At 39.1% G+C, this 47,303-nt stretch carries 36 protein-coding genes and 1 tRNA gene; 13 read left to right on the forward strand and 24 right to left on the reverse strand.

The features are described from left to right. Positions 1–76: 76 nt before the first annotated feature. The 4 genes from Q4597_RS16700 to Q4597_RS16715 are packed head-to-tail and all read right to left on the reverse strand — an operon-like array spanning position 77 to position 3,798. The gene (locus Q4597_RS16700; RefSeq protein ID WP_215440616.1) at positions 77–415 is read right to left on the reverse strand and encodes a DUF2853 family protein; all 339 of its coding nucleotides are present in this window, start codon (positions 413–415) and stop codon (positions 77–79) included. A gap of 38 nt (positions 416–453) precedes the next feature. Further along, positions 454–2,214 carry a 2-succinyl-5-enolpyruvyl-6-hydroxy-3-cyclohexene-1-carboxylate synthase gene (gene menD / locus Q4597_RS16705; RefSeq protein ID WP_303407267.1) on the reverse strand — a complete coding sequence of 587 codons (1,761 nt, stop codon included), beginning with the start codon at positions 2,212–2,214 and terminating at the stop codon, positions 454–456. Between the two features lie 43 nt (positions 2,215–2,257). Next, entirely contained in the window at positions 2,258–3,373 is a 1,116-nt protein-coding gene (locus tag Q4597_RS16710) for a chorismate-binding protein (protein WP_303407269.1), read from the reverse strand. After that, positions 3,373–3,798 (reverse strand): PaaI family thioesterase, encoded by a 426-nt coding sequence (locus tag Q4597_RS16715; protein ID WP_215440622.1) that lies wholly within the window; start codon positions 3,796–3,798, stop codon positions 3,373–3,375. The genes Q4597_RS16710 and Q4597_RS16715 overlap by 1 nt, the downstream gene beginning before the upstream one ends. 72 nt (positions 3,799–3,870) lie before the next feature. On the opposite strand from Q4597_RS16715, the gene Q4597_RS16720 reads away from it, so the two are divergent. The 3 genes from Q4597_RS16720 to Q4597_RS16730 are packed head-to-tail and all read left to right on the forward strand — an operon-like array spanning position 3,871 to position 5,479. Next, entirely contained in the window at positions 3,871–4,518 is a 648-nt protein-coding gene (locus Q4597_RS16720; protein ID WP_303407272.1) for an alpha/beta hydrolase, read from the forward strand. Beyond that, the gene (locus Q4597_RS16725; protein ID WP_303407273.1) at positions 4,515–5,093 is read left to right on the forward strand and encodes a GNAT family N-acetyltransferase; all 579 of its coding nucleotides are present in this window, start codon (positions 4,515–4,517) and stop codon (positions 5,091–5,093) included. The genes Q4597_RS16720 and Q4597_RS16725 overlap by 4 nt, the downstream gene beginning before the upstream one ends. Continuing rightward, positions 5,090–5,479 carry a VOC family protein gene (locus Q4597_RS16730; protein ID WP_303407275.1) on the forward strand — a complete coding sequence of 130 codons (390 nt, stop codon included), beginning with the start codon at positions 5,090–5,092 and terminating at the stop codon, positions 5,477–5,479. Before Q4597_RS16725 ends, Q4597_RS16730 begins: the two co-directional genes overlap by 4 nt. Before the next feature lie 7 nt (positions 5,480–5,486). Here the strand turns inward: Q4597_RS16730 and cydB are convergent, their stop codons facing one another. The 6 genes from cydB to Q4597_RS16760 all read right to left on the reverse strand — a co-directional run bounded on the left by cydB (position 5,487) and on the right by Q4597_RS16760 (position 13,017). Next, complete coding sequence (cydB, locus tag Q4597_RS16735; RefSeq protein ID WP_303407277.1) at positions 5,487–6,524, reverse strand: cytochrome d ubiquinol oxidase subunit II; 1,038 nt, start codon at positions 6,522–6,524, stop codon at positions 5,487–5,489. Between the two features lie 6 nt (positions 6,525–6,530). Further along, a complete protein-coding gene (locus Q4597_RS16740; RefSeq protein ID WP_303407278.1) occupies positions 6,531–7,910 on the reverse strand; it encodes a cytochrome ubiquinol oxidase subunit I in 1,380 nt (459 codons plus the stop codon). 112 nt (positions 7,911–8,022) lie between these two features. Then, positions 8,023–9,273: an FAD-binding oxidoreductase gene (locus Q4597_RS16745; protein WP_303407279.1), complete on the reverse strand. Its 1,251-nt coding sequence runs from the start codon at positions 9,271–9,273 to the stop codon at positions 8,023–8,025. Between the two features lie 16 nt (positions 9,274–9,289). Further along, positions 9,290–10,297, reverse strand: a complete 1,008-nt coding sequence (locus Q4597_RS16750; RefSeq protein WP_303407280.1) for a 4-hydroxyproline epimerase — start codon at positions 10,295–10,297, stop codon at positions 9,290–9,292. A gap of 33 nt (positions 10,298–10,330) precedes the next feature. Further along, positions 10,331–11,917 carry an aldehyde dehydrogenase (NADP(+)) gene (locus Q4597_RS16755; protein WP_303407281.1) on the reverse strand — a complete coding sequence of 529 codons (1,587 nt, stop codon included), beginning with the start codon at positions 11,915–11,917 and terminating at the stop codon, positions 10,331–10,333. Positions 11,918–12,078: 161 nt separating this feature from the next. After that, positions 12,079–13,017 (reverse strand): dihydrodipicolinate synthase family protein, encoded by a 939-nt coding sequence (locus Q4597_RS16760; RefSeq protein WP_303407282.1) that lies wholly within the window; start codon positions 13,015–13,017, stop codon positions 12,079–12,081. 143 nt (positions 13,018–13,160) lie between these two features. Between Q4597_RS16760 and Q4597_RS16765 the strand changes: the two genes are divergently transcribed. After that, positions 13,161–14,015 (forward strand): AraC family transcriptional regulator, encoded by an 855-nt coding sequence (locus tag Q4597_RS16765; protein ID WP_303407283.1) that lies wholly within the window; start codon positions 13,161–13,163, stop codon positions 14,013–14,015. Positions 14,016–14,027: 12 nt separating this feature from the next. On the opposite strand, the gene Q4597_RS16770 is transcribed toward Q4597_RS16765, so the two are convergent. After that, positions 14,028–15,134, reverse strand: a complete 1,107-nt coding sequence (locus tag Q4597_RS16770) for an aldose epimerase family protein (RefSeq protein ID WP_303407284.1) — start codon at positions 15,132–15,134, stop codon at positions 14,028–14,030. Between the two features lie 230 nt (positions 15,135–15,364). Here Q4597_RS16770 and Q4597_RS16775 point away from each other — a divergent pair, with 230 nt between their 5' ends. Next, positions 15,365–16,933, forward strand: coding sequence for a M28 family metallopeptidase (locus Q4597_RS16775; protein WP_303407285.1), 1,569 nt, complete (start codon positions 15,365–15,367; stop codon positions 16,931–16,933). 111 nt (positions 16,934–17,044) lie between these two features. Here Q4597_RS16775 and Q4597_RS16780 read toward each other — a convergent pair. Then, positions 17,045–17,121 (reverse strand) — tRNA-His (locus tag Q4597_RS16780). Between the two features lie 275 nt (positions 17,122–17,396). On the opposite strand from Q4597_RS16780, the gene Q4597_RS16785 reads away from it, so the two are divergent. Beyond that, positions 17,397–19,463 carry a tetratricopeptide repeat-containing sensor histidine kinase gene (locus Q4597_RS16785; RefSeq protein WP_289039535.1) on the forward strand — a complete coding sequence of 689 codons (2,067 nt, stop codon included), beginning with the start codon at positions 17,397–17,399 and terminating at the stop codon, positions 19,461–19,463. Here the strand turns inward: Q4597_RS16785 and bshB1 are convergent. The 10 genes from bshB1 to ccsA all read right to left on the reverse strand — a co-directional run bounded on the left by bshB1 (position 19,460) and on the right by ccsA (position 37,688). Further along, a complete protein-coding gene (bshB1, locus tag Q4597_RS16790; protein ID WP_303407286.1) occupies positions 19,460–20,182 on the reverse strand; it encodes a bacillithiol biosynthesis deacetylase BshB1 in 723 nt (240 codons plus the stop codon). The genes Q4597_RS16785 and bshB1 overlap by 4 nt on opposite strands. 32 nt (positions 20,183–20,214) lie before the next feature. Beyond that, positions 20,215–21,390 carry a PLP-dependent aspartate aminotransferase family protein gene (locus tag Q4597_RS16795; RefSeq protein WP_303407287.1) on the reverse strand — a complete coding sequence of 392 codons (1,176 nt, stop codon included), beginning with the start codon at positions 21,388–21,390 and terminating at the stop codon, positions 20,215–20,217. 40 nt (positions 21,391–21,430) lie between these two features. After that, entirely contained in the window at positions 21,431–22,840 is a 1,410-nt protein-coding gene (locus Q4597_RS16800; protein ID WP_303407288.1) for an MATE family efflux transporter, read from the reverse strand. 292 nt (positions 22,841–23,132) lie between these two features. Beyond that, the gene (locus Q4597_RS16805; protein ID WP_303407289.1) at positions 23,133–24,695 is read right to left on the reverse strand and encodes an arylsulfatase; all 1,563 of its coding nucleotides are present in this window, start codon (positions 24,693–24,695) and stop codon (positions 23,133–23,135) included. A gap of 53 nt (positions 24,696–24,748) precedes the next feature. Further along, positions 24,749–27,271 (reverse strand): alkaline phosphatase D family protein, encoded by a 2,523-nt coding sequence (locus Q4597_RS16810; RefSeq protein ID WP_303407290.1) that lies wholly within the window; start codon positions 27,269–27,271, stop codon positions 24,749–24,751. Position 27,272: 1 nt separating this feature from the next. Then, the gene (locus tag Q4597_RS16815; RefSeq protein WP_303407291.1) at positions 27,273–28,943 is read right to left on the reverse strand and encodes a RagB/SusD family nutrient uptake outer membrane protein; all 1,671 of its coding nucleotides are present in this window, start codon (positions 28,941–28,943) and stop codon (positions 27,273–27,275) included. A gap of 4 nt (positions 28,944–28,947) precedes the next feature. Beyond that, on the reverse strand, positions 28,948–32,388 hold the full coding sequence (locus Q4597_RS16820) for a TonB-dependent receptor (RefSeq protein ID WP_303407292.1): 3,441 nt from the start codon (positions 32,386–32,388) through the stop codon (positions 28,948–28,950). A 103-nt stretch (positions 32,389–32,491) separates the two neighbouring features. Beyond that, positions 32,492–33,622, reverse strand: coding sequence for a FecR family protein (locus Q4597_RS16825; RefSeq protein ID WP_303407293.1), 1,131 nt, complete (start codon positions 33,620–33,622; stop codon positions 32,492–32,494). A 201-nt stretch (positions 33,623–33,823) separates the two neighbouring features. After that, the gene (locus Q4597_RS16830; protein ID WP_303407294.1) at positions 33,824–34,393 is read right to left on the reverse strand and encodes an RNA polymerase sigma-70 factor; all 570 of its coding nucleotides are present in this window, start codon (positions 34,391–34,393) and stop codon (positions 33,824–33,826) included. Between the two features lie 112 nt (positions 34,394–34,505). Further along, a complete protein-coding gene (ccsA, locus tag Q4597_RS16835; protein WP_303407295.1) occupies positions 34,506–37,688 on the reverse strand; it encodes a cytochrome c biogenesis protein CcsA in 3,183 nt (1,060 codons plus the stop codon). Between the two features lie 299 nt (positions 37,689–37,987). Between ccsA and Q4597_RS16840 the strand changes: the two genes are divergently transcribed. The 7 genes from Q4597_RS16840 to Q4597_RS16870 all read left to right on the forward strand — a co-directional run bounded on the left by Q4597_RS16840 (position 37,988) and on the right by Q4597_RS16870 (position 45,894). Continuing rightward, positions 37,988–38,752 carry a Rossmann-like and DUF2520 domain-containing protein gene (locus Q4597_RS16840; RefSeq protein ID WP_303407296.1) on the forward strand — a complete coding sequence of 255 codons (765 nt, stop codon included), beginning with the start codon at positions 37,988–37,990 and terminating at the stop codon, positions 38,750–38,752. Beyond that, a complete protein-coding gene (locus tag Q4597_RS16845; protein WP_215440661.1) occupies positions 38,736–39,263 on the forward strand; it encodes an HAD family hydrolase in 528 nt (175 codons plus the stop codon). The genes Q4597_RS16840 and Q4597_RS16845 overlap by 17 nt, the downstream gene beginning before the upstream one ends. A 2-nt stretch (positions 39,264–39,265) precedes the next feature. Continuing rightward, positions 39,266–39,847: a Maf family nucleotide pyrophosphatase gene (locus Q4597_RS16850; protein ID WP_303407297.1), complete on the forward strand. Its 582-nt coding sequence runs from the start codon at positions 39,266–39,268 to the stop codon at positions 39,845–39,847. A 34-nt stretch (positions 39,848–39,881) separates the two neighbouring features. Continuing rightward, on the forward strand, positions 39,882–40,829 hold the full coding sequence (locus Q4597_RS16855) for a septum formation inhibitor Maf (protein WP_303407298.1): 948 nt from the start codon (positions 39,882–39,884) through the stop codon (positions 40,827–40,829). 4 nt (positions 40,830–40,833) lie between these two features. Beyond that, on the forward strand, positions 40,834–41,379 hold the full coding sequence (locus tag Q4597_RS16860; protein ID WP_215440664.1) for a mechanosensitive ion channel family protein: 546 nt from the start codon (positions 40,834–40,836) through the stop codon (positions 41,377–41,379). Between the two features lie 149 nt (positions 41,380–41,528). Next, positions 41,529–44,054 (forward strand): PIG-L family deacetylase, encoded by a 2,526-nt coding sequence (locus Q4597_RS16865; RefSeq protein ID WP_303407299.1) that lies wholly within the window; start codon positions 41,529–41,531, stop codon positions 44,052–44,054. Positions 44,055–44,160: 106 nt separating this feature from the next. Further along, on the forward strand, positions 44,161–45,894 hold the full coding sequence (locus Q4597_RS16870) for a sodium:solute symporter (protein WP_303407300.1): 1,734 nt from the start codon (positions 44,161–44,163) through the stop codon (positions 45,892–45,894). 110 nt (positions 45,895–46,004) lie between these two features. On the opposite strand, the gene Q4597_RS16875 is transcribed toward Q4597_RS16870, so the two are convergent. Next, a complete protein-coding gene (locus tag Q4597_RS16875; protein WP_303407301.1) occupies positions 46,005–46,853 on the reverse strand; it encodes a DUF2911 domain-containing protein in 849 nt (282 codons plus the stop codon). Between the two features lie 78 nt (positions 46,854–46,931). Then, positions 46,932–47,303 (reverse strand): T9SS type A sorting domain-containing protein (locus Q4597_RS16880; protein WP_303407302.1); only part of this gene is annotated, 372 nt, incomplete at its 5' end.

A 47,303-nucleotide genomic window follows, 5' to 3' on the forward strand; every position in this document is an offset into this window, starting at 1 on the left:
AACTTTAAAAATTGGGTAAAAAAAAACCGTCCACTTTAAAAGCGGACGGTCAAAAAAATTATGTTTTCTAGGTCTACTAGTAAACAGAAGCTTTGTTAAAGTGCTTGCAAAGCATATAATAAATTACTGCTCTGTGCTTGTTTCTGTTTGAAGAACCATACTTTTCTACAACAGACTTTACAGCCTCCATTAATTTAGGGTCATCTGACATACCTAACTTTTTCATTAGATAGTTTTTCTTAACAGTTTCCAATTCTTTTTCATCAGAACCTGAAACCTTAGAAGCATCGATATTATAGATTGCTGGACCAAGGCCCACAGTCACTTTTGTCAGAAGATCCATGTCAGGAGTTTCTCCAAACTTTTCTTTAATGTCTTCTGCGTACTTTACAATCAAATCGTCTCTTTTACTCATAATAGTTAGTGTTGATAAATGTTAACGGTTTATATTAATTACTCCGAAGATATAAAATCAAAATAACCGAGCAAAATTTTGTTGTTCAAAAATCTTGGCGTATGGACTTCCATAATTTTTGGTTTGTCCGATAGTTCGTAAAAATCTTTGAGCCTGTTATTCAGACTAGTTACCTCATTTACCGCTATATATTCAAACCCAAATTGGCGACTTATAAGTTCTGCATTTTTATCATGGGCAGTTTCAAAGAACGTGGCAAAATTTTCGGTTTCTTCTTGACCCGGTAGGATTCTAAAAATGCCCCCTCCGTTATTATTTATAATTATTATCCTAAAATCCGGCCTAAGGTAGTTGTTCCAAAGACCATTGCTATCGTAGAAAAAACTTATATCGCCAGTAACCAATAACGTAGGGGTTTTACTATAATAAGCAGCACCTACAGCAGTAGATGTACTTCCGTCAATACCACTGGTTCCCCGGTTACAAAAAATCTGCAAAGAAGAGTCTAAATTAAAAAGTTGGGCGTAACGTACCGTTGAACTATTTGCCAATTGCACCTGATAATTTGATGGAATTGATTTTAAAATACTATCAAACGCCAACATATCCGAAAACGGAATCTGATCTATGTACTCTTTTCTTTTTGCCTCGTATTGCACCCTCCTCTTGTTCCAATATTCAAAATACACACTGCTTTGCGGTTTTACTAAATCTAAAAAAGCCTTAAAAAAGTGATTGCTATTGGTTTTAAAATGATGTGTTAGGGAAAAAAAAGTATTGAACGCTTTAACTTCATCTACATGCCAATGATGCTCCGGTGTGTATTCCCGCAAAAATGCTTTTATCTTTTTGGAAACTACAAGACCACCAAAGGTTAGCAATATTTGTGGTCGTAAATTTTGGAACAATACTTCTTTTTGGTGGCTTTTTTCAATTGGAGCCACTATACTATCTATACTGGCAAAAAAATTAGGATGGTGAAGGTTGGATGTGGTTTCCGTTAAAACTACCACGGATGGGTCTGTTGCCAATACATCTAAAAATACTTGCTCTACCACATTTGGTGCGTTGACACCAACAAGTACCATCTTTTGTTCCGAAGCATTCCATATATCGGCGTAAGCCTTAAAATCGATAGCGGGACTAACATCCATGCCCGTTTCCGAAACAATTTGAGCCACAACGGAAGGTTCTGTAATCGTATCATAAAGAGGCTCTTCAAAAGGCACATTAATATGCACTGGTAATTTCAATTGAAGCGCTACACTCAATACACTGTTAAGCTCACTATTGTTGTATTTTAGGATTTCTTGCTGCGCCAAATCATTGTCTTTTCCGGACAACCACTCAGGCATGTATTTCTTAACCCTATGCACCGCATGAGACACGTCTTGTTTTAAATTGGCCGAATAGCCAATGTGTCTGTCAAAAACATTATCCTGTCTAATGGTCTGGCCATCTCCCACATCTATCTTATAGACCGGGCGATCTGCAGATATGACCACCAAAGGTATTCCGCTATAAAATGCCTCGGCAACGGCAGGATAGTAGTTCAACAATGCACTTCCAGAAGTACATACCACGGCAACGGGCTCGTGTAATTGTTGCGCTATTCCCAATGCAAAAAAGGCGGCACTGCGCTCATCTACAATACTGAAACATTTAAAATAAGGGTCTTCACTAAAATCAATGGTCAAAGGGGCATTTCTTGACCCTGGAGAAATTACTATGTTCTTTATCTGTTTCGCCTTGCAGTGTTGCACTACCAGTTGAGCGGAGGGTATGCTAGAGTATCTCATGAACTACAAAAATACAACGGTTTATTTCTTAAACCAATCTTGTTTAAACTACACCCTTTATAACTTTAAGCATGGTTTTGCTCTTGGCTACCGTTTCGTCCCATTCTTTTTCCGGGTTTGAATCTTTGGTTATACCTCCGCCAACATATATATTTACTTTATCCTCATTTATTTGCATACAGCGCAGATTCACAAAGAGTGTGGTGGTTTTAGAGATGGAACGGTACACGTTATTTTCCGTGTTCCTAGGCCGGTTATTTCTGTTTCTTTCCGTCTTAAAATTCAATTCACCCAAAAAACCGGTATAGAATTCACGGTCATAGTTTTCCTCGGCTATTATAAATGCTTTTGTTTTCTCTTTAGGCATACCACAAACCGCGGGCGTTGGGTGTAGTGCCTTTATAACCTCTCCAAGATTCTCTTGTTTGGTAGTCCCTGATAATTTAGTGCGAAGATGCAATAGTGAACCCGCTCTTACAGACTCCGTTGGCGTTCGTTCCAAGTCAGTCACTTTACCCTCTAATGCATTAAAAATATACTCCGTAACCAGCTGCTGCTCTTCCAATTCTTTATTGCCCCAATTGGGGTTGGCGTTACCAGCATAACTCTGCGTTCCGGCCAATGACATGGTGGTTAATTTTCTATTACGCATAGTTAACAGAATTTCTGGGGTAGCCCCAAGCCACATGCCTACTTTGGGGTGATACCATAGATAACAAAATGCTGTTCTATACTGTGTTAAAAGTGACTTGAACAAAGCCAGGGAGGATATATTTACTTTTAGTTGCAAACGCCTTGAAAGCACCACCTTATCAAAATCCCCTTGCACTACTTTAGCTATTCCCTTTTCAACCAAATTCAAATGAAAGGCTCTTTCCTCAGGATTTACTACTACCTCGCTCAAATCTGGATTTAGCATTTCCTCTCCTTCAAAATTGGAAAGGTGTGAAACTTCGTCCAATCGCAATAAAATGGTAGGCGAACCGGAATCAAAAGGAGCAAAAACAAAACCTGTTTCCGTATAATCATTTAAATACTGTACGGCGTCATCCTTCTGGAAAATAGTTGTAATTCTCTTTTCGTTGGGTTTACGATAAGCTACAAATGGTAATTTTTTCGCTAGGTGAGCGTCAATTTTATCAAAAAAATCCAAAGGCATTAATTTTTCTTAGCTAAAGCAATAGTAGTGAGTTTGCAATAGGAAACCAATTTCCCTTCTTCGTTGCTTATCTTAATATCCCAAAGCTGGGTAGTTCTTCCTTTGTGTAAAATGGTCGCTTTTGCATAAACATGTCCATCTCGCACACTTTTTACGTGGTTTGCCGAAATTTCTATTCCGCGGATAGCAAATTGTTGTGCATCCAAAAAAATATAGGAAGCCATACTCCCAATACTTTCGGCCAAAGCCACCATAGCTCCCCCGTGCAAAACACCATCCGGTTGGTGCACCCGTGAATTCACTGGCATTTTTCCCACTAAAAAATCCTCACCTACATCTACATATTCTATCTGTAAGGTCTCCATAAGTGTATTCTTAGAAGATTCATTACAAACCTTTAGTATTTTTTCTTTGTAGCCGTCCATATCATCTATTTTTGTCAAAATTAAGCATTACCACTACAATAAAAGCCATTACTTTTATAGAGATTTTATTCTATGGATTATTCTGAAAACACGGTGTCCTACACCACCACAAATAGCTACGCTACCCTAAATTCACTAACAGACCAAACCAAAAACGTTTGGATAGTTCTACATGGTATTGGTTATTTAAGTCGATATTTTTTAAGGTATTTTGACGAATTGCCTCCACAAGAGAACTATATAATTGCCCCACAAGCACCCTCTAAATATTACCTGAACAACAAATTTAGACATGTAGGCGCCAGTTGGCTTACCAAAGAGGATACGGAGCAAGAAACCCAAAACGTACTGGTCTATTTAGACGCTGTTTATAGCGCCTTGTCCATTCCCAAAAGTTGCAATTTAATTGTTCTCGGGTATTCACAAGGTGTCTCTATTGCTACACGATGGGTTGCCAGCAGGAAAATTGCATGTAACCATTTGGTCTTATATGCAGGCGGAATTCCCACGGAACTGGAAGCCTCCAATTTTGATTTTCTAATGGAAAACCATACTAAAGTCACAACCCTGGTCGGCAATGCCGATGAATATTTGACCGAAGAAAAACAAGCATCTGAAACCAAAAAAATAAATCACCTATTTAAAGGTGAAGCAGAACAAATCTTCTTTGAAGGTGGTCATGAAGTAAAAAAAGAACTCATCCTAAATCTAATACAATGAACACGAATATTATATTAGAAAACCAATTGCTAAGACTCATTCCGTTAAAGCAAACACATCACCAACTACTTTGGCCCGTTGCCCAACAAGTAGATTTATACCAATACGGTTCAAACGATGTTTCCACAGAAAAAAAGTTGAAAGCATATATCAAAACCGCATTAAACGAAGCGCAGCAGGAAAAGTCCATTCCTTTTGTTATTTTCAATAAGACCACTAACGAATGCATAGGAAGCACAAGATTTGGGAATATTGACCAAAAGAACAAAGTGCTCCATATAGGGTGGACATGGATTTCGGTGGATTCTCGTGGTACGGGCTTAAATCATCAAATGAAATTTCTGATGCTAAGCCATGCTTTTGAACAGATGGATTTTGAGAAGGTAGAATTCCGGATTGATGAAAGAAATGTTCGTTCTAGAAAGGCCGTAGAAAAGCTGGGAGCCACTCTAGAGGGCATACTTAGAAAGAATGTCATTACCAAAAGTGACTTTAGAAGGAGTTCTTGTTGTTACGGAATCCTAAAAGAAGAATGGAACACTATTAAACAAACAAATTTTAAAGAATTCATATGAATCAAGCTATTGCTCAAGTAACTCTTGTTGTAAAAAATTATGATGAAGCCATTGCCTTCTATACACAAAAATTAGGCTTTAAACTTGTAGATGACATTCAATTAGATGCCAACAAGCGATGGGTTACCGTTTCACCTCCAAGCCTTAACGGACTATCCCTTCTACTTGCCGAAGCCGTAAATGATGAGCAAAAAAAAGCCATCGGGAACCAAACTGGCGGGCGTGTATTTCTATTTCTCCATACGGACGATTTTTGGCGCGATTACCAGCGTATGAAAGAACAGGGCGTTAAGTTTAACGAAAACCCGCGTGAAGAGCCCTACGGCACTGTGGTAGTCTTTAAAGACCTATATGGAAACCTTTGGGACCTTATCGAAAGAAAATAGCCAAGTATCAATAACTGGTTTCATCCAATTGAACTTTACCCCTAAACGTTCTATAAACAAAAAAGGTATAGCCCAAAACCAACGGACCTCCAATGGCCACCATGGTCAACATAATTTTTAACGATTTAGTTGATGCTGCTGCGTTGTAAATATCTATGCTATGTTCTGCTGCCAAAGTAGAAAACAATAGCGTTGGATAGAGTTCTATGGCCACGAGAATCAACATGAAACTTATGGTTAACGAAGAGAAGAAAAACGCCAATTTGTAATTGCGCTTATTGGCTAGTCTGGGTACATTGGCTATACTTAAAAACGTAGCTAAGGGAACGATAAAAAGAAACGGATCGCTTCTAAAAGCATCCGATAAATGGGGTATATAAAGTAAGGTGTAAAGCGTTGTTATCGCAAAGCTTACCATAAAGAAAATCATACCCTTCTTTAGAAGAAATGTAAGCTTGGCAAACAACCTTCCTTCTGTTTTTAAAAGTAAATAGATAGCACCATGGGCCATAAAAAGTGATAGGGTAGTAATTCCCGTTAAAATGGCATACGGATTTAAAAACTCAAAAAAACCTGCCCCCTGGTACTGATAATCAGGACCTATGGCAATTCCTTGAAGAACATTACCTAAAACCACACCTAATAAAAAAGCCAAAAATATACTGGAAACACTATAGCCAATATCCCAAGTTTTACGCCACCATTTCATTTCTTCCTTCCCCCTAAATTCAATTGAAATGGCCCTAAAGATGATGCAGACCAAAAACAACATAAATGGAATATATAGAGAAGAAAAAAGCGTAGCGTACATTACCGGAAAACCAGCAAAAAGAGCTCCTCCTCCAATAACCAACCAAACCTCGTTACCATCCCAAACAGGGCCTACGGCATTTAATGCTATTCTTCTACTTTTTTCCTTTTTAAAAAATAAGTGCCATGCCCCGGCACCAAAATCAAACCCATCAAGAATGGCATAACCGGAAAACAATCCACCTACTACCAAAAACCACCATGTGGGATAATCAAGTCCTAGAAAAGTCTCCATGCGCTTTTAATTTCCTGTTACTACTTGGGTAATCTCTTTTGTCAACGGACGGTCATCCTCATCACTATCATCATAAGGGCCATGTTTTATCTTTTTGTTCAACAAATACACGAACAATAAAAATAAAAGCGTGTAGACCAACATAAACAGAATTAAGGAAAACAATACTTGATTAGCCGTAACCGCTTGTGAGAAGGCCTCAGACGTACGTAAAAGTCCGTATACTACCCATGGTTGCCTACCCATTTCTGCCGTAAACCACCCTACCTGATTGGCTATTTGAGGCAAAAGAGCCGTAAATACGAATATCCACAGCAACCATCTTTTTTCAAAAAGTTTACCGCGCCACCATAAAAAACATGCATAAAGGGTCACCAAAATAAGAAACATACCTATGCTCACCATGATATGGTAAAATTGAAACACGGCATTAATTTGAGAAGGCTTATCCTCTTCTGCAAAGGCATTTAATCCTGTAACGGGCGCATTAAAGTCATAATCCAGTAAAAAGGATAGTCCTCCGGGAATTTTTAATCCCGTTACTTTTTGTTCCTCTTTATCTACCCATCCAAAGAGATACATATCTGCTGGTGCCGATGCTTCAAAATGACCTTCCATGGTAGCCAATTTTGCCGGTTGATTTACGGCCACACCATCAGCGGAGCTATGCCCGGTAACCAATTGGCCCAAAGAAAATATAGTTGCCACCACAAGCGTCATTTTAAACGCTTTTTTGGAGATATGAACAAATCGTCCTTTTAAAATATAATACGCGTGTACGCTGAGAATCAAAAACGTACCGGCCAGAAACGCACCCAGCCACACATGAAGAATACGGTCTACACTTGATGGGTTAAAAACCATAGCCCAAAAATCCGTTATTTCCGCCCTAGCTTCAAGCCCTTCTCCCACAATATGATATCCCGCAGGAGTCTGTTGCCAACTGTTGGCCACTACAATCCATATAGCCGAGAACATGGACCCTAAGAACACACCAATGGTGGCCACCAAGTGCACCCAAGGTTTTACCCTGTTCCACCCAAAAAGTAGCACGCCCAGAAATCCACTTTCCAACGCAAATGCAAAAATGCCTTCCGCCGCCAAAGCGCTGCCAAAAATATCGCCAACGTACCTAGAGTAAACTGCCCAATTGGTACCAAATTCAAACTCCATTACAATACCGGTAACCACACCAATACCAAAGGTGAGCGAGAATATTTTAGTCCAAAATTTGGCAAGAGTATGGTATTCTTTATTTTTAGTCTTGATATACAGGCTCTCAAAGACTACCATAATTAAACCTATACCTATACTTAAAGGCGGATAGATATAATGAAAAGCAATTGTAAAAGCGAATTGAATACGGGAAAGAATCTCTACATCCATAGTGTGTAGTTTTACATTGCAAAGATACAACGCAAACTGCTTTTTAGCCAGTAACAAAGATTACGTTTTCCGATTCTTTTGTGTTAAAATTGCTTTTTGTGTTTTACACTTTTTAAAACCTTCTGTCCGGAGAAAAAGCATCGATTTCCATAGATGTTTTTTTGTCGTCAATAATCTCAGCAACCAATTTGCCAGTTGCAGGCCCTAAGCTCCACCCCATCATGGCATGCCCAGTAGCCAAGGTTAAATTTGAAAGCTTAGATGACCTTCCTATATAAGGGAGTCCATCTGGAGAAACTGGACGTAATCCCGTTTTTACGTTCGCTATTTCATTGGCATTGATATCTACCGTAGGATAGTATTTTTTAACTCCATTTGCGATAGCCATTACTCTTTCATTTCTTACCAAATCATTTAACCCAGAGAACTCCATAGTTCCGGCAAAGCGGGTAAAACCATTCATTGGAGTTACCGCCATTTTAGACTCCATGAGAATAGCAGGAATAGTTATTCCCGTAGGTCTCGCAACGTTTATACTGTACCCTTTTCCTCCTTGCAATGGTATATTCAGGTTTAATTTTTTAGAAACGTTCCCACTCCATGAACCTGCCGCAATTATCACCTCTTCTGGAGTATAGGTTCCTTTAGACGTTATAACCTCATGAACACGGTTGCTCTTTACCTTCATGTCGGTTACCTCCTCGTTTAAACGTACATCCACACCAACATTTTTAAGGTAATCCAACATTTTGGGCATAAATTGGGTAGGTGTTGTGTGTCCATCACATTCATAATGAATGGCACCTTGGGCATCAATTGCAACCTCTGGTTCAAGTCTCGCCAATTGCTTTTGGTCTAATTCCTTAACTTCCAAACCTAAAAAACTGGCTTTGTTCGCTACTTCTTTCTCATGAAGGTAAGCCTCCTTAGTTTTATAGAGCATCAATAGTCCTTTTCGTTCTAATTGAAAATCGCCCAAATCACCGGAGTTTTTTATGTCTTCAAACAATTCTCTACTAATAATATTAATATCCTTAATTACAGGAATTGCCCGCGCTACCTTTTCCTTAGTAGACGATTTATGAAAATACCAAGACCATTTGAAGAACTCCATATCCCAACGAGGTTTCATGTAAAACGGACTGGCCGAATTGAACATCATCTTGATGCCCTTAGCAATCATACCAGGTGATGCCAAAGGAATTATGTGACTAGGGGTAATATATCCCGCATTCACGAAGGAAGCTCCTGAGGTTATATCTGATTTCTCTATAATAGTAACTTCGTGCCCTTCTTTCTGCAGAAAATAAGCTGTACTAAGCCCAATTATTCCTCCCCCTATTATGGTTATTTTTTTACTCACTTCTCTTTTTAACGTATTAAATAACTTGAAACCCGTGTGCGTATGGGTCATCATCGTCTATGGTAATCGTGTTCTGCCCATACACTCTGGCCCATCCTTGAATACTTGGAACAATAGCTTTCCGGTTGCCAAGGACAGTCTCCTGTTCTACCCTTCCTACAAATTGAGAACCTATAAAACTCTCATGGATAAACTCCTCTCCTACCTTTAATTTTCCTTTGGCATACCATTGCGCCATTCTAGCAGAAGTTCCTGTGCCACAGGGAGACCGATCTATTGCTTTATCCCCATAAAAAACAGCGTTTCTTGCGGTAGCAGCAGGAGATATAACATTGCCGGTCCACAAAACGTGACTCACTCCATTAATGGTTTCATCATCTGGGTGGACAAAATTGTTTGGGTATTTTGAATTGATTCGCTCCCGAATCTCCTGACTCAACTGAACCAGCTTTCCTGCGGTAAAATCCTGAATGCCCGAAAAATTTTTCTGAGGGTCTATTATAGCATAAAAATTCCCGCCATAGGAGACATCAAAAACCAATTCGCCTAAAACAGAACTCTCAACCGTTAATTCGGTAGCGGCTAAGTAGGATTTAACGTTGGTCAACTTAACCCAGTCTACCTTCTTTCCTGTTTGTTGATAATCTATCATTACAAGACCTGCGGGAGTTTCCATCCGAATTTTTCCAGGGGTCTTGGGTTTAAGCAAGCCCTCTTCAACACCAATGGTAATGGCCCCAATAGTGCCATGACCGCACATGGGCAAACAACCACTCGTTTCTATAAAAAGAATGCCAAAATCATTTTCAGGATTTTCTGGTTGATAAAAGATGCTACCGCTCATCATGTCATGCCCTCGAGGCTCAAACATAAGCCCTTTCCGAATCCAATCATATTCCTTTAAAAAGTGCTGGCGCTTTTCACTCATGGAAACCCCTACGAGCTTAGGTCCGCCCTCTGCAACCACCCTAACGGGATTTCCACAGGTATGAGCATCTATACACCTAAAAATATGTGTTGCCATAACTCAACAATTATTCTCCTAACGTTGTTGACCCTATTCTATTTTCCTATTGGTATGCTCACTATCCACAATTCTCATGATAGAAAGTGGATTGCTATTCTGCAAGGCCTCCGGTAATTCCTCCTGTGGCCAATTCTGAAAAGAGACGGGCCTTACCCAGCGCTTAATGGCAGACACCCCAACCGATGTAAATCGGCTATCGGTACTTGCCGGAAATGGTCCGCCATGCTGCATGGAAGGACAAACTTCCACACCCGTTGGAACCCCATTGAATATCAGCCTTCCTACCCTACCTTGCAAAGCGTCTACAGCAGCCCTATAAATTTTCAACTCATCAGCGTTACCAAGTACGGTACCGGTTAATTGTCCTTCCAGACAATCCAGGACTTGTTTCAACTCCTTGGCATCGGCACATCTCACTACAATAGAAAATGGACCGAATACTTCTTGATGTAACTTAGGGTTCTTTAAAAAATTGGCCCCGTTAACCGTTAGTACCTTCTGTTGTGCATAATTAGGAGCTACTGAGCTTTTATAATCCGCAACAACATCGGCACCTCCTTGAGAGGAAAGCTCCTTTTTCCCTTTTTCATAATTGCTGTGAATACTTGGGTGCAACATGCAGGTAGGTTCCAATTTTTCAATTTCCTCTCCCAGCGCATTTGTAAAGACATCTAAAGAAGTACTTTTTATACCAAGGATCAAACCAGGATTGGTGCAAAACTGACCTGCCCCCAACATTACGGAACCGGCATATTGCCGGGCCCAATCCAATCCCTTTTCACGTAATGCGGAAGGAAGAGCCAAAACAGGATTTATACTGCCCATTTCCGCAAAAACGGGAATAGGTTCTTTACGTTCATTCGCTAATTTATAAAGGGCCGTACCGCCTTTTATACTGCCTGTAAAACCCACACCTTTGATCTTTGGATGAAGTACCAACTGCTGACCGACTTCTATACCGCTACTATTTAAGTTGGAAAAAACGCCATCCGGCATATCCGTGCGTTCCGCTGCTTTTATGATGGCGGAAGAAACCAACTCTCCCGTACCTGCGTGCATAGGGTGACTCTTTACGATTACCGGGCAACCGGAAGCCAGTGCACTTGCAGTATCACCACCTGCGGTTGAAAATGCCAGAGGAAAATTACTGGAACCAAAGACCGCTATTGGCCCTATGGGCAGCAGCATTTTACGTAAGTCTATTTTTGGTAACGGTTTCCTATCCGGTTGGGCCGTGTCTATAGTTGCCTCTACCCAAGAGCCCTCTTTTAACAACTGGGCAAATGCTTTTAATTGCCCCATGGTACGGCCATGTTCGCCAATAGCCCTTCCTTCCGGAAGACCCGATTCTTTGCAATAGGTTTGGATAAGCTCATCTCCCAATGCTTCTATTTCTTCGGCGATAGCCTCCAAAAATTGAGCCTTTTTAACTCCAGAGAAGTTTTTGTAATTCAGAAAGGCTTCATGAGCTTTCTGCACAGCGGCATCAATTTCTTCCTTTGTAGCCTCATAAAAAGTCCATTCCGTCTCCAGATTCAATTTAGGGTCAAAGGTCTTATATGTGTTACTTTCATTAGCTGAAAGTTCGTTTCCTATGTAGTTTTTTCCTGTAATCATTCTATTGTTTTAAAGATCTTACCAATCGCCTTGAAACTACTATATTTGAGTTGAAGCACCAAGAGTTTTCACCAAAGACTTTGCTGATAAAAATTACCCCAATTCGCTTAAATCTTCGCCAATTATAAAACTTTCACGAACAAATTCTAGACTGTTCTGTGCTAGACCAACTCTTTGTTTACAGCAGTTAGGTTTTTATAATCCGGTAAAACCGGTCTATTTTTCAATCCGGCATCTATGACCTGTAAGACCCTTTCCCGTTCTTTACCTTGCAAAGGAAGTCTAGGTTTTCTTACGGTCTCCGTACCAATGCCTGTAGCAACTTCGGCCAACTTAATATTCTGAACCAATTGTGGGCTTATATCCAGCTCCAACAAAGGCAAAAACCATCTGTAAATTTCAGTTGCTTCTTTAGTATAACCAGCTTTTGCCAATTCATAAATAGCAACAGTTTCTGCAGGAAAGGCACATACCAAACCTGCAACCCAACCATCGGCACCTATAAGAAGACTTTCAAGTGCTAGCGGATCTACACCTGTTAGAATACTAAGGTCTTTGCCAAATGCGTTGCGTAATCTTCCAATATTGATAATATCCCTTGTAGACTCTTTTACAGCGGTAATGTTCTTTAACTCTAATAGTTCTTTGAACATGCTTACCGTTACTTCAATCTTATAGTCTACAGGATTGTTGTAAATCATAATAGGAAGCTCTGTACTTCTTGTTATTTCCTTAAAGTATTCTACAGTTTCGTAATCTGTAGATTTATAGCGCATAGGCGGTAAAATCATCAATCCGTTTGCACCACTCTCCTGGGCATCTTTAACGGCCTGCAGTGCCATTGTTGTAGCTTGTTCCGCAATGGTCATAATAACGGGAATCTTGCCTTCTACAATTTGGATTGTTTCTTTGATAAGTACCTTTTTCTCTTCTGCGGTCAATGTGCTGGCTTCACCAAGCGATCCTCCCAATACTATACCATGTACACCGGCTTCTACCTGAGCCTCTATATTTTTACGGAACACCTTTAGATCAAGCGAATCATCTTGATTAAACTTTGTGGTAACTGCTGGCATTACACCTTTCCATTCGAATTTCATTTGCCCATATTTAATATTACACCAGCAAAATTAACAGAAGATCACTCGTGTTAATTAGAGCATTTTATCAGAAAATTATATTATATTATCCAATTATATCACTGAGTGCATATATACTGAATTAAATACGCATAATCACTTTTATGAAAGTTCACCCATTTCAAGTGCCAAAACCCCTGCACCAGAATTTAATAGTTCAGGTGGATCGCGAAATGATATTTTACAATAAACTGCACCAACATGCAGAAATTCAGTTTACACTAATTGTAAAAGGAAAAGGAAAACTAATTATAGGAGATAGTGTACATCCCTTTGAAGATGGAAATTTCTTTGCCATAGGTCCCCATACCCCACATTTGTTCAAAAACGATAAAACCGATGAACTGGCGCATAAAATTTCGCTTTTTTTTACTGAAGAGACTTTTGGCACATCGTTTTTTACATTGCCCGATCTGGAAGAATTGCAACCCCTTTTAGGTTTTATAAATGAGGGGTTTAAAGTTACGGGAAGCGTAACTCCTATAGCCACGACCATGAACCTACTTCCCCAGTTGGACAAACTTGATCGTTTTATTGCGTTTTTCGGCTTATTAAAAAACCTTGCCCATGCTGATAAGAGGCCATTAACCAATTTTAATTCATCAAAGAAATTGGGCAGTATGCAAGGCCAACGCATGCAAACCATTTTTGACTACGTAGTAACCCATTTTCAAGATAATATTGATCTGAACACTATTTCAACAAAGGTTCACATGACCCCAAATGCCTTTTGCAAATTCTTTAAACAGCACACCAATAAAACGTTTTTTCAATTTTTAATAGAGCTACGAATAGAACACGCTTGCCAATTGTTAAACCGGTATGACAGTGAACTTTCTATTTTAGAAATCTCCGAACAATCTGGATTCACTTCTATTTCCAATTTTAACAGACAGTTTAAAAAATTGAAAAAAGTAATTCCCTCTAGATATGCCAACCATCAAAAGAAGGGCAACTAGAGGAAATACTTTCTAATTCTGAGTAACCCCAAACTTGTAAGTACAATAAGATGTGTACGTTTCACCCGGATTCAAACGGGTACTAGGAAACTCCGGGTGGTTTGGCGAGTCTGGAAAATGTTGTGTTTCTAAACAGAAAGAACCTCTACGCACATAGGCCTTTCCACTTTTACCCGTATCTGAGCCGTCTAAGAAATTACCTCCGTAAAACTGCACCCCAGGTTCGGATGTATACACCTCTAAAGTACGCCCACTAGTAGGCTCCACAACCCTAGCGGCAAAAGTTAAACCCTCACGATTCTTGGGTACTTCATTAAGGACAAAATTATGGTCGTAACCGTTGCCTAATTTTAACTGCTCAAAGTCCTCTTCTATATCTTTACCTATTGCTTTTGGCTTTCTAAAATCAAAAGGAGTTCCTGCAACATCCTGTAATTCGCCTGTTGGGATCAAACCGCTATCTACCGGTGTAAATTTTTCTGCATTCAATAATACCTCGTGGTCATTAACCGTGCCTTCTCCCTCTCCTTTTAAATTAAAGAATGAGTGGTTTGTTAAATTCAAATATGTAGGCTTATCCGTTTTGGCTTCGTAGCTTATTTGTAACGCATTCTCATCCGTTAAAATATAGTTCACTTTAACGTCAAGATTTCCGGGATAACCTTCTTCCATATCCGGAGAAGTACGACTAAAGCTAATGGAATTATCGGTTTGCTCCTCTACCTTCCAAACTACACTTTCAAAACCTACCAACCCTCCGTGAAGATGATTCTCATTATTGTTAATGGCCAAATCGTACGTTGTTCCATCTAAACTAAATTTTCCCTTTGCTATGCGGTTCCCATATCTTCCAATAACAGCACCGTAGTAGTTCTTTTTTGCTCTATAATCCTCCAAGTTATCAAAACCTAAAACCACATCTTTAAACTCACCGTTCTTATCCGGAACATATAACGAAACCAGACGCTGCCCGTAATTTGTAAAAGTTACCTCCATACCGTTGGCGTTGGACAGAACAAAGAATTTTACGGAATCTCCTTCTATTGTTGTGGTAAAATCGTCTGGATTAATATGCTTCTCATATTTGGTAATAGGTGTTTCTGGGACGGATGCGCTCATTTTTTCTTTTTTAGTTTGGTTACAAGAAAGGTTAATAGTACTGGCCAAGCCACAAGCAATTAACAATTTTACGATTTTCATAGGTATAAAGGTGTTGGATTTTTCAATAAAACCAAAAGCAAGTTAACTAAAAAACCAAAGAATCATCAAACATAATTATTGCTTGGCCAAGAGACCTGTTCTAATTGTTTTCGTTAATTTTGGAAACTTTGAAAGCTAACTCACACAATATGAAAAAACTCATTATTCTAGCTATAGGATTGGCTATGGCCTGCAACTCATCACAAACTACCGTTTCCGAGGGAGATAAGAACACTGTTACTGCACCTACCAATACTCCTGAAACCTTTGCGGAGACCATTACTGAAAGCGAATTAAAAGAACATTTGTACACCTACGCTTCCGATGAATTTGAAGGTAGGGAGACCGGAAAACCGGGGCAAAAGAAGGCTGTTAAATATTTAAAGGCCCAATACGAAAAATTAGGGATTCCTGCTGCAAAGAAGGATGGGGACTATTTTCAAAATGTACCGCTTGAGGTTAGTAAATTACCAGAGGGAACCCTTTACGTTGATGGTAAGTCATATCCTCTGGGAGAAAACTTCCTTACTTTTTCCAAAGCACAAGGCACGTTTGATAACATTATTTATGTGGGATACGGTATTGAGGAAGGCAGCTATTCCGACTATAAAAATATTGATGTAACAGGAAAAGTAGTTTTGGTTAAATCCGGAGAACCCATTGCTGCCAATGGAAACTATGTATTATCCGGAACCTCTGAGAAATCTATATGGAGTAACATGTCCGAGTCTCTAGGCAAGCGCTTGGAACTAGCTACATCTAAAGGCGCCAAGGGCATTCTTTATTATGATGAAACCAACTTTACCCGTTTTAAAAGTAGGTTTGAATGGATGAAAAGAAACGATAGTGGCAGAATGGAATTGGCCAAAGATGACACCGATGGCTTTTTTAATTTTCTTATTAACGGCAAATTGGCCAAAGCTATTTTTTCCAATATTCAATCTGATAACAAGCCGCAGAAAATAACTAAAAAGCTGGTAGTTGATGTTAAAAGTGAAAATAACGGTATTGAATCGGAAAACGTAGTGGCTGTAATTAAAGGTTCCGAAAAACCGGATGAATACGTAGTCCTTTCGTCTCACCTTGATCATATTGGAGTTTCTCCTGAAGGAGAAATAAATAATGGCGCAGATGATGACGGTTCCGGAACGGTTGCCCTTTTAGAAATTGCACAGGCATTTAAAAAGGCCGTAGACGCAGGTCAAGGACCTAAACGTTCTATAGTTTTTCTACATGTAACCGGTGAGGAAAAAGGGTTGTTGGGCTCTCAATATTACGCAGATATTGACCCAATTTTTCCGTTGGAAAATACGGTTGCCAATCTTAATATTGATATGATAGGGCGAATTGACCCAAAACGTACAGGAGAACGTAACTACATTTACCTAATTGGTTCCGATAAGCTCAGTACGGAACTTCATGAGCTATCCGAGGAAGTCAACAGCAAGTACACCAATATTGAATTGGATTATACGTACAATGATGAAAACGACCCCAATCGTTTTTACTATAGAAGTGACCATTACAACTTTGCCAAAAACAACATTCCTATTATTTTCTATTTTAATGGAACGCACGATGATTACCATAGACCAGGAGATACACCGGATAAGATTAATTATGACCTTCTTGAAAACCGTACGCGTCTAGTCTTTTATACGGCTTGGGAAGTAGCCAACCGTAAAGATCGTATTACGGTAGATAAGGCTTCAAAATAACCCTCTAAAATTAAAAAAACCTGTCGTAAAAGACAGGTTTTTTCATACCCTTATTTTAGATAATATATAAAACCAAAAAAGCCCTGTCAAAATTGACAGGGCTTTTTGTTTTGGGGTGGAAGACCGGTTTCGAACCGGCGACCTCTTGAACCACAATCAAGCGCTCTAACCAGCTGAGCTACAACCACCATTTGTAAGCGGTGGCAAAGATACTTTTTTTCATGTAATCTTTCAAAATAAAACTTCTGTTATTTTCTTGAAGCATCACGATATCGTATCAAAGCAACTGATAATGAATACTTAAACCTCAATAAAATCTTTAAAAACATCGACAAAATGCAAGGTAATCGGGTCAAAACACACAATTTTTAGCGTTTCACAACAAATATTAGAGATATCTACATCATGTAGATACATTAGATGAATAATTAATTTTAAAATGTTTTTCGTCAAATCCCATTCTTTGACCTCTTCAAGGCTATCCAAATTATGCATTTTGCTTTTTGGTATACTCGTGTTGTCTACGTTAAAGGCAAACTCACAACAAGAGACGAAGGATAGTTTGCACACCCTCATTAAGGATTTAAGAAAAACACCCAACTTTTCCAATAAGGATACCACTTACATAAATTTACTCAATGACCTAGCTTACGAACTACGGTACTACAATTCGGATAGTCTTTTGCTACTTTCTAATCTTGCCTTAGACTACAGTAGGTCTTTGCACTATAAAAAAGGGGAAAACCATGCGCTGGTAGAAATAGGCATTTACTATTCAGATAAGGGCAACCATTCCAAGAGTATAAGTTACTTTGAAAATGCCTTGGCCATGAGTAAAAGCCGAAAGGATGTAGATTTGACTTTAAGAGCCCAAAACAACCTAGCCTCCCAGTTTAGTTATATTGGAAACTACGCCAAATCATTAATTTATTATTTAGAGGGTATAGACATTGCAAATGAGAACGAAAAGAAATTCATGCAATCCGTAATTAATGAGAACGTAGCTAACCTCTATGCTTCGCAAAAAGACTATACACAGGCTTTGGAGTTCTACAAAAAAGTAAAGAAGATAAACGAAGATATAGGGAATGAAATCTGCTCTGCAGAAACTATGAGTAACATTGCCTCTATTTACGCAGATATGGGTGAATTGGAATACGCCATGTTCAACGCCAATGCGAGCATTGCCATTTTTGAAAAAAATAAAAAGATGGAATGGCTTGCCTATGCCTATGCTATAAAGGGCAAAACCTATTTAAAGGACAATAAATACAAATGGGCGTTATACTGGTATAGGCAGAGTGAAATGCTTCATGAAAAAATTCAGGATCCCCGTGGTAAAATAGAATTGCTCAACGGCATGTCTCAAGCGTACTTAGGTTTAGAAAAGGATGATATGTCCGAGAAGTATGCGTTAGAGGCCTATGACATTTCCAACTCTATTAAAGATATGGAAGGCTCTCAACAATGCGCAAAGACACTTTACAAAATAAATAAGAACAAAGAGAACTTTACACAAGCTCTTAAATACCACGAAATATTCCAATCGTTGTCCGATACGCTGTCCCGAAACGAAAACAAAAAAAGTTTGACCATGCTCAAAACCAAAATGGAGCATGAAAAGCAAAAGGCCGACCTTATAGAGGAAAACGAGAAGCAATTAGATATGCAAAGGGCTTACGTTAATGTAGCCTTAGGCATACTTTTGATTTTTATTGTGGTTACGTTATTGGTGGGCAGAAGTGAAAAAATTCAAAAGAATTTGAACTTGGAGCTTCAAAAGAAAACCGAAGACCTTGAACAAAGTAAACTTGAGCTGCATGAGATAAACGGAACCAAGGATAAGTTGTTTTCAATTATAGGACATGACCTACGTGGCCCAATTGCCGCTTTCCAAGGATTACTAAAATTGTTTAAAAACGGAGAAATAGAGCAAAATGAGTTTATGAGCTTTATGCCTAAACTTTCACATGATATAGACCACATATCATTTACGCTGAACAATCTCTTAACCTGGGGGCAAACCCAAATGAACGGGGCCGTAACAAGACCCGAGGTAGTTGCACTGGAAACAGTGGTAAGGGATAATATTGACCTGCTTTCCGAAATAGCAAAAAATAAATCCATTCGTCTAGTAAACCATTTGGAACCCAAAACGCTAACATGGTCCGATGGTAATCAAATAGACATTGTTATCCGTAACCTTATTAGCAATGCCCTAAAATTTACTCCCGAAAACGGCATGGTTACCATTAACGCAATTGAAAAGAAAAATCAATGGCAAGTTTCTATTCGAGATACCGGTATAGGTATGAACAAAGAAACCATAGACAAAATTTTCTCCCACAACTCTACCCTAACCACCTACGGTACCAACAATGAGAAAGGTACAGGTCTGGGACTATCCCTATGTAAAGAAATGATAGAGAAAAACAACGGAACCATATGGGTAGAAAGTTTATTACGTAAAGGAAGTACCTTTCACTTTACCTTACCAAGGGCCAAAAACAAATATCAAAAAACGGCCTAAATTAGATCATCTATATTCTTTATAGCCACAAAGCGCTCTGTGGTAAAGCCTTCTGCATACTCTACCCCTACCAGCCTTCCTAAATCCCTAGCCCGGTAATTTACACTATCAATAAAGTTCTTACTGCTTATAGGAGTTTCCGGTTCTTTGCTTTTGGGGTCATGAAATTGTGAGGAATATGCTAAAATAGCTTCTGTTTTCTTAGTAATGAATTCAGAGACATCCACAACAAAATCCGGTTCTATGTTCTTCCATTGAATATAATGGTATACTACCTTGGGCCTCCATTGCGTTTGATTTGCTCCATCAACATCTAATTGCGTTTCAATTTTTATCAACCCACTTAAAAAACAAGCATCACTTACCAACTTACTTCCTTTTCCATGATCTATGTGGCGATCATCAATTGCATTGCACAAAACAATATCTGGTTGGTATTTACGCACCATTTTAATGATTTCTAACTGATGTTCCCTATCGTTTACAAAGAAACCGTCTGCAAATCCTAAATTTTCTCGCGCTGATACTCCAAGAATTTTGGCAGCCGCAGCGGCTTCGTTATCTCTAATCTCGGCGGAACCCCGTGTACCAAGTTCACCACGGGTCAAATCTACAATACCTACTTTTTTGCCGTTTGCTATGGCTTTGGCAATGGTAGCTCCGGCGCCAAGTTCTACATCATCTGGGTGAGCGCCAAAAGCTAATATATCTAATTTCATTACGTATTTTTGAAAGTTATGCTATATATAGATTAACTAGTCGTTACTTCTTTGGTCAACCTTACTTTTTTCAATGCTTGTTCTATATCGGCAACGAGGTCTTCTGGTTCTTCTATCCCCACCGAAAAACGAATTAATCCGTCTAAAATACCCTGCTTTGCCCTTTCTTCTGCACTTAAAAGTGCGTGCGATGTTTTGGTTGGCGAAAGTACAGTACTCTCTACCCCTGCCAAACTCATTGATGGTTTTATAAGCTGTAATTCTTTCTGAAATTGGGCGGCATCATAATCTTCATGCAATTCAAAAGACAACATTCCACCAAAACCGTTCATTTGTGCCTTTGCCAATTCATAATCAGGATGGCTCTTTAACCCTGGGTAATATACTTTGGTGACCGCGTTACTACCCTCTAGATATTCCGCCATACGTTGCGCATTCTCGTTTTGTGCCTTAACCCGTAACCCCATTGTTTTTAAACTTCTTTCGAGCAGCCAGACGGTATAATCACTAAGGCTTCCACCAAAATTCTTGGCTAGACCAAAAATTTTATTGATGTTTTCTTCCGTTGAAGCTACTGCACCTGCCAAAATATCGGAGTGACCTCCCATATATTTGGTTGCACTATGTATAACGATATCAATACCAAAATCGATAGGATTCTGATTAACAGGACTAGCAAATGTATTATCGATCATGGAAACCAATCCGTGCTTTTTGGCCAGCCTCGCAATGGCATCCATATCGGTTATAGTCAATAGCGGATTTGAAGGTGTTTCAATATAAATCACCTTAGTATTGGACCTAATTTTTTCCTCAAAATCCTCTGGGCGCCAACCTTCGGTGAACGAATATTCTATCCCAAATTTTTCAAACTCCTCTACAATAAGGTTATATGTACCTCCGTACAAAACCTGTTGCAAAACAATATGGTCTCCCGCTCTTAAAAAAGCCATTAACGAAGTGGTGATAGCTGCCATTCCGCTTCCAAAAATAAGTCCCGCTTCAGTATGTTCCAGAGCAGCTATTTTTCTACACAAAGCCTCTTGGTTTGGTGTATTAAAGTATCTAGGGTACCGTTTAACATCTACATCCTCAAAAGCATACGAACTGCTCATATAAAGAGGCGAAACTGCACCTTTAAATTGCTCATCCTTTACTTCGCCTACATGGGTACAAATAGTATTTAACCCTATTTTTTTCTGCTCCATAATTTAAAAAGTTTAGAAAGCTAAAGTTACAAAAAGCCTATTAGACGCTCACCTTTTTCCAGTTTCCTTTTTTAAACCAGACCATAGAAATCACGGCCAAAAGCACCTCAGCTGCAGTAATAGCAATAAACACGCCCATAGCGCCTAAATTAAAAGTTATAGCAACCAAGTAAGCGAACGGCAACTGAAACAACCAAAACGCAATAAGATTAATTTTTGTGGGTGTACCCGTATCCCCTGCTCCGTTAAAAGCTTGGGTTACAACCATTCCGTACGCATAGAATATATAGCCAATAGCAATAATTTGTAAACACAGCCCACCATTTTGGATTACAACCTCATTAGTATTGAACCAACCTACAATATCATAGGCGAAGAATAGGTAAATTAAGGATACCACCCCCATAAAATAGGCGTTGTACTTCCCGGTTTTCCAAACCGAAGTTTCGGCTCGTTCCGGCTGCAGGGCGCCCAAGTTCTGCCCTACCAAAGTTGCTGCGGCATTGCTCATACCCCAAGAAGGCATTAAAGTAAAAAGCATAACACGGATAGCAATCGTATAACCTGCCAATACCTCACTACCAAACTCGGACATCATGCGCATTAAAAACACCCAACTAGAAGTACCTATGAGAAATTGAGCTATACCTCCTAGGGAAACCTTGACTAAATTAAGCATTACACTAAAACGGATGACCATATCCTTAAAGCCAATCTTAATACGGCTCCACCCAAAGAACAAAACCGCTAGTTGAAATAAAACGGCCGTTCCGCGACCTATGTTCGTTGCTATAGCAGCACCTGTTACTCCGTACTCCGGAATGGGTCCCCATCCGAAAATAAAAATAGGATCCAGAAAAATATTGAGTCCGTTGGAAAGTACCAAGGCCCACATAGCAACGGAAGCGTCTCCCGCTCCCCTAAAAATTGCGTTGATCAGGAACAAAAGCAAAATGGTAATGTTGCCGCCAAGTAAAAGTTGGGTATACCCATACCCTTCGGCAATCAAATCAGGTTCCGCTCCCATTAGCGCTAAAATGTCCTTGGCATATAAAAATCCGAACACGCCAACAAGCAAGGAAACCAAAACACCCAAAGCTATTGCCTGTACGGCCGCTTCTTGGGCTCCTTTTATATCCTTTGCTCCTATACGGCGAGCTACAATGGCCGTTGCCGCCATACTGAGCCCTATAGCAACAGCGTAGACCAACGTTACCACAGATTCCGTAAGACCAATAGTAGCAACGGCATTTACACTTACCTGCGATACATAAGCGATATCTACAATAGCAAAAATGGACTCCATCATCATCTCCAAAATCATGGGGATGGAGAGCATAAAAATAGCTTTCCGGATGCTTCCTGTAGTGAATTCTGTCTCTTTACCGGTTACGGCAATTATAAAGTATTGAAACAGTCTTTTAAAAGTGATTCTATTTAAATGTGGCATTTGAAATGAAATTATGTTGATAAAAGGAAGAGCATGTCAAAACCGAACGAAGAAAGTTCGATTAACCTTAGGCATATAACCTGGTGACATCTATACGGAACATAATTTCTATAACTTCATGATGGTTCAAATATCCAATTAATTTTTTAAATAAAAAAGAAAAAAATAAAACCGCCTCAAACATAACAGGCTCATAATGAACTCCTATCACCTTTGAAGCGGTTAATAATTAAGTGTGTCAGAAAGAATTATTTTGTAAAATAATTAAAACATCCCACCTCAACTTTTTACTCTATTTTAATTCCAACTCCTTGATCTCAACATCAGAAGTACCTCTAATCGCCTCATAATCGGCAATTAATTCTTGAAGTTTTTCCGGGTTTTCTTTAGCAAGGTTTTTCGTCTGACTAATATCTTCTTTCACATTATACAATTGGTATTCACTATCATTACCCAATTCTATATTAACCTGCTTATTTATAGCAGCTCCCTTATATGGTGGTATCATAGCCCAATCTCCTTTTCTAAGGGCCGTTCTAGAACCTGCTTCCAATACCAATTCAGTTCTTGCTTCTTTAGTTTCTCCCAAGAATGCACCTAAAAGGTTCTCACTATCCTCTCCTTTTTTATCGCTTCCCACCAATGCCGCAATAGAAGTAAGTAAATCTACTTGACAAACCAAAGCATCTGATTTGGCAGGAGCAATCTTGCCTTTCCAATATGTGATAAATGGAACACGTGTACCCGCCTCGAACAAACTGTATTTACCGCCACGTAAAGCACCTGCAGGTGTATGTTTACCCAATTTTTCTTCGGAATCATCATAGTATCCATCGTTTACTACAGGGCCATTATCACTAGAGAAAACAATAAGTGTATTTTCTAAAAGACCTTGGTTCTCCAAAGTTTTTATGAATTCGCCTACAACCCAATCCGCTTCAAGAATAACATCGCCACGAGGGCCCATTCCGGATTTCCCAACAAAACGTGGGTGAGGTGTACGCGGTACGTGAGGCTGCTGTAAGGCATAATACAAGAAGAAAGGCTCGTCTTTATGGGCGGTTACATATTCCTGTGCTTTTACCAAAAAGTGATCCGCCATTTCTACATCCTTCCATTTAGCGGCCTCGCCACCTTTCATGTATCCAATACGCGGAATACCGTTTACAATACTATTATTATGGCCATGGTGCCATTTCATAGTTGTCAACTCCGGATTATCCAATCCTGTAGGTTCTCCCTCAAAGTTATTTTTGTAATCAACTTCTATAGGATCGTTAGGATCAAGACCATCAACATTTCCATTATCAATATATACGGTTGGGACCCTATCTTGTGTTGCCGCAAGAATATAAGAGTAATCAAAACCAACTTCGTTAGGCCCTGGAGATACTCTCTCGTTCCAATTTACATTTCCGTTACCCAAGCCTAAATGCCACTTTCCTACAATACCCGTAGCATAACCTTTTTCCTTAAGCATTTTAGGAACGGTAAGCTGATCCGTACTAATGATTAAAGGAGCTGTGCCCGGAAGTATCTTGGCATCCTTATTTCTCCAAGGGTATCTACCGGTAAGGATGGCGTAACGACTTGGTGTACACGTAGCCGAAGTAGCATACCCATTAGTAAATTGAACTCCGCCTTCCGCTAGAGCATCAATATTTGGTGTGTTTAATTCCGTTGCACCGTATGAGCTAAGGTCTCCGTACCCCAAATCATCCATATAGATAAAAACAATATTAGGTTGCTTTGGACTTTTATCTGGAACTGCCGTTTTTTCTTCCTTAGATTTACAGCCGGATAACACCAACAATAAGAGGGCTCCTTGTAAAAAATAATTCCTTAAACTTGTCATGAAACTGTTTTGTATTTATAAATTAATTTACTTTCAAATTTATTCCTTTTTGTTTAGACGGAAATAGACTTTTTAGGATCAATGGTTATTTCTATACCACTTATGGTTTTTTCCTTGCCTCCTTCTCCTATTACCAAAGTGTATTTGCCTTGTTCATATACGGAGGGCGTATAACTATTCCCTTTCATACGCATGGCGTGCACCAATTCTTTGGTGTCCTCTTTGATAATTTTTAGTAACTGGTTGGCCGATTCTGTGTTCAACTTAGGAAGGTACCCAATTGGTCTTCGGCCATCATTATCTGTCTGTTGAATTGTTAATGGCCAGCCCGGGTAGGTGTTTTTTTCTGAATCGATATCTAAGTTAGCAAGAAAGCGGATTGCTTCCATTTTTATAGTACGCTTCTTAGTATCAAAAGTAACCAGCCCATAACCTGAAGCCTTTTTCTGTGCTTTTTGGTAACGGTCATACTCTTCTTCAAAATCATCCGTAGGATTTCCTACTGCATAGATATAATTATCGTTTCCAAATCCGTCACGGTAACAGCCTGTATTGGGAAGACCATGTTCCGGTCTATCGGTAAAAGGTATATTAACCGAATCCGGTTGCCCCCATCTTGGATACCCCGTAGATATAGCCGGTGTACAGAACGTCCACCCTGCATCCCTAGGTTCATCTATACTGTATTGTACCATAAAAGGTAAATGTTGATCACCATTAATATGAAAGGCACATGCTTTTCTAATAGTCCTTATTACTTCATCCCTTTTGGTTTTTGGCCAACCACCGGAATCTAGATCTCCGAACAAAAATTCTTTTGTTGGCCCGTGGTGCGTACCCACATTTGAGAACAGGGTTTGACTAAGCAATACTTTCATGTTCGCACCCTTCCAGTCCGCCACCCAATCATTTAAAAAGTCTAGTTGCCTTTGCCCCATAAAATCCAGGTCCTCCGATTCAAGTTCGCCGGGTTTGGCCGGTGCGGTTAAATGATCTATTCTTCCCTCTCCGGACCTAACCATTTCCGGCCCCGATTTAAAAAGCCGATCACTTACAATAGCAAAGCTTACATTACCATAGACCAAGTGCGTGTACCATGTACTAATGTTAGATTTCATAGGCGCTTTATCAAAAGCATCGGGCATATGACCGCATTGAGTTTTGTTAACCACATTTACAAAATTTGGAGTTTGAACTAAACCACCGTGAGCATCGCGAACTTTTTCCCACTCTTCAAAACCAATACCTTCACCACCTTCTCCCCATAGATTACCTTGGTATACATCATGATCATCTGGAGTACATATACTTGGTCTGTTCCTTAATACATCACCAAATGCCCAACCGAACATATACCATTTACCCAAATAGTTGAGAATGGCCTTGTTCTCCGGTTGTCTCTTTATAGGATAACCACCGTTGCCTTCGTACAACTGATCTCCTGAAAAATATAGCATATCAGGGTTTGACCTATCCAAGTTCTCTACTAAAGGGCGGTATGGGAATCCCATAGCATGCTGGCAGGTTAGCCCCCCAAAAGTTAGAGGTCTATCCAAAGGCTCCTTACGAATAACGCCTTCATACACATGGCGTTCTTTATCCAATGTGTAACGCAAACGATACTTTATATCTTCTCTCGCATCCCAATCATCCACAGAAAAAATAGATGTAAAAGTTACCGGGTCTATTTGCCTTTTTGCTTCTTTTATCCATTTTCCGTTTCTCAAAAATTGAAGTTCTATTTTTTGGGAATCCTTTTCGCCAATTGGCGGAAGTTGTGCGGTTAGTTTTAATTTACCCCTAGAAAGGGTGTACATTGCCCATAAAATGGGGCCAAAACTATTTTCCGCCTTATGTTGCACTTTTGAGCCCGATAATTTTACATCGGCCCACCAAAAAGTGCTTTCCTTTTTTTTACTTCCTTTATTCTCTAAAGCCACTAACCCATTAAGGTTACCCTCTAGCGTATGTCTTAACGTTGCTGTCTTCCCATTTGCATCAGTAGCCAGAAGCGTAAGCTCAGTTTCTTTTTCCTTACTCCGTGCTTCTAACTGTAAAGAGAAGTTCTGAAAACCAAATCCCTCCGGTAGCTTTTCCTTCTGCTTATCAATATAAATTTCTCCTTCTAGATTTATCCCTACGGAAATACCTTTTCCAAAATAACAAGCAGCTTTAACACTATTAGGATCCGTATAGTCTTTTATACCAACCGAAAAGCCAACGCCTCCCTTACCCCCCTTATTCTGCAACAAGCCTAAATTACCCGAAAGCATGAAATCTCCCTGATTGCCGTCAAGAATATGAGTTAAAATGTGAAGCCTTGATTGCTTTTCCACACCGGAAAACTCCAATCTATTGTTTTTTATTTCCCAATCTTCCATGGGCACTGCCCAGAAAGAACTCCCTATCCATACCCTTTGGTTCAGCTTTGTAAAATCAGTTTTAAAACTATCATTTGCTGTATCAAAAGCGGTATTTTCTACAAAATCCTTTGCCAAAATAGGGTTAAAAGGACTTACCAGCATGGGCACGGCAAGTCCTAGGTTCTGTATAAACTTTCTTCTTTTTATGGTCATCTTAATTACCCAATTTAGGGTTAACATTTACCTCAGACTCTGGAATAGGCCAAACATTGTCTACACCCGACCTAAAGTTTTTTGAAGTAACAAACCATCTGGATTGCGGATCAATTTTCTTTGATGTTGTTGGATACAATGTGGAGTTTGGAAAAGGAGCTCCCCAAAAATCACCGGTTAGAACTTCGTCACCAATGTCCCATCTAAAAATATCCCAAAGACGTTGACCTTCCAACGCCAATTCAATTCTTCTTTCATTTCTTAATATAGGATGAAGCGCCGCCGGATCAGTTTCCGTTATAGGCGGAAGCCCTACGGACGCACGACCACGCACTTGGTTAATAGTTTCATCCAGTAAAGCCTGTGTTATTGGATTACCCGCCTCAAGTTCTGCTTCTAAATAACTTAGCAAAACTTCGGCATACCTGATAATCGGGAGATTGCCTCCATAATCCGACCTTAGATTTCCACTGAAAGACTCGTCAAAAAACTTACGTAGTCCGTACCCTGTTCTCGTTGCCTGTTTAGAATAGGTTAACTGATCTAAAGATTCAGTATGATCTGGGTGACAGTCATAAATCTTATCCCCAAAAGTAGAGCCGTCCCAAAGTAGGTTATACCTGAACCTTGGATCTCTATTGGCTCCCATATCATCATAGTCAAATCTAGGGTCATCATAGGATAGTGGTGTACCGTCGTCAAAACCATAAGCATCTGCCAGACTCCCTAAAGGGTTGACAATATGCCAACCAGAAGACACAGCAGGATAAGCATGTTGTGGTAATGCATTACCGGCTTGGCCGCCAAAATATTGTGTGCTGAAAATATTTTCACTGCTGCCTTCATTGGCCGGAGTAAAGAGAGAAGCATAGTCTGGATCTATCACATTCTCATCCATATCGATAATTTCTTTGTACACCTTTGATGCTTCTGCAAAGTTCTTTTCCCCCAGGTACATTCTGCCCAAGAAAGCCAAAGCCGCCTGCTTGTTGGCTCTACCTGCCTCCGTACCGGACAATTCCGCATACGATGGTAAATCTGCAGCGGCGGCCTGCAACTCACTAATTACAAAAGAAACCAATTCTGCTTTTGTTGCTTTATCAACATTGTTTGCCTCATCAGGAGTTAATGTGGTAGTAACTAAAGGAGCACTACCCCAGAACTGGGTAATATAGAAATAGGTGGCCGCCCTTAGAAAACGTACCTCGGCACTCATTCTGTCAATTTTGGATTGATCCATATCAACATTACCCACGTTTTCCAAGAAATCGTTACAAATGGCAATTCGCTTATAAGAACCTTTCCAATACCCATTAATAACATTATTGTTGGGTAAAAGCGTACCATTCGTCAAACGGTTTTGAGTAGAGTTATCTCCCCTACGGTCATACGCGTTATCCGTTGCGAACTCCATAAAAACAATTCCGCAATAGGTCCACCAATCAGATGGCACTACCTGAGTTCCGTATTCAATGGCACCGCGGTAAGCACCTGTTAAAGCTATATTTGCATTAGACTCCGATGTCCAAAAATTATCTTTTGCAAAAGCGTTGCTCGGAAATTGTTCCAGTTCTTTGTCGCAACCTGAAAAAAGTACCACTGCCAAGCCCAAAATAATGAACCGAGCAAAAGAGGGAATACGACTTATATATGTGTATAAAGTATTTGACATTGTTCTAAAATTTTAAGTTTAAACCAAAGGTGTACGTTGTTAAAATAGGGTAATAACCACCTGATGAATTAATTTCAGGATCCCACCCGTCTCTGTAAGATTTGAAAGTGTGCAAGTTTTCTGCACCCAGATATACCCTTAGGTTGTCTATGCCCACCAAATCCGTAACCGATGATGAAAAGTTATAGCCCAATTGCACATTTTTAACCCTTAAGTAACCGGCATCTATCACCCAAAAATCAGAGGTTGTCGTGTTTGGAGTACCACTATTGGTAACCACCTCTAGCCTAGGATACTCTGGGTAACGTACCGGATTTTCCGGATCGAACCTACCTTCCATTTGCCATCTTTGAATATTACCCAAATTGAAAAATGCATATCCGGCGTAATTGGTCAACTCTCCTTTTACACCACCAACACCTTGTAAGAACAAAGAGAAATCAAAGTTCTTATAATTTAAATTGATGTTGGCCCCATACGTATACTTTGGTATACGACTACCTAAATATTTACGATCGTAGGTAGGATCAACCTTTCCATCCGGTACACCATCAGGACCGCTAATATCCTTATATCTGAAATCACCAGCTTGCGAACCAGGATTTACAGCAGTTTGATCTGCCCAACTAGAAACTTCGCCGTCATTAAGAAAAACACCGTCCGTCTCATATCCATAATACATTTGCATAGGAAAACCGATAAAAAGGTCCGATCCGTTACCAACGTAACCATTGGGCTGGTCTACATTACCCAAACCTAATGTAACGACCTCATTTTCTATTACCGAGAAGTTTCCGTTAATGGAATAACTAAAATCACCTTTACTTCCCCTATGTCCTATATCAAATTCCCAACCGGTATTCTTAACCGCACCCGTATTGGTTTCACTAATACCAACTCCTAATACCGAGGATACACTGGAAGATGGTTTAAAAAGAACATCTGTTGTATTTCTTCTAAAATAGGTAGCGTTAAAAGTTAGTTTTCCATCAAAAAACCCTGTTTCAAGACCAATATCAGTAGTTTCTGTAGATTCCCATTTAATATTGGCATCACGATACGTAGAATACGCCGCACCAGTTGAAAGTCCGCCACCCAATGAATAATCACGACCAGATGCTAAAACGGTTTGGTACGGATAGTTACCAATATTCTGGTTTCCTAAAATACCCCAAGAAGCTTTAACCTTTAAATTAGAAAGCCAATCTACTTCCTGTAAGAACGATTCCTGAGATGCTCTCCAACCAAACGCCGCTGCCGGGAAAACTGCGTACTTATTACTTTTAGGAAATCTAGAAGACCCGTCATAACGCAATGTGGCCTCAAAAAGATAGCGCTCATCAAAACTATATTTCAAACGGGAAAAGAAAGATTGCAAAGCCCATTCAGCATCAAAACCTGCCGTCTGTTGGTTTTCAGCACTTCCTAAGTCCAATACAGTGTAGTCATTGCTCGCAAAATCTTGACGATATCCGTTGAAAAAAGAAAACTCTTCGTTCTCAAAAGAATAACCTCCCAAAAAGCTAAAGTCATGAACGCCTACTTCTTTGGACCACTCTCCCGTAAATTGAAGGGTTTTATAAAGTTCCTTATTGCTATATTGATTTAAATAAGACTGTCCCAGGTTAATTTGATCATTAAGTCGCTGAGATGCGTAGTACGAGCGCTCTTCATGTAAGGTAAAGTTATATCCCCCAATGGCCGAAAACACCAAATTGTCATTAGGTTTATAATCAAGCTTTACATTTATTCCCGCTTTAGTACGTGGGTTTTCCAAATAAGAATCAGAAGCCAACCAAGCAACCGGTGTACCTCCACTTTCAGGGCCAATACCAAAATTGCCTTGAGAATCCTGACCCAATTCTATTGCCGGATATCTAACTGCATTGGATACAAGTTGCGTAACGAAACTTCCTGCATTATCACGTACGTCATCAGACCTATCAGTTTCACTTTGATACCCGGAACCCTTATTACCCGTTACTTGTGGTTCTTCCCTCTTCTCTACAGAGCCGTAAAACCTAGTGCTCAAATCAAACTTACTGCCCAACTTGTTCTGAAGGTTCATTCTAAAATTGTACCGACTAAAGCTATTTTTTGGTACGATACCATCCTGCTCCAAAATACCTGCAGAAACGTAATACTTGTTCTTTTCATCACCTCCATTTAAGGTTAGGGTATGGGACGTCTGAACACCGTTTTTAGAGAAAAGATCCTCCAGAAATTTTGTATTCGGATAATTATCCGGGTCATCCTGAGCTTTATATTTTGCTATGTCTTCCGCAGAAAAGCTGTTGCTGCCAGAAGCTATGTTGTACATTTCTGCATATTCCCAAGAATTAACAAATTCAGGAAGCTCGGTAGCGGCATTAAATCCTACATAGCTGTTGTAATTGATAGAAAATTTATTCTCACTACCATTTTTGGTAGTAATAAGGATAACCCCATTAGCAGAACGCGCCCCATAAATAGCTGCCGAAGAAGCATCTTTTAATACCGAAATGGATTTGATATCATCCGGATTAATGTCGTTCATGCTCCCCGCAATACCATCAATCAACACCAAAGCATCTGGCGTAGCTCCAAAAGAACCAACACCTCTAACACTAATATTTCCTCCACTCTGCCCTGGCCTACCCGAACGTTGCACTACGGTAACCCCTGGCATTTGACCTGTAATGGCTTGCGATACTTGAGTAACCGGTCTATTTTCAATATCCTTGGAGGATACCTGAGAGACCGAACCAATTACATTTACTTTTTTCTGTGTGCCAAAACCTACCACAACAACCTCGTCCAATCCAGCAGCACTTTCTACTAACTGAACGGTTAATGAAGTTTGCCCGTTAACGGGTATCTCTTTAGTAGCAAAACCTATATAGGAAACCACTAAAATAGCATCATCAGAGCTTAATTCTAGACTAAAATTTCCATCAAAATCTGTGGTAACACCATTAGTAGTACCTTTTTCAACCACATTTGCCCCCGCCAAAGGCACACCGGTTTCATCTGTAATTACCCCGGTTATGGTCTGTTGTTCTTCCTTAATTCTATCAGATAATATTAATGTATTCTCATTTTTTAGCGGTTTTTTATTTTTGAGAACAATCTGATTTTTAACTAAAGTATAGGTTACATCTTCTCCAAATAATACGCCTAACACTTCTTTTATAGGGCGCTTATCTATATTGAGCGTCACTCTTTTAGCAACATTGAGCTGTCCTGTTTTGTAAAAGAATCTAAACTCACTTTGCGTTTCTATTTTTTTAAGTACACTTTCAATAGTCTCATTGTTTGCCTCAATAGAAACCTTCTTGTTTTGCGAATAGGAATTCGCATGAAGGTTGAACAAGGCAAAAGCAAACATTAGAATGGAGATTTTCACTGTTCGGTTCTTGTTAAGAATGTTTTTCAATAGAATGAAAAACAATGGTTTTTTTTCCATATTTTTAATGGATTTTGATTTGTTATTTCTAGGATTAAAATCACTCTTGATCGGGGAACGTGGCAGCGTTTCCCGATTTTTTTTTCTTTAAGTTAAGTCATGGTTATACTGGTTTTTTAATTAATATATGATTGTTGGTTATTTCATAATCGAACTCTGCACTTTCCTTAAAAGTATCAAGCAGGTCCTGTATGGTTTCATTTTCAAAATATCCTCTAAAGCGCACCGCTTCTAACTCCGTATATCCGTTTTCAATACGGACTCCATAACGTCTTTCAATTTTTTTAATAATATCCTTAAAGGATTCGTTATTAAAAGTTAGATCTCCGTTTCGCCAGTTTAAATAATCATGTATATCAACTTCACTTATCACCAAAGCGCCTTCTGTCATTGCTGCCTTCTGGCCCGGTTTTAGGAAACTTAAGCCCTCGTTCATTGTCTCTTCGCGTTTATCGCTAATGGCCACACTACCTTCTGCGAGTACGGCATACGCTTCTTCATTGGCATAACTGCTAACATTAAAATGGGTTCCTAAAACTTGAACATCCATATCTTTAGCCTCTACCACAAATTTGTGTAATGAATCTTTGGCCACTTCAAAATAAGCCTCTCCTTTTAAGAATACCCTTCTATCCTTTCCTTCAACAAAACTTACGGGATATTTTAAAGAGGTATCTGCATTAAGGTGTACCAAGGTGCCGTCCGACAGCTTTAATTCAAATGTTTTTCCTTTTGGAATAATAATCTCATTATACACCAACTCTTGTGTAGGTTTATCATGATAAACAATTTGGCCTTTATCTTGTGAAGCCAGAACGTTTCCATCTTCATCCGTAATAGCTTCTCCGTTACCTACAATTATTTTTTTGGATTGGTTATTACTTGTTTTTAATACAATTGCGTTGTCCTCTATTAGTAGTTCAGGAGATTTATCTTCCAGAATTCTCAAAAAATTAAAAACTAGCCCTAGTCCTACCACACCAATAAAAATGGCTGCATACTTTAAAACAGAGCGATTAAAATTGATATTTCTTGTTTTTGTAGGTGACTCGGTTTTCTTAGCTATTTTTTTCCATATTTCTTGTTTTACCTGTCCATCAAACTTAAAGTTTGACATTTGCTCATCCTCACCTTGATAGGATTCTAGGAACCGTTCCAAGAGTTCTTTTTCCTCCTGAGAGCAATTGTTATTTACGTATTTGTTGAAAAGTTTTTTTGCCTTTTTTTCGTTCATCTGGGTCGCAATTAAATAACGATACTACTATTAAGTACCCTAATTAATGCGATGGTACACGTTGAAAGTCAATTATTTTTTAAAATTGACAAAATACAAGTGAAAAAATTGAGGTATTCTCACCTTTAAAGTCAATGAATGATTATGAAAAATGCGGATAACACACTAATATTCAGGAAGGTTGAAAGGATATTAGATTGGTTAATGCAGAAGAATAAGTGATATGATAACGGCCTCTTCTAATTGAAGGTGATTTCTAAGAAAAGCCAGTGCTTTTGAAATTTGATTTTTTACGGCCTGAACAGATATTTGAAGCTCTTCCGCAATTTCTTTGTTGGATTTGTGATGGTACCGGCTCAATACAAAGATATGACGACACCTTTTGGGCAGTTTGGCAACATGGTCACGAATTATTTGATTGAGTTCCGAATATTCAAGTTCTCCCGAAACATTCATAGAAACATCTATAATATTCAACCGTGTTAAATCTTCCGTAGAAAGTTTGTTATTCCTAAAATGATTAAATATCTGAAACTTTACCGCTTGAAACAGATAGGGTTTTAATGCAAAAATATTGGTCGTCTTTCTTTTGGCCCAGAGTGAAATAAAAACTTCTTGAATGATATCCTCACAAATGGTCCTCTCCTTTATAATATTGAAAGCATATACAAATAACACCTTTGAATATTTCTCATAAACCGCTTTGAAAGAAGCATTATTGTCTTCTTTCATACCGTTCAATAATTCAATATCTTCTGTTATCATCTTCATTCTACAGCAATCAATATGCTAAATCTATAAAAAATAGACCGAAAATTACAATAACAGTAAAAAGAACACTTGATTTTAGGTGATTATCTCAAAATCTAATGGAAATGTAATCCTATTTCACATAGTTGGCCCTATACCTCCAATAACTTATGGCACCAAGAATTACCGCTCCTAAAGCTATATACCAAACATAATCTGGAGTAATAGCGGCTGCGCCACTTTGTCCGTAACTATGAAGACCTACCAAATAATAATTTACTCCAAAATAAGTCATCATAATACTTCCAAATGCTATAACACTGAGAAAATTGAAAGTCCACTTACTCCTTAAACCAGGAACCAAACGTGTGTGAACCACAAAGGCATATACCATAATAGAAATTAGTGCCCAAGTTTCTTTTGGATCCCAACCCCAATATCTACCCCAACTCTCATTGGCCCATTGTCCGCCCAAGAAATTACCTATAGTAAGCATCACAAGACCTACGGTCATAGAAAGTTCATTGATTATTGTCAATTCTTTAATGTTCAGGTCCATTACCGCTTTGTTCTTCTTATTGGTACATATCATAAGTAACAAAGAAACCAAACCAAGAATCATAGCCACGGATAATGGGCCATAACTGGCAACAATTACAGCTACATGAACCATAAGCCAATAACTATCCAATACGGGTACCAAGGTTGAAATTGCAGGATCTACCCAATTTAAATGTGCAATAGCAAGTAACATACTTGTAACAAAAGCCGATGCTGCAATAGTCATATCACTCTTTCTGGCAAACAGAAGACCCATTCCCATGGTTGCCCATGATACATAAAGAATACTTTCGTACGCATTTGTCCAAGGCGCATGGCCTGATATATACCATCGTAATACAAGGCCTGCCGTATGCCATAGGAACAAGATGAAAATAGTGCCTTTTAAAGCATAAACCCCTATACGCCATATAGAACGGTCTTTAAAAATCTGAAACACCAAAACAAAGAACATAATTACACCTACTAAAGCGTAAAGACGATATAGGGAATTGAAAATATCAAGTTTATTATAAATTACCTCCGTATTGATTTTAGATTCCGATGGAAGCACCTCCTTACCATGGTTCTTTTGATTTTGCTTAAAGGCGTCCAAAAGCTTATCGGCATTGGTATAATCTCCCGTTTCTTTGGCCTTGCGCAATGTCATGAGGTAGTAAGGCAGCGAATTTTTTATAAAATTGGCATAAAGCGAATCCGAAACCTGATACTGCCCTCCCCTATATTCTATAGCCGAAATCCATTTGTTATTCTCATCGTTCAACAAAGGAAAAATCTTTATGATACGACCACTCAAGGCTTGATCCAAAAGACTTAACCGAACATTGGCATCCTTAATATCCGTGTCAAACTTATTCGGAATATTTGTTGATGTGGCTTTTGCCAAAAAGGGCTCTAACTTATAATTTCCCTCTTTGTCAAAAAAGTCCGTTGCCTTTACAAATTCTTGGCCTTCGGGAATACCTATTACATGACGGATACTATCGTTCTTCCCTTTTTTATCAACGGCCAAAAACTGTGCATTGTACCATGCCGCCGGACTCAACATCATAGATAAGAACACCTGATCGGCATTCATGTCTTTATACACATCCTTTAAACTTAGCTTTCTTAGTAATTCCGAAGAAAACGTATTTATAGGCTTCATACGACCTCCTTCGTCTTGAATCACAAGTTTTCCAAACTTCTCCGCATGCTCTTCAGAAACAATCGTAGTCTGTAAAAGCGAATCTATTTGAGATTGTGTTGGCGCCATACTAACCCCATGGTCATGGCCATCATCTGCGGTGTGTTCTTGGGCATTGGCACTCAACAACATACCCAAAACAAGAACCGTTGTAAGTTTTGCTTTTTTATTCTTTAATTTTTCCAATGACACGGCCAAATCCTTAAATCGGGTCTTTCCAAAGAACATTATCCCCATTAACCCAACATAAAGCAAGAAATACCCTAAATAGGTTATACCTGTACCCCATTGATCATGGTTTACCGATAAAATAGTTCCTTTTTCATCTGGGTGAAAACTAGATTGGAAGAACCGGTATCCTTTGTGATCCAAAATATTGTTCATGAAAATCTTATAGTCAAAAGGACGCTCATCTTCAACTGTAACCTTACTCATAAAGGATTTGTACCCTTGCTCGGTTCCCGGATACTTTTCTGCAATAAAATCGTTTAGTTTAATGCTGAACGGAAGTTCATATACTCTGGAGCCATAACTCAAACTAAAATCCAATCCACCCACATTTATTTTATCCGAAAAATTAGAAACTCCTTTACCACCCAGTAATTTTTGCTGTACTGTTTCGCCGTTTACGGTAATGTCTACAATCATAGCATCCATAGTAGCATCCGTTATTTCGTTCTTCGGAACTTTTACTATGCCGTACGAGCCTTTAACTATGGGCTCCGGTATAACAAATTGCATACCTGCGGTTGCATACAAAGAGCGTAACTGCAATTCCTGTATACTATCCTTTATCAACTGACCTTGAAATTGGTCCGCCATACGCATAAAACTACCTTCAAAAGGCGATTCTATTTCGTAAGCACCATCCTTTTCTAAAATATTAATTGCTCCCTCCGTTCTCTTATTCAAAGAGAAAAGTACGTTGTGAATGCTAGAAACTTGGCCACTTTCCAAAAAGTGCTCATGGCGCTGGCCATCTCCAGCTTCAACAATCTTTAAGTATTCCTTACCATTTTCATCCGGAATCATTCCTTCTTTGGCTCCATCTATAAAACCGGCATAGGAAATAGTAAACGGCTGTCCGTTAAAATCTGACTTCCAAGGCAAATTAGACTTGATATCTTGGGCAGTTACTATTAAATCTTCTTGTAAAGTTTTTCTTTTGGCCTCGCCATTAATCTCTCCATCTACGTAAGCTGTCAAGTATGTTTTATCCGAGTAGAATACTTTTTCTGATTGCCCCTCCCTAATGGGCATCATACCCTCATAACTGATATATCTCGTAACGAACGCTCCGATTATGATAAAAATCCATGAAAGGTGAAGCGTTAAAACTGCCCATTTTTCCCATCGTAGAAGACGGTACCTAAACATGTTACCAATAAAATTGATGACAAAAAACACCATAATAGCCTCAAACCACCATGTATTGTAAATCCAGATTCTTGCGGTCTCGGTACTGTACTTACTTTCAATAAAAGTACCTAGCCCCATGGCCACTGCAAACACTATAAAAAGAACGGACATTAAACGTGTGGAGAAAAAGAATTTTTTGAGCATGTTCATGAGCAGCAGCTAAAATGGTTTTCAGCATGCAAAAATACGCCCTTTTTATTATTTAGAGGAAGATAGACGGACCTAAAGTCTTATCAAAACTGTTAATTATAAGTGAAAATTTTAAGAAATTCGTTTTAAGAAATCACTCTTTTTCATAAAGCATAAAAGGCTAACCTATTAATTGCAAATAACACAGAAATCTCAGATTTGTATACATACCCTTAACCGTAAAAAGAACAACTTCTCGTTTCTTCACTTTTCTACAATCCAAAGTAAACAATACATAAATATATGCTTATTTTCGCTGCATGATCAAGGTTAGTATTTTAGGAACCGGAAATGTTGCCACCCATCTTTTCAGGGCTTTTTCCAACTCTGCAGAGATTGAAATTGTTCAGGTAATAGGTAGGAACAAAGAGGCGCTTCAAGCCTTTGGAACGGAAGAAAAAACCACAACGGATTTCTCTAGATTAAAATTTTCAGACATTTATATTGTTGCTTTAAGTGATTCTTCTATAAATTCTGTTTCACAGGAAATTACAATTAACAACAGTTTAATTGTTCATACCTCTGGAAATACTCCAATGAGTGCGCTCTCTACGCACCAAAGACGAGGCGTGTTTTATCCATTACAGACTTTTAGCAAATCTAATGAGCTGGATTTTAAAAATGTTCCCGTCTGCCTGGAAGCGAACGAAGAAGCCGATTTGGCCTTGTTAAAAAAACTCGCCCATCTGGTTTCGGAAAATGTTTATGAGATAAGTACGGAACAACGCAAAAGCCTTCACCTTGCCGCCGTATTCACAAATAACTTTACAAACTACATGTACCATGTTGGCTCTGAAATCTGCAAAGAGAATAATGTGCCTTTTGAAATATTGAGTCCGCTTATTCAAGAAACAGCGGAAAAAATAAAAAATCTATCTCCTTTTGATGCCCAAACGGGCCCAGCTAGAAGAGGAGACCACAATACCATATCAAATCACTTAGAACAATTAAATAATCCCGAGTACAAAGCGGTCTATGAACTGCTCAGCAAATCAATAGAAAAAACATATGGAAAAGAGTTATAAAGAATACCTTAAGAACATAGATACTTTTATTTTTGACGTAGATGGGGTTTTTACGGACAGTACCCTAATCATTACTACCGAAGGAGAAATGCTCCGCAGAATGAGCGTTAAAGACGGTTATGCGGTTAAGACCGCCCTTCAGAAAGGGTACAAAATCTGTATTATCTCAGGAGGAACCAACGAAGGAGTCCGTAAGCGATTAAAAGAACTTGGAGTTACGGACATTTATTTAGGCGCGCACCATAAAATGGATGTCCTAGAAGAGTATATGGGCAAGCATGGTATTGACCCAAGTACTATGCTTTATATGGGTGATGATATTCCGGATATTCCACCAATGGAAACCGTTGCCCTACCCACTTGCCCGCAGAACGCCGTCCCGGAAGTAAAAGCAAGATCCATGTATGTTTCCCATAAAAACGGAGGCGAAGGCTGCGTAAGGGATGTTATAGAACAAGTCTTAAAAGTAAAAGGGCATTGGATGACTAATTTTAGCGCGGCAAACGATTAATTATGCTCAACCTGAACCACCACACCGTCATACTTGCCAGTGGCTCCCCAAGAAGACATCAGTTTTTAAAAGAAATGGGGATTCCGTTTGAGGTCCGATTGAAATCGGTAGATGAAATTTACCCTCCCGAGTTAAAAGGAAGTGAGATTAGCGATTATTTAGCAAAATTGAAAGCAGATGCTTTTGACGGGGCTTTGAAAAAAGAAGAGATTCTGATTACCTCGGACACCGTAGTCTGGCACAATGGTATTTCATTGGCCAAAGCAGCAGATGCCGAAGAAGCCTACGAAATGATAAAAGCGCTATCCGGAGATTGGCACGAGGTCATAACATCGGTTTGTTTTACTACACCCAACAGTCAAAAAGTAGTTAATGAAATTACCCGGGTCAAGTTTCGGGATTTATCCGACGAAGAAATCCGTTATTACATTAACACTTACAAACCCTATGACAAAGCCGGTGCATATGGTATTCAAGAATGGATAGGCCTTACCGCAATTGAAGAGATTAAAGGGTCTTACCCCAATGTTGTAGGACTCCCCACCCAGTTGGTATACAAAACGTTAAGCGCTATGGTCAAGTAGTTCTTTTTGATTAATTTTAGTGAAAATTAATCTCATGACAACCGGAACAAGACAAAACCTATCGCTTATAGTCATTGCTGCGCTCTTATCTTTTGCCCAATCCTGTAAAGAGGTTGAAAAGGAGACCAATAAAGAGGTAGCCCTAAATACTGAAAAGCCCGTAGAAACATCAAAAAAGGAGCTTTCCAGTGAATTTAAGGAGTATTGGTATGGCGGAGAGGCGGAAATAACATCCTACAAATTAGAACAGGCCCGCTATGGTGAAATCCGAGACGGCGAAGCGGTTTTAATTTATGTTACGGAACCTTTTTTGAAGAAGAAACAAGTAAAAGCGGATGGACATAATCCTGATAACATCCCCGTTTTAAAACTCAATTCCACAAAAAAATACCTTACCGGAATTTACCCTTACGCCATCATGAACAGTACTTTTTATCCCGTTCATGATAATGACCACGCCATTAAGGTTTCCTTTTCTGCACAGGAATGGTGCGGGCAGGTTTACGCACAACTTAACAACCGGGATAAATTTGATGTAATATCTCACTCTTATTTTGAAAGTGAGGCGGACCAAAATTTACAATTAGAGAAAACAACTCTTGAAAACGAGCTTTGGAACAAAATTCGTATCGCACCAAAATCTTTACCAACAGGCGAATTGGAAATAATTCCCTCATTGGAATTTATAAGACTATCTCACAAAGAGTTAAAAGCGTATAAGTCAACTGCAAGTTTAAGTGATGACAATGGTCTTTCAACCTATAAAATAACGTATCCGGAATTAGAAAGAACCTTAGAAATAAATTTCACCACAGCCTTTCCGCATAGTATTGAAAGCTGGACGGATACCTTTGTAAGTGGCTTTGGAAAAAAAGCTAAATCCATGACCTCTACCGCTACCAAAATAAAAACTTTAAAGACCCCCTATTGGCAACAAAATGGAAATAAGCATCTATCTTTGCGGGATAGTTTAGGTTTATAAATTTATGCAAGAATTTCTTATTTCCAACAAGCACGAAATCATAGCTACAGCTATTACTTTCTGTATCCTTCTAATTCTAAAATTTATAACGGATAAGACCATTCGTAAAATTGGCAGAATTAGTGATATTGTTGAAGCACGCACCCTTTTAATTACAAAATACGCCTCTTTACTCCTTACTTTAATTGGGTTTGGGGTCATTTCCTTTATTTGGGGCGTAAATTTCAAAGAAGTTGGCCTTGTGTTTTCTTCGGTGTTTGCAGTAATTGGGGTTGCCTTATTCGCCAGTTGGTCTATTCTGAGCAACATAACTGCAGGTGTAGTTCTGTTTTTTTCATTTCCGTTTAAAATCGGGGACAAGGTTAAAATTCTAGACAAAGATATAGAGTCCGAAGAACCTTTTTTAATAGAGGACATAAGGGCTTTTCATGTAAGCCTAAGAAAATCCAATGGCGAACTTTTGGTATACCCGAACAATTTGATGATGCAAAAAGCGGTAACGCTTATTTACAATTCAGAAGATACCCCAGACGGTAGTGAAGAAGCTTAATCTTAAACATCCTTAATTTATGGGTAAAACCAGAAATTTAATTTTGTTAAAGAAGTTTTAAAAACCCCGCTTGCCCCCTTTAAACTTTCTATCTTTGATTTGGTGCCATCTCTGTAAATTGGTGGCTTCACCAAACAAAAACCAACTTTATGCGATATCTTTTGGCAATCTTTGCCGGAACTTTTCTGTCCTTAAACATTACTTATGCACAGAAACCTGTGCAACCGTCCACTTCCGAGATTTACCATTCCCTTGAAAAATTGAATTTCTTGGGTACCGCATTGTACATTGCCGCACACCCGGATGACGAAAACACAAGGCTTATTTCCTACCTGTCCAACCATACCAAAGCCAGGACCGGTTACCTTTCATTAACTAGGGGCGATGGTGGACAAAACCTAATTGGTCCTGAATTGCGTGAGCTTCTTGGAGTTTTACGTACGCAAGAGCTTCTGGCCGCCAGACGCGTAGATGGTGGAGAACAGTTTTTTTCCAGAGCCAATGATTTTGGATACTCAAAACACCCGGACGAAACCCTTGAAATATGGGATAAAGAAGCAGTGCTAGGAGATGTGGTTTGGACCATTAGAAACTTTAGACCAGATGTAATCATAAATAGGTTTGACCATAGAAGTCCGGGCACTACTCACGGGCACCATACTTCATCTGCAATGCTCAGTTTTGAAGCTTTTGATTTAGCCAATGACAAGTCTGCGTACAGTGAGCAATTGAAACTGACCCAAACTTGGCAGCCAAAAAGGCTTTTTTTCAACACATCATGGTGGTTTTACGGCAGCCAAGAAAAGTTTGATAAAGCCGATAAATCCAAAATGGTGAATTTGGATATTGGAACCTATTACCCAATACTAGGGAAGTCCAACAACGAAATTGCGGCATTGGCCAGCAGCCAGCATTTGTGCCAAGGATTTGGTCGCCTATCACAACGCGGCTCGGAAAATGAATATGTTGAGTTGCTGAAGGGTACAATGCCCAACAACTCCAATGATATTTTTGAAGGAATAGACACCTCTTGGTCTCGCGTAACCAGTGGAAAGGCAGTTGGGGAGATTCTTTATGCAGTTGAAAAGAATTTTGATTTTACCAACCCATCCAAACATTTGTTCCAATTATTGGAAGCCTACGAGCTGCTCCAAAAAGTTGAAGACAATTACTGGAGGGAATTAAAGTCACAGGAACTAAAGAACATAATTCTGAACATTAGCGGTCTCTATTTAGAAGCTTCCGCCGAAACCTCATTTACAAACCCTGGTGGCAAAATTAAAATTAATGTAGAGGCCGTGAATAGGAGTTCTTCGGATATTGCTCTGAATACTATTTCCATTTCTTCAACAAATAAAACTATTCAACCTTCCATCGCACTAAAAAATAACGAGAAGCAAAATTTTGAAATTGATATAGACGTACCAAGTACAACAAATTACACAAGCCCTTATTGGCTAAACGAAAAGGGTAGTTTAGGCATGTACAAGGTAGATGACCAAAGCCTTATTGGTAAGCCCGAAACACCACGCGCATTTCTGGTAAAATTTGAACTTGAATTTAATGGAAAAAGTATAATAATTGAAAAGCCTGTTATACATCACTATGCTAAGCCGGATAAAGGCGAACTCTTTCAGCCTTTTGAGATACTCCCCGAAGCAACTGCAAGTTTTAGTGATAAAGTTTTGATTTTTGCCGATGGTGAACCTAAAAAAGTGCCCGTTACGATTAAAGCCAATGCCGATAATATAAAGGGAGAGCTTTTGCTTAACCATTCCAAAGGATGGGGCATAGATGCTGAATCAAAGTCTTTTGAGATTGCAAAAAAGGGAGACCAACAAACCTTGGTTTTCACTTTAACCCCACCTGCAACCGAAGATGAGAGCTATATTTCGCCCATCATAAAATTAAACGGCAAGGAGGTTACTAAGGAGCTGGCGATTATAGCCTATGACCATATTCCAACTCAGTCCGTTTTACTGCCTTCAGAAGCTAAAGTAGTCCGCCTGAACATTAAAAAATCTGGAGAACACATTGGTTATATTGTTGGTGCCGGTGACGAAGTTCCAGAGAGTTTAAGGCAAATTGGTTACATTGTACACACCATTGACCCAAATATTATAGCTAAGGGAACGTTAGACAAGTATGATGCCGTAGTGGTTGGAATTAGAGCATATAACGTACTTGACCAATTAAAGTTTAAACAACGGTATCTTTTTGATTATGTTGAAAACGGAGGTAATCTTGTGGTGCAATACAATACTGCGGGAAGATGGGGAGACCAATTTGAAAACCTTGCGCCCTACCCTATTACCTTGTCTAGAGACCGAGTAACCGATGAAAACTCAGCTGTTGAAATATTGGCCAAAAAACATGCTTTAATAAATTACCCCAATAAAATTAACAAAGATGATTTTAATGGGTGGGTACAAGAACGCGGATTATACTTCCCGAGCAAGTGGTCCAAGGAATTCACCCCTATTTTATCTATGAGCGATAAAGGGGAGTCTGCAAAAAAGGGAAGTCTTTTAATAGCTCCTTACGGAAAAGGGAATTACATTTATACAGGATTGAGCTTTTTTAGAGAGCTACCTGCAGGCGTACCCGGAGCGTACAAGTTGTTCGCCAATATGCTCTCCGTTGAAAAGAATATACAACCTACCAAATTGAATTAGACCATGTTAGATAAGTTCGATTGGAAAAAAGAATACTCGCTAGTACTGATACTGAATATCGTCTATGTGCTAATATTTAGCTACTTAATGACCGCATTTACCTAATATGGGAACATTAGATTGGATTGTTTTATCGAGTACACTCCTATTCATTGTTGCATACGGTGTTTGGAAAACCAAAGGCAGCAAAAGCGTAGAAGACTATGTTGCTGGAGGAAAAGACGCCAAATGGTGGACCATAGGTCTATCCGTAATGGCAACACAAGCCAGTGCCATAACGTTCCTTTCAACGCCGGGACAAGCCTTTCATGACGGCATGGGCTTTGTGCAATTTTATTTTGGGTTGCCATTGGCCATGATCATTATCTGTTTGGTGTTCATTCCCATTTACCACAGGCTAAAAGTATATACTGCCTATGAATTTCTTGAAAATCGTTTTGATTTAAAGACCAGGTCACTGGCCGCCATACTATTTTTGGTGCAAAGAGGCCTTGCGGCAGGTATTACCATTTTTGCGCCATCGATCATCTTATCGGCAGTACTGGGTTGGGACCTTAGGACTCTTAATATTATTATTGGCATGTTGGTTATCATCTATACCGTATCCGGAGGAACCAAAGCAGTAAGCGTTACGCAAAAGCAGCAGATGTTCATTATAATGACCGGCATGTTCATCACCTTCTTTTTTATATTGGGGTACCTTCCGGCAGACATCAATTTTGGAAAAGCACTTAAAATAGCCGGGGCCAGCAACAAACTGAACATCATAGACTTTAGCTTTGACACCAAAAGCAGATATACTTTTTGGAGCGGAATAACGGGAGGACTCTTTTTAGCACTCGCCTATTTTGGTACGGACCAAAGTCAGGTACAACGGTATCTTTCCGGAAAATCACTACGTGAAAGTCAATTAGGATTAGTCTTTAACGGGTTGCTTAAAATACCAATGCAATTCTTCATCCTATTGGTAGGCGTCATGGTTTTTGTGTTTTATCAGTATAACCCATCACCTTTAAACTTTAACCCAGCTGCTACCGAAGCCGTTATGAGCTCCGAGTATGCAAAGGACTATTCCATTCTACAAGAGGGACAGGAACGTCTAGAGGCTGAAAAGAAAATGGCGCAGAATAAATTCTCTGCAGCCTTGGAGCTTAAAGAGTACAGTGCCGTTGAAGAGGCCAAGCAGGAAATCATTCGATTAAATGTTAAGGACAGTACCAACCGTGCCGCTGCCAGAGCCCTTATTAAAGAAGCGGATGACGTGGTCGAAACCAATGATAAAGATTATGTCTTTATCCATTTTATACTACATAATCTTCCTAGAGGTTTAATAGGATTACTTTTGGCAGTTATATTATCAGCAGCCATGTCCTCCACGGCTTCGGAACTTAATGCCCTAGGTACTATTACCGCCTTAGATTTGTACAAAAGAAACAAAAAAGACCCCTCTACGGACGAGCACTATGTTAAAGCAACAAAAGTTTTCACCCTTATTTGGGGAATTATAGCCATTTTTATAGCCAGTATCGCCAACCTGTTCGACAACCTTATTCAATTAGTAAATATTATTGGTTCTGTGTTCTACGGTAATGTTCTAGGTATATTCTTATTGGCATTTTTCTTTAAGTTCGTAAAAGGTAATGCCGTATTCTTTGCGGCTGTACTTACTCAGTTAATTGTCTTTGTGCTTTTTTACAATCTCATATTCATCCACCCGACCGGGGAGGAAAAGTTAGGATATCTTTGGCTGAACTTTATAGGCGCGGCCATGGTAATCGCAATGGCAATTGCTTTTGAAGGGTTTGACAGGCTATTGAAGAAACCGCTGGCAAGTAAATAATTTACAGAAGTATTCCTGCTTTATATTTTTACTTTTTTTCTTCGGTACATATAAAATAAAACTCCGGCCTTCCATTGGAAGGCCGGGGTTTTTATATAAGAATACAAAGCTTATTTAGCGCTCCACTCTTTAATAGAGTCGGTATTCATTTTAACGTAATCATCATTACCTGCTTCTTTTGCTTTTTCTAAAGACTTTTTAGCAGTTTTGATAGCTCCTTTTTTATCGCCCGATTTTGCCTGAATAAGAGATTGCTGACGCAATTGCCAAAAAGCAGGCTCTTCAATCATGGACATAGCCTTGTCCATCCATTCAGATGCTTTTTTAATGTCTTTATCCTCACTTGAAAAATAAACAGCGGCAGCGTAGTAATCATCTGCTTTTGGAGAACCCGCCATAGTTTTTTCAATATCGGCCATAACTTTTGAATCCGTTGGAACTTCAAAAGGAACAGCAACATAAGTTTTCTCCCACATCATTCCTAAATTGGCAGAATTACTTGTCATATCATCTATTGTAATAGTAAACGCCTCAATATCTACAGGTAACGTATAAACTTCTGCGGATGTTTTGGCTACTACTTTACTATCGTCCCAATTTTTAGGTGTACCACCTCCATCAATATCCGTATAAAAGAAAACTTCCCAAGAACTTGCTCCTGGCTTCGTAAAAATGGAATATGTACCTGCCTTAACATCTTGACCAGCTATTTTTACGTCATCACTAAAACTTACTTTAGTATACGCATTAGCTCCTGTTCTCCATAATTTGCCGTGCGGAACAAGATCTCCAAAAATAGTTCTCCCACGCATTGATGGCCTAGAATACTCTACGGTAACATCTGTTAAACCTACGGTTTGTTGTAGCTTAGAAGCTGGACTAGGTGCTGGTGTGTTTATTTGGGCCTGCATAGTAACAGAAGCAAATATTACACTTGCTAAAAGGATAATTTTTTTCATTTGAATTGATTTTTTAGTTTCCACAAAACTAAATATAAACCATCTTACATATGTTAATGAAATCCTAAATTAGACCGCTTAAAATACTACGAAAGGCTGTGAAACTACTTTACTCTCAAGAAAAAAAGTTAGATAGTAAACCCCTGATTTTAAAGTGGAAGTATCAATACGTGTCTCACTACTTAAATCTTCCTTAAAATGACTAACACGTTTACCTAACGCATCATAAACAACCTTGGACAATACCCTCTCATTGGAGTTTAGCTTATATTCTAACTGCTCAGCACCAAGTTGCTTATACAATATTAAATCATCTTTATCGGTAGGTTTCAACTCTTCTGAAGGCAAAGGATTGTCAGAACCCATTTCCTCTTCTTCTTCTTCTTCTTCTTCTTCTTCTTCTTCTTCTTCTTCTTCTTCTTCTTCTTCTTCTTCTTCTTCTTCTTCTTC

The organism is Zobellia sp. 1_MG-2023 (genome assembly GCF_030549125.1).
Taxonomy (GTDB): domain Bacteria; phylum Bacteroidota; class Bacteroidia; order Flavobacteriales; family Flavobacteriaceae; genus Zobellia; species Zobellia russellii.

What these genes read in the sequence shown, in the direction of transcription:
- Q4597_RS16820 (WP_303407292.1), bottom strand. Translation starts at nt 32,388, where the DNA reads ATGGAAAAAAAACCATTGTTTTTCATTCTATTGAAAAACATTCTTAAC.
- bshB1 (WP_303407286.1), bottom strand. Translation starts at nt 20,182, where the DNA reads ATGAAATTAGATATATTAGCTTTTGGCGCTCACCCAGATGATGTAGAA.
- Q4597_RS16825 (WP_303407293.1), bottom strand. Translation starts at nt 33,622, where the DNA reads ATGAACGAAAAAAAGGCAAAAAAACTTTTCAACAAATACGTAAATAAC.
- Q4597_RS16870 (WP_303407300.1), top strand. Translation starts at nt 44,161, where the DNA reads ATGGGAACATTAGATTGGATTGTTTTATCGAGTACACTCCTATTCATT.
- Q4597_RS16730 (WP_303407275.1), top strand. Translation starts at nt 5,090, where the DNA reads ATGAATCAAGCTATTGCTCAAGTAACTCTTGTTGTAAAAAATTATGAT.
- Q4597_RS16765 (WP_303407283.1), top strand. Translation starts at nt 13,161, where the DNA reads ATGAAAGTTCACCCATTTCAAGTGCCAAAACCCCTGCACCAGAATTTA.
- Q4597_RS16850 (WP_303407297.1), top strand. Translation starts at nt 39,266, where the DNA reads ATGCTCAACCTGAACCACCACACCGTCATACTTGCCAGTGGCTCCCCA.
- Q4597_RS16845 (WP_215440661.1), top strand. Translation starts at nt 38,736, where the DNA reads ATGGAAAAGAGTTATAAAGAATACCTTAAGAACATAGATACTTTTATT.
- Q4597_RS16875 (WP_303407301.1), bottom strand. Translation starts at nt 46,853, where the DNA reads ATGAAAAAAATTATCCTTTTAGCAAGTGTAATATTTGCTTCTGTTACT.
- Q4597_RS16810 (WP_303407290.1), bottom strand. Translation starts at nt 27,271, where the DNA reads ATGACCATAAAAAGAAGAAAGTTTATACAGAACCTAGGACTTGCCGTG.
- Q4597_RS16750 (WP_303407280.1), bottom strand. Translation starts at nt 10,297, where the DNA reads ATGGCAACACATATTTTTAGGTGTATAGATGCTCATACCTGTGGAAAT.
- Q4597_RS16760 (WP_303407282.1), bottom strand. Translation starts at nt 13,017, where the DNA reads ATGAAATTCGAATGGAAAGGTGTAATGCCAGCAGTTACCACAAAGTTT.
- Q4597_RS16700 (WP_215440616.1), bottom strand. Translation starts at nt 415, where the DNA reads ATGAGTAAAAGAGACGATTTGATTGTAAAGTACGCAGAAGACATTAAA.
- Q4597_RS16740 (WP_303407278.1), bottom strand. Translation starts at nt 7,910, where the DNA reads ATGGATGTAGAGATTCTTTCCCGTATTCAATTCGCTTTTACAATTGCT.
- Q4597_RS16720 (WP_303407272.1), top strand. Translation starts at nt 3,871, where the DNA reads ATGGATTATTCTGAAAACACGGTGTCCTACACCACCACAAATAGCTAC.
- Q4597_RS16805 (WP_303407289.1), bottom strand. Translation starts at nt 24,695, where the DNA reads ATGACAAGTTTAAGGAATTATTTTTTACAAGGAGCCCTCTTATTGTTG.
- Q4597_RS16860 (WP_215440664.1), top strand. Translation starts at nt 40,834, where the DNA reads ATGCAAGAATTTCTTATTTCCAACAAGCACGAAATCATAGCTACAGCT.
- Q4597_RS16855 (WP_303407298.1), top strand. Translation starts at nt 39,882, where the DNA reads ATGACAACCGGAACAAGACAAAACCTATCGCTTATAGTCATTGCTGCG.
- ccsA (WP_303407295.1), bottom strand. Translation starts at nt 37,688, where the DNA reads ATGAACATGCTCAAAAAATTCTTTTTCTCCACACGTTTAATGTCCGTT.
- Q4597_RS16815 (WP_303407291.1), bottom strand. Translation starts at nt 28,943, where the DNA reads ATGTCAAATACTTTATACACATATATAAGTCGTATTCCCTCTTTTGCT.
- Q4597_RS16800 (WP_303407288.1), bottom strand. Translation starts at nt 22,840, where the DNA reads ATGCCACATTTAAATAGAATCACTTTTAAAAGACTGTTTCAATACTTT.
- Q4597_RS16770 (WP_303407284.1), bottom strand. Translation starts at nt 15,134, where the DNA reads ATGAGCGCATCCGTCCCAGAAACACCTATTACCAAATATGAGAAGCAT.
- Q4597_RS16715 (WP_215440622.1), bottom strand. Translation starts at nt 3,798, where the DNA reads ATGGACGGCTACAAAGAAAAAATACTAAAGGTTTGTAATGAATCTTCT.
- menD (WP_303407267.1), bottom strand. Translation starts at nt 2,214, where the DNA reads ATGAGATACTCTAGCATACCCTCCGCTCAACTGGTAGTGCAACACTGC.
- Q4597_RS16865 (WP_303407299.1), top strand. Translation starts at nt 41,529, where the DNA reads ATGCGATATCTTTTGGCAATCTTTGCCGGAACTTTTCTGTCCTTAAAC.
- Q4597_RS16775 (WP_303407285.1), top strand. Translation starts at nt 15,365, where the DNA reads ATGAAAAAACTCATTATTCTAGCTATAGGATTGGCTATGGCCTGCAAC.
- Q4597_RS16710 (WP_303407269.1), bottom strand. Translation starts at nt 3,373, where the DNA reads ATGCCTTTGGATTTTTTTGATAAAATTGACGCTCACCTAGCGAAAAAA.
- Q4597_RS16725 (WP_303407273.1), top strand. Translation starts at nt 4,515, where the DNA reads ATGAACACGAATATTATATTAGAAAACCAATTGCTAAGACTCATTCCG.
- cydB (WP_303407277.1), bottom strand. Translation starts at nt 6,524, where the DNA reads ATGGAGACTTTTCTAGGACTTGATTATCCCACATGGTGGTTTTTGGTA.
- Q4597_RS16840 (WP_303407296.1), top strand. Translation starts at nt 37,988, where the DNA reads ATGATCAAGGTTAGTATTTTAGGAACCGGAAATGTTGCCACCCATCTT.
- Q4597_RS16830 (WP_303407294.1), bottom strand. Translation starts at nt 34,393, where the DNA reads ATGAAGATGATAACAGAAGATATTGAATTATTGAACGGTATGAAAGAA.
- Q4597_RS16755 (WP_303407281.1), bottom strand. Translation starts at nt 11,917, where the DNA reads ATGATTACAGGAAAAAACTACATAGGAAACGAACTTTCAGCTAATGAA.
- Q4597_RS16795 (WP_303407287.1), bottom strand. Translation starts at nt 21,390, where the DNA reads ATGGAGCAGAAAAAAATAGGGTTAAATACTATTTGTACCCATGTAGGC.